Origin of the sequence: Pseudomonas sp. NPDC077408 (assembly GCF_050269105.1) — a bacterium.
Lineage (GTDB): Bacteria > Pseudomonadota > Gammaproteobacteria > Pseudomonadales > Pseudomonadaceae > Stutzerimonas.
This window is the reverse complement of sequence record NZ_JBNNHS010000002.1, coordinates 225,526-283,196: the sequence shown is the minus strand read 5'-3', so window position 1 is coordinate 283,196 and position 57,671 is coordinate 225,526. Positions and strand designations below refer to the sequence as shown.

General features: G+C 60.3%; 46 protein-coding genes and 5 tRNA genes (1 of these 51 running past the window's edge). 36 read left to right on the top strand and 15 right to left on the bottom strand.

All coding sequences use genetic code 11. The features are described from left to right. From ACQKEK_RS06365 to ACQKEK_RS06355, 3 genes are all read left to right on the top strand, one after another. A protein-coding gene (locus ACQKEK_RS06365) for a hypothetical protein (RefSeq protein WP_128121910.1) crosses the window boundary here: on the top strand, nucleotides 1-165 show its end. It extends 603 nt beyond the left edge of the window; the window shows 165 of its 768 coding nt (coding positions 604-768); its start codon lies off the left edge, out of view; it ends in the stop codon at nucleotides 163-165. A 56-nt stretch (nucleotides 166-221) separates the two neighbouring features. Then, nucleotides 222-605 carry a glycine-rich domain-containing protein gene (locus ACQKEK_RS06360; RefSeq protein ID WP_499141648.1) on the top strand — a complete coding sequence of 128 codons (384 nt, stop codon included), beginning with the start codon at nucleotides 222-224 and terminating at the stop codon, nucleotides 603-605. Nucleotides 606-706: 101 nt separating this feature from the next. Then, complete coding sequence (locus ACQKEK_RS06355; RefSeq protein WP_499141647.1) at nucleotides 707-2,377, top strand: MBL fold metallo-hydrolase; 1,671 nt, start codon at nucleotides 707-709, stop codon at nucleotides 2,375-2,377. 191 nt (nucleotides 2,378-2,568) lie between these two features. Here ACQKEK_RS06355 and ppa read toward each other — a convergent pair whose 3' ends face one another. After that, nucleotides 2,569-3,096 carry an inorganic diphosphatase gene (ppa, locus tag ACQKEK_RS06350; protein WP_045163730.1) on the bottom strand — a complete coding sequence of 176 codons (528 nt, stop codon included), beginning with the start codon at nucleotides 3,094-3,096 and terminating at the stop codon, nucleotides 2,569-2,571. Nucleotides 3,097-3,268: 172 nt separating this feature from the next. Then, on the bottom strand, nucleotides 3,269-4,048 hold the full coding sequence (locus tag ACQKEK_RS06345) for a M90 family metallopeptidase (RefSeq protein ID WP_499141646.1): 780 nt from the start codon (nucleotides 4,046-4,048) through the stop codon (nucleotides 3,269-3,271). Between the two features lie 171 nt (nucleotides 4,049-4,219). On the opposite strand from ACQKEK_RS06345, the gene ACQKEK_RS06340 reads away from it, so the two are divergent. Beyond that, a complete protein-coding gene (locus ACQKEK_RS06340) occupies nucleotides 4,220-4,648 on the top strand; it encodes a RidA family protein (protein WP_499141645.1) in 429 nt (142 codons plus the stop codon). Nucleotides 4,649-4,729: 81 nt separating this feature from the next. On the opposite strand, the gene eutC is transcribed toward ACQKEK_RS06340, so the two are convergent. From eutC to exaC, 4 genes are all read right to left on the bottom strand, one after another. Further along, nucleotides 4,730-5,536: an ethanolamine ammonia-lyase subunit EutC gene (gene eutC / locus ACQKEK_RS06335; RefSeq protein ID WP_499141644.1), complete on the bottom strand. Its 807-nt coding sequence runs from the start codon at nucleotides 5,534-5,536 to the stop codon at nucleotides 4,730-4,732. A gap of 219 nt (nucleotides 5,537-5,755) precedes the next feature. Then, entirely contained in the window at nucleotides 5,756-7,150 is a 1,395-nt protein-coding gene (locus tag ACQKEK_RS06330) for an ethanolamine ammonia-lyase subunit EutB (RefSeq protein WP_499141642.1), read from the bottom strand. Nucleotides 7,151-7,393: 243 nt separating this feature from the next. Continuing rightward, nucleotides 7,394-8,842: an ethanolamine permease gene (eat, locus tag ACQKEK_RS06325; RefSeq protein ID WP_499141641.1), complete on the bottom strand. Its 1,449-nt coding sequence runs from the start codon at nucleotides 8,840-8,842 to the stop codon at nucleotides 7,394-7,396. Nucleotides 8,843-8,999: 157 nt separating this feature from the next. Beyond that, entirely contained in the window at nucleotides 9,000-10,520 is a 1,521-nt protein-coding gene (gene exaC / locus ACQKEK_RS06320; RefSeq protein WP_499141639.1) for an acetaldehyde dehydrogenase ExaC, read from the bottom strand. Nucleotides 10,521-10,736: 216 nt separating this feature from the next. On the opposite strand from exaC, the gene mpl reads away from it, so the two are divergent. From mpl to ftsH, 4 genes are all read left to right on the top strand, one after another. After that, a complete protein-coding gene (gene mpl, locus ACQKEK_RS06315; protein ID WP_499141638.1) occupies nucleotides 10,737-12,086 on the top strand; it encodes a UDP-N-acetylmuramate:L-alanyl-gamma-D-glutamyl-meso-diaminopimelate ligase in 1,350 nt (449 codons plus the stop codon). A gap of 145 nt (nucleotides 12,087-12,231) precedes the next feature. Then, the gene (gene ubiX, locus ACQKEK_RS06310) at nucleotides 12,232-12,861 is read left to right on the top strand and encodes a flavin prenyltransferase UbiX (protein WP_499141636.1); all 630 of its coding nucleotides are present in this window, start codon (nucleotides 12,232-12,234) and stop codon (nucleotides 12,859-12,861) included. Between the two features lie 43 nt (nucleotides 12,862-12,904). Further along, entirely contained in the window at nucleotides 12,905-13,204 is a 300-nt protein-coding gene (locus tag ACQKEK_RS06305; RefSeq protein ID WP_216707177.1) for a YceK/YidQ family lipoprotein, read from the top strand. Nucleotides 13,205-13,327: 123 nt separating this feature from the next. Then, nucleotides 13,328-15,157: an ATP-dependent zinc metalloprotease FtsH gene (gene ftsH / locus ACQKEK_RS06300; protein ID WP_499141634.1), complete on the top strand. Its 1,830-nt coding sequence runs from the start codon at nucleotides 13,328-13,330 to the stop codon at nucleotides 15,155-15,157. A 12-nt stretch (nucleotides 15,158-15,169) separates the two neighbouring features. Here ftsH and queG read toward each other — a convergent pair whose 3' ends face one another. Further along, a complete protein-coding gene (gene queG, locus ACQKEK_RS06295; protein WP_499141632.1) occupies nucleotides 15,170-16,261 on the bottom strand; it encodes a tRNA epoxyqueuosine(34) reductase QueG in 1,092 nt (363 codons plus the stop codon). A 196-nt stretch (nucleotides 16,262-16,457) separates the two neighbouring features. Between queG and ACQKEK_RS06290 the strand changes: the two genes are divergently transcribed. The 11 genes from ACQKEK_RS06290 (at nucleotide 16,458) to ACQKEK_RS06240 (ending at nucleotide 29,423) form a co-directional block, all read left to right on the top strand. Next, nucleotides 16,458-17,957 (top strand): NAD(P)H-hydrate dehydratase, encoded by a 1,500-nt coding sequence (locus ACQKEK_RS06290; RefSeq protein WP_499141630.1) that lies wholly within the window; start codon nucleotides 16,458-16,460, stop codon nucleotides 17,955-17,957. Continuing rightward, the gene (tsaE, locus tag ACQKEK_RS06285) at nucleotides 17,945-18,415 is read left to right on the top strand and encodes a tRNA (adenosine(37)-N6)-threonylcarbamoyltransferase complex ATPase subunit type 1 TsaE (protein ID WP_045424402.1); all 471 of its coding nucleotides are present in this window, start codon (nucleotides 17,945-17,947) and stop codon (nucleotides 18,413-18,415) included. The genes ACQKEK_RS06290 and tsaE overlap by 13 nt, the downstream gene beginning before the upstream one ends. Nucleotides 18,416-18,432: 17 nt before the next feature. Beyond that, complete coding sequence (locus ACQKEK_RS06280; protein ID WP_046163224.1) at nucleotides 18,433-19,854, top strand: N-acetylmuramoyl-L-alanine amidase; 1,422 nt, start codon at nucleotides 18,433-18,435, stop codon at nucleotides 19,852-19,854. Beyond that, complete coding sequence (gene mutL / locus ACQKEK_RS06275; RefSeq protein WP_499141628.1) at nucleotides 19,851-21,728, top strand: DNA mismatch repair endonuclease MutL; 1,878 nt, start codon at nucleotides 19,851-19,853, stop codon at nucleotides 21,726-21,728. The genes ACQKEK_RS06280 and mutL overlap by 4 nt, the downstream gene beginning before the upstream one ends. A gap of 60 nt (nucleotides 21,729-21,788) precedes the next feature. Continuing rightward, a complete protein-coding gene (miaA, locus tag ACQKEK_RS06270; RefSeq protein WP_499141626.1) occupies nucleotides 21,789-22,760 on the top strand; it encodes a tRNA (adenosine(37)-N6)-dimethylallyltransferase MiaA in 972 nt (323 codons plus the stop codon). Between the two features lie 90 nt (nucleotides 22,761-22,850). Next, on the top strand, nucleotides 22,851-23,105 hold the full coding sequence (gene hfq, locus ACQKEK_RS06265) for an RNA chaperone Hfq (protein ID WP_128120154.1): 255 nt from the start codon (nucleotides 22,851-22,853) through the stop codon (nucleotides 23,103-23,105). Nucleotides 23,106-23,117: 12 nt separating this feature from the next. Next, nucleotides 23,118-24,419, top strand: a complete 1,302-nt coding sequence (hflX, locus tag ACQKEK_RS06260) for a ribosome rescue GTPase HflX (RefSeq protein ID WP_499141624.1) — start codon at nucleotides 23,118-23,120, stop codon at nucleotides 24,417-24,419. Nucleotides 24,420-24,516: 97 nt separating this feature from the next. Beyond that, the gene (gene hflK, locus ACQKEK_RS06255) at nucleotides 24,517-25,707 is read left to right on the top strand and encodes an FtsH protease activity modulator HflK (RefSeq protein WP_128120152.1); all 1,191 of its coding nucleotides are present in this window, start codon (nucleotides 24,517-24,519) and stop codon (nucleotides 25,705-25,707) included. Next, nucleotides 25,707-26,579 carry a protease modulator HflC gene (hflC, locus tag ACQKEK_RS06250; protein ID WP_046163172.1) on the top strand — a complete coding sequence of 291 codons (873 nt, stop codon included), beginning with the start codon at nucleotides 25,707-25,709 and terminating at the stop codon, nucleotides 26,577-26,579. Before hflK ends, hflC begins: the two co-directional genes overlap by 1 nt. Before the next feature lie 283 nt (nucleotides 26,580-26,862). After that, entirely contained in the window at nucleotides 26,863-28,050 is a 1,188-nt protein-coding gene (locus tag ACQKEK_RS06245) for an ATP phosphoribosyltransferase regulatory subunit (protein WP_499141623.1), read from the top strand. Nucleotides 28,051-28,127: 77 nt separating this feature from the next. Further along, nucleotides 28,128-29,423 carry an adenylosuccinate synthase gene (locus ACQKEK_RS06240; protein ID WP_128120150.1) on the top strand — a complete coding sequence of 432 codons (1,296 nt, stop codon included), beginning with the start codon at nucleotides 28,128-28,130 and terminating at the stop codon, nucleotides 29,421-29,423. 159 nt (nucleotides 29,424-29,582) lie between these two features. On the opposite strand, the gene ACQKEK_RS06235 is transcribed toward ACQKEK_RS06240, so the two are convergent. Next, nucleotides 29,583-29,669: transfer RNA gene (locus ACQKEK_RS06235), tRNA-Leu, on the bottom strand. Nucleotides 29,670-29,771: 102 nt separating this feature from the next. Further along, nucleotides 29,772-29,858, bottom strand: a tRNA-Leu gene (locus tag ACQKEK_RS06230). A 204-nt stretch (nucleotides 29,859-30,062) separates the two neighbouring features. Here ACQKEK_RS06230 and rnr point away from each other — a divergent pair. The 10 genes from rnr to ACQKEK_RS06180 all read left to right on the top strand — a co-directional run bounded on the left by rnr (nucleotide 30,063) and on the right by ACQKEK_RS06180 (nucleotide 43,029). Beyond that, nucleotides 30,063-32,600, top strand: coding sequence for a ribonuclease R (gene rnr / locus ACQKEK_RS06225; protein ID WP_499141621.1), 2,538 nt, complete (start codon nucleotides 30,063-30,065; stop codon nucleotides 32,598-32,600). Next, nucleotides 32,597-33,352 carry a 23S rRNA (guanosine(2251)-2'-O)-methyltransferase RlmB gene (gene rlmB / locus ACQKEK_RS06220; protein WP_499141619.1) on the top strand — a complete coding sequence of 252 codons (756 nt, stop codon included), beginning with the start codon at nucleotides 32,597-32,599 and terminating at the stop codon, nucleotides 33,350-33,352. The genes rnr and rlmB overlap by 4 nt, the downstream gene beginning before the upstream one ends. Nucleotides 33,353-33,545: 193 nt before the next feature. Next, nucleotides 33,546-35,711, top strand: a complete 2,166-nt coding sequence (locus tag ACQKEK_RS06215) for a PAS domain-containing protein (RefSeq protein WP_499141617.1) — start codon at nucleotides 33,546-33,548, stop codon at nucleotides 35,709-35,711. A gap of 181 nt (nucleotides 35,712-35,892) precedes the next feature. Then, complete coding sequence (gene rpsF / locus ACQKEK_RS06210; RefSeq protein WP_045424432.1) at nucleotides 35,893-36,315, top strand: 30S ribosomal protein S6; 423 nt, start codon at nucleotides 35,893-35,895, stop codon at nucleotides 36,313-36,315. Nucleotides 36,316-36,343: 28 nt separating this feature from the next. Then, nucleotides 36,344-36,574 carry a 30S ribosomal protein S18 gene (gene rpsR / locus ACQKEK_RS06205; RefSeq protein WP_019340128.1) on the top strand — a complete coding sequence of 77 codons (231 nt, stop codon included), beginning with the start codon at nucleotides 36,344-36,346 and terminating at the stop codon, nucleotides 36,572-36,574. 34 nt (nucleotides 36,575-36,608) lie between these two features. After that, on the top strand, nucleotides 36,609-37,502 hold the full coding sequence (locus tag ACQKEK_RS06200; protein ID WP_499141615.1) for a hypothetical protein: 894 nt from the start codon (nucleotides 36,609-36,611) through the stop codon (nucleotides 37,500-37,502). A gap of 20 nt (nucleotides 37,503-37,522) precedes the next feature. Beyond that, on the top strand, nucleotides 37,523-37,969 hold the full coding sequence (gene rplI, locus ACQKEK_RS06195; protein WP_128120144.1) for a 50S ribosomal protein L9: 447 nt from the start codon (nucleotides 37,523-37,525) through the stop codon (nucleotides 37,967-37,969). A 108-nt stretch (nucleotides 37,970-38,077) separates the two neighbouring features. Next, nucleotides 38,078-39,472 carry a replicative DNA helicase gene (gene dnaB / locus ACQKEK_RS06190; RefSeq protein WP_102836991.1) on the top strand — a complete coding sequence of 465 codons (1,395 nt, stop codon included), beginning with the start codon at nucleotides 38,078-38,080 and terminating at the stop codon, nucleotides 39,470-39,472. 81 nt (nucleotides 39,473-39,553) lie between these two features. After that, a complete protein-coding gene (gene alr, locus ACQKEK_RS06185) occupies nucleotides 39,554-40,633 on the top strand; it encodes an alanine racemase (protein ID WP_499141613.1) in 1,080 nt (359 codons plus the stop codon). A gap of 110 nt (nucleotides 40,634-40,743) precedes the next feature. Beyond that, nucleotides 40,744-43,029 (top strand): YgiQ family radical SAM protein, encoded by a 2,286-nt coding sequence (locus ACQKEK_RS06180; RefSeq protein ID WP_499141611.1) that lies wholly within the window; start codon nucleotides 40,744-40,746, stop codon nucleotides 43,027-43,029. A 49-nt stretch (nucleotides 43,030-43,078) separates the two neighbouring features. On the opposite strand, the gene ACQKEK_RS06175 is transcribed toward ACQKEK_RS06180, so the two are convergent. After that, nucleotides 43,079-43,858, bottom strand: a complete 780-nt coding sequence (locus ACQKEK_RS06175) for a methyl-accepting chemotaxis protein (protein WP_234463435.1) — start codon at nucleotides 43,856-43,858, stop codon at nucleotides 43,079-43,081. Between the two features lie 1,232 nt (nucleotides 43,859-45,090). Continuing rightward, nucleotides 45,091-46,704 (bottom strand): response regulator, encoded by a 1,614-nt coding sequence (locus tag ACQKEK_RS06170; RefSeq protein ID WP_216707182.1) that lies wholly within the window; start codon nucleotides 46,702-46,704, stop codon nucleotides 45,091-45,093. 217 nt (nucleotides 46,705-46,921) lie between these two features. Here ACQKEK_RS06170 and ACQKEK_RS06165 point away from each other — a divergent pair, with 217 nt between their 5' ends. Then, nucleotides 46,922-47,977, top strand: a complete 1,056-nt coding sequence (locus tag ACQKEK_RS06165; protein WP_499141609.1) for a DUF2333 family protein — start codon at nucleotides 46,922-46,924, stop codon at nucleotides 47,975-47,977. Between the two features lie 39 nt (nucleotides 47,978-48,016). On the opposite strand, the gene ACQKEK_RS06160 is transcribed toward ACQKEK_RS06165, so the two are convergent. The 4 genes from ACQKEK_RS06160 to ACQKEK_RS06145 form a co-directional block, all read right to left on the bottom strand. Further along, nucleotides 48,017-49,357 carry a sigma-54-dependent transcriptional regulator gene (locus ACQKEK_RS06160; RefSeq protein WP_499142215.1) on the bottom strand — a complete coding sequence of 447 codons (1,341 nt, stop codon included), beginning with the start codon at nucleotides 49,355-49,357 and terminating at the stop codon, nucleotides 48,017-48,019. A 107-nt stretch (nucleotides 49,358-49,464) separates the two neighbouring features. Then, nucleotides 49,465-51,057 carry a sensor histidine kinase gene (locus ACQKEK_RS06155; RefSeq protein ID WP_499141607.1) on the bottom strand — a complete coding sequence of 531 codons (1,593 nt, stop codon included), beginning with the start codon at nucleotides 51,055-51,057 and terminating at the stop codon, nucleotides 49,465-49,467. Next, nucleotides 51,047-51,283, bottom strand: a complete 237-nt coding sequence (locus tag ACQKEK_RS06150) for a PP0621 family protein (protein ID WP_128120140.1) — start codon at nucleotides 51,281-51,283, stop codon at nucleotides 51,047-51,049. The genes ACQKEK_RS06155 and ACQKEK_RS06150 overlap by 11 nt, the downstream gene beginning before the upstream one ends. A 60-nt stretch (nucleotides 51,284-51,343) precedes the next feature. Beyond that, nucleotides 51,344-52,351 (bottom strand): outer membrane protein assembly factor BamD, encoded by a 1,008-nt coding sequence (locus ACQKEK_RS06145; RefSeq protein ID WP_128120139.1) that lies wholly within the window; start codon nucleotides 52,349-52,351, stop codon nucleotides 51,344-51,346. Nucleotides 52,352-52,640: 289 nt separating this feature from the next. On the opposite strand from ACQKEK_RS06145, the gene rluD reads away from it, so the two are divergent. From rluD to ACQKEK_RS06115, 6 genes are all read left to right on the top strand, one after another. Beyond that, nucleotides 52,641-53,615, top strand: coding sequence for a 23S rRNA pseudouridine(1911/1915/1917) synthase RluD (gene rluD, locus ACQKEK_RS06140; protein ID WP_128120138.1), 975 nt, complete (start codon nucleotides 52,641-52,643; stop codon nucleotides 53,613-53,615). After that, nucleotides 53,612-54,346, top strand: a complete 735-nt coding sequence (pgeF, locus tag ACQKEK_RS06135) for a peptidoglycan editing factor PgeF (protein ID WP_499141604.1) — start codon at nucleotides 53,612-53,614, stop codon at nucleotides 54,344-54,346. The genes rluD and pgeF overlap by 4 nt, the downstream gene beginning before the upstream one ends. A 180-nt stretch (nucleotides 54,347-54,526) precedes the next feature. Next, nucleotides 54,527-57,091, top strand: coding sequence for an ATP-dependent chaperone ClpB (gene clpB, locus ACQKEK_RS06130; protein ID WP_499141602.1), 2,565 nt, complete (start codon nucleotides 54,527-54,529; stop codon nucleotides 57,089-57,091). Between the two features lie 209 nt (nucleotides 57,092-57,300). After that, a tRNA-Asn gene (locus ACQKEK_RS06125) sits at nucleotides 57,301-57,376 on the top strand. A gap of 10 nt (nucleotides 57,377-57,386) precedes the next feature. Next, a tRNA-Pro gene (locus ACQKEK_RS06120) sits at nucleotides 57,387-57,463 on the top strand. A gap of 5 nt (nucleotides 57,464-57,468) precedes the next feature. Then, a tRNA-Lys gene (locus tag ACQKEK_RS06115) sits at nucleotides 57,469-57,544 on the top strand. The last annotated feature ends 127 nt before the right edge of the window (nucleotides 57,545-57,671 follow it).

The window sequence follows — 57,671 nt, the reverse complement described above, 5'->3', positions numbered from 1 at the left end:
ATGATGGCGCATTACCTCAGCGGGGATCTGCGGCAGGCCTACCTGCTCGCCTGCGAGGTGCAAACACAGAGTGAGCTGCTACTGCAATATCGCGGCCTGATCATCCATGAATACGAAGAGGCCAAGGACTTCGACGACTTGCTCGATTCGCTACGAAAAAACTAGGCGGCTTGTGGAATCCACGAATCAACACTGGCTTCGTCATCACAGAGGAGCCAGTCATGACAAACCATCAACCACTCCCCACTGATCCTGCTATCGAGCAATTGGATCTGTTTCCCTTGCGCCTCGTACCCCAGTTGCAATGCCTGGACTGGGCCATGGCCGAGCTGGAGTACCGGCGTTTTCTCAGCCTGAAGAAGTGCTATCCCAATCAACTGCTGATGCCGTCTGGTGCTGCCTGGCAGTTGTGGCAGGCGCACGTTCTGGATACCCGCCGCTATCGCAGCGACTGCGAACGCCTGTTTAGCCGTTTTATCGACCACTTCCCCTACCTTGGCTGTGGCAGCCCGGCTGACCGGCGCGAAAGGCATTTCGCTGAACAGCTGTACCAAGGGCTCTATGCCCGGCACTTCTCGATTCCATCTGGTGCATTGAACAACTGACGTTCAACGCGCTTTCGCTACAACCGCAAATCTAAATTCAGACAGCTCGGCTCAGTTGCCTCTGAGCATCGCCCGCTGTCGCCCGAGAAAAGGAAATGATCATGCTGAAGATGAAATTCGTCGGTGCAATCGAAGGTGTCAGCGGCTCGTGCACCTGGCTGCATCACACCGACTCCGATACCCAATTTCTGGTGGACTGTGGCATGCACCAAGGCAACGAACGGGAGGAATGGGCTAATAGTCAGGCATTCCCTTTCCATGCAGCGCGCCTCAAGTATGTGCTGCTGACTCATGCCCATATCGATCACTGTGGCCTGTTGCCCCGACTGGTACGTGAGGGTTTCACCGGTTTGGTTTACGCCACCCGTGCAACCCGCGAGCTCACCGAACTGATGCTGCTGGACGCTGCGCGGGTAAGCGGCATGTTTACTGAGCAAGAAGTAAAGCAGATTCGCTGGAGCGTTCTGGATGATGACCCAGGTTTCAAGTGGGGTCGCAGCATTCGCTTGGCCGAAGGTATCTGGATGGCCTACCTGCGCAGCAGCCATATCTTGGGTGCCTGCTTGATCAGTATTGGCTGGAAGGTGAAGGAAAATAATCGCTCCATTTGTTTCAGCGGAGACGTTGGTTGCCAGACGGATGAAAACGCCTATCTGCCGTTGATGAAGAGCGGCCAACATCCGTTTGCCGACACGGACTACATCGTTGTTGAGTCCACCTATGGCGGGCGGGTGCGAGAGCAGGCGTATCAAAACTCCCAACTGCGTCTGGCACGCCTGGCAGAAGTCATCGCCCATACCCTGTTCGTTAAGGGCGGCAAGGTCTTGATGCCGGCCTTCTCGCTGCACCGTGCTCAGGAATTACTGATGGACGTTCTGCACTGGATGAAAGTTAACCTGCCCGCGAGCAGGCAGGCACCTGGGCATAACGGTAACGATCGGCCAATCACAGCCAATATCCATGCACCACTGGGCCATGCGGTGACTCAGGTGTATGCGAAACACCTCTGCAGCAAGTCGCCTAACGGCAAGTTCAAATACCTGAATGCTGAGCTGTGTGATTCGCTGGCGATGCATGCCGATGAGATTCAAGCCATGTTGCAGCGCCTGGTAGAGCATGGCCGCTTCAAGGCAGGCGATGAGTGCTACCTGAACATGACAAAACCCAGACAGCCCTCCAATTTTGACGCCGATATCGTGATCGCCAGCGCCGGCATGTGTGACAACGGCCCGGTGGTCGGTTATCTGGAGCGCTGGGGTAGTGATCCACGTAACACCGTGATCCTTACGGGCTATCAGTCCGGAGGCTCCAAGGGAGCGGAGTTGATGCAACGTGCGAGCCTGTCCAGTCTGCCTTTGGACAGCTTGGCCTCTGGCCAGGCGGAAGTGTTCGATATGTCGCCGTACTACTCGGCTCATGCTGATCAACAGATGCTACTGGACTTCCTTTTTCGTACTGATGGCTATGGCTCTGGAAAACCAGCGACTGTCTTTCTCAACCATGGCAATCCTGCAAGCAAATACGCCCTGCGTGAGGCTGTACGGCAGCGTGCTGATTCGGCAACGTCGCAGGACCGCAAGATTATGGATGTCCGAATTGCTGACGCGCGCTGGTTTGACCTGGATACCGGTGAACCCATCGAGGGGAGTAGCGGGCAAGCTGAATTGTTGAGGGAGGTGGAGGCCTTGCGTTCGCAGCTCAGGCAGTTAACCGTGGAGAAAGTGAACAAGGATTCATTCACAGCACCGGGAACGTCGGCTCTTCATCCGTGACAAGGGAACCTGATTAATGTTTAGCCACAAAGTCCAGCCGCTTCCCGAAGGCAGTACGTTGGGTTGCACTGGTTATTCCAACGTCTGCTAGACGGGTCATAGCCTGCAAATGTCATTGCGTTTGGGAGGGGCAGAGAGCTCACCAATAAAAAAGCCGGCCTTGTGGGCCGGCTTCCGTTAGCGGTATTGGCTTATTTTTGGTAAGCCGCCACAGCCTTGGTGATGGCGGCGCGGGCGGCGTCGGCGCCTTCCCAGCCTTCGACCTTGACCCACTTGCCCTTCTCGAGATCCTTGTAGTTCTCGAAGAAGTGCTTGATCTGCTCGATCAGCAGCGGCGGCAGGTCGGTGTATTCCTTCACATCCACGTACAGCTGGCTCAGCTTGTCGTGCGGGACGGCGATCAGCTTGGCGTCGCCGCCGGCTTCGTCGGTCATGTTCAGCACGCCCACTGGACGGCAGCGGATGACGGAGCCTGGGGCAACCGGGTAGGGCGTCACGACCAGTACGTCTAGCGGATCGCCGTCATCGGCCAGGGTGTGCGGGATGAAGCCGTAGTTGGCCGGGTAGAACATCGGCGTGGCCATGAAGCGGTCGACGAACAGGCAGTCGGTGTCGTGATCGATTTCGTATTTGATCGGCGCGTGGTTGGCCGGGATTTCGATGGCGACGTAGATGTCGTTTGGCAGGTCTTTGCCGGCCGGGACTTTGCTGTAGCTCATGAACATTGCTCCGTGGTCGGCCGAGGCGGCCTGGGGCGAAAAAAGTGGGCGCGATTATAGGCGCAGTGTCGGGCGTTTTGCCATGCCGGCGGTGGCGAAGCTCCCTGGTCCGGCAATGCGCGTATTCGACGGTCACAAATCAGTGAGGTTCCGCGTATTGCGGATGGTTGCCTTACCGCTGCTGCAGGCGTGTTAGCGGGTCCTGTCGATAGAAGGCCGCCAGCTGTCGGTAGACATCAGGATAGGCCTCATGCAGCACGTCCGGCGCGCTGAAAAAATACTCGCTGGTGACGGCGAAGAACTCGGCTGGGTTTTCCGCGGCGTACGGATCGATTGCCGTGTGGGCGTGAGGATCGGCATCCAGCTTGGTGTTGAGCGAGTCGTAGGCGTTTTGCATTGCGTGGGCCCAATCCTCGATACGCATGTTGCGGTGCAGCGGGGGCAGGCCGTTGGCGTCGCCATTGAGCATGTCGAGTTTGTGCGCAAGCTCGTGGATCACCAGGTTGTAGCCTTCCCAGGTGCCGCTCTGCTGGACCCCCGGCATGGCCAGAATCACCGGCCCCTGCAACCAGGCTTCGCCGCTGTGTTCGCCATCCCACTCGTGCATCACGCCAGCGGAATCGCGGTGCTTCTGCGGACTATGGAAATCATCGGGGTAGATGACGATTTCATGGAAGCCCTGATACCAGTCCAGATCAGCCAAGTGCAGCAAAGGCAGCTCTGCCTGTGCGGCCAGACGCAGGCGACTGGTAAGGTCTAGCTCGACTCCGGGCAGCGCGGTCAGGCGCTTGGCGTGCAGAAACAGCAGGCTGCGCTCGCGCAAGCGCTCGGTCTCCTCGACGGTTAAACCTTCGAGAATCGGCAGGCTGTCGAGCACGCTTTGCCAGAGCGCCGGTTCGATGGCGAGACGGGCGAGGATGCGCTTGCGGCGCCAGTCGCGGAGTGACCACATGAAGGAGTTTCCTACCGGGAGGACGTCAACCTTAAGCGGGGCGCACGGCGTCAGCAAGCCGCGTAGATGCTCCGCCCATCAGCCGCGAACCACGGGGCGTCATGCTGAACGTACTACCCTCCAGATCGGGGCCTATCGGCACTCGATTTAACTAGATGAACGGGAGCACCCATGAGCGAATCGGACGTTTCACCCAAACCGGCGTTGATCAATCCGCCCGGACTCTACGATCCCGCCCCCAACGGTTATTCCCACGTAGCGCTGGTGCCAGGAGGTGCGCGGCTTGCGTTTATCGCAGGACAGGGAGGTGAAACGGAAGACGGTCGGCTATCCGAAGATTTCCGCGAGCAGGTCCGTCAGGCGATGGCGAACCTCTTGATTGCCATCGAGGCGGCAGGCGGGCTGCCCTCGCAGGTAGCCAAGCTGACGGTGCTCATCGTCGATCACTGCGAGCAACGCTTAGGCATTCTCGGCGATGAACTGGAGCGAGCATTCGGAGCGCAGATGAAGCCGGCCTGCACGCTGATACCAGTGCCTCGCTTGGCGTTGGATGGCATGTTGTTCGAGGTGGATGCCGTGGTGGTATTGCCGGAGGCGTGACGATTCTTGGGCGGGAAGCGCTCTGCCGGAGAGCGCTGGCAGCGCTGGCGCGAGCCGTGTGGCCATCCTTCGGAAAGGCACTCAGTCCAACAGGAAATTGCTGGCTTTTGGCGAGTCGTCCTCGAGGCTGAGCACTTCCGCTTCGTCCTTCAGCGTCACCCCTGAGAGTTGGCGGCGGCAGGCCTCGCGCATCAGGTGGATCAGGCGGTGCGCGGCGAGGTTGTAGCTCAGGCCCTCCAGGCGGATGTTGGAGATGCAGTTGCGATCGGCATCGGTACGGTCGACCTTCGGGGCGTAGGTGAAGTACAAGCCGAGGCTGTCCGGCGAGCTCAAGCCTGGGCGTTCGCCCACGAGCATCACCACCATCTTCGCCTTGAGCCGCTCGCCCACTTCATCGCCAAGCGCGACGCGGCATTGTTGCACCAGGCTGATGGGGGCGAGGCTCCAGGCATCCTTTTCTATCTGTTCTTCGATGCGCTGAAGCAAGGGCAGGGCGTGCCGTTGCACCGCCAGCGCCGAAAGGCCATCGGCGATGACGATTGCCAGGTCGTAGCCTTCGGCATGCTCGGTGGCGTGATCGGTCAGCTGATCGACAGAGGGCCCGTCCAGCCGTCGTCCCAGGTCGGGGCGTTGGAGGTAAATGTAGCGGTCGGCGGCTGCGGAGCGCAGTTGCAGGGTTCTGAACCCTTTGTCCTGAAGCTGATGGGCCAGTTCTTCGGTGTCGAGGGATAGATGCACGGCGTCGCGTGCCTGCGCATGAGCGAACTGGAAATCCAGCTGGGCATCGGTGGGCAGGCTGGTGCCCGCACGACCCAAAGCGATGCGTGCCGGCGTTAGCTGGCGCAGATGGCTCCAGGGGTTGCTGATGGCGGTGGGCTTATCAGGCATGACGGCCTCCGAAGGGTGGGGTAGCTCGATTCGCGAGCAAGGCTGGGCGTACCCGCTCTTGCAGATATCAGTGTGGTGTTGATCGCCAGCAAGCTGGCTCCTACGAAGCGCAGGCCGTGCGGTATCTGTAGGAGCAAGGGGGACGCCCAGTCCTTGCTGGCGATCCGAGGCATGCACGGACATGGCCAGACTTCAGCGGGCTGCCTGGGCTCGACTGCGTCATGCCATCCGCTCCAGCGCCTGGCGGAAAGCCGGAGGTAGCTCGCTGCCCATCTGCAGCCGTCCGCCGTCCTGGCGCAGGATGTCCATCTTCGCCAGCCACTCCTCGAACTCTGGCGCGGGCCTGAGCCCCAGGCTCTGGCGCAGATAGAGCGCATCGTGGAACGAAGTGGTCTGGTAGTTGAGCATCACGTCGTCCGAGCCTGGAATACCCATGATGAAGTTGATACCGGCGGTGCCAAGCAGGGTCAGCAGCACATCCATATCGTCCTGATCGGCTTCGGCATGGTTGGTGTAGCAGATGTCGCAGCCCATGGGCACGCCGAGCAGCTTGGCGCAGAAATGATCCTCCAGCCCGGCGCGGATGATCTGCTTGCCGTTGTAGAGGTATTCCGGGCCGATAAAGCCGACCACGGTATTCACCAGCAGCGGTTTGAACTTGCGTGCGACGGCGTAGGCGCGCGCCTCGCAGGTCTGCTGGTCGACGCCATGGTGCGCGTTGGCCGACAAGGCGCTGCCCTGGCCGGTTTCGAAGTACATGAGGTTGTCGCCCAGCGTGCCGCGCTTCTGCGACAGGCCCGCCTCGTAGCCTTCCTGCAGCACGGCGAGATTGATGCCGAAACTGCTGTTGGCCGCCTCGGTCCCGGCGATTGACTGAAACACCAGATCCAGCGGCGCGCCACGGTTGATCGCCTCGATGGAGGTGGTGACATGGGTGAGGATGCAGCCCTGGGTGGGGATGTCGTAACGCTGGATGATGGCATCGAGCATCTTCAGCAGTTCGCAGATGCCGCTGGTGCTGTCGGTGGCCGGGTTGATGCCGATCACCGCATCGCCGTTGCCGTAGAGCAGGCCGTCGACAATGCTTGCGGCAATGCCGGCGGCCTCGTCCGTGGGGTGGTTGGGTTGCAGGCGGGTGGACATGCGCCCGCGCAGGCCGATGGTGTTGCGAAAGCGCGTCACGATGCGCACTTTCTGCGCCACCAGAATCAGGTCCTGCACGCGCATGATCTTTGACACTGCGGCGACCATCTCGGGTGTCAGGCCAGGAGCCAGCGCCTTGAGCGCAGTCTCGTCGGCGTCATCGCCCAGCAGCCAGTTGCGGAAGTCGCCGACGGTCAGGTGGCTGACCGGGGCGAAGGCTTCGGCGTCGTGGCTATCGATGATCAGCCGGGTGACTTCGTCGGTCTCGTACGGGATCAACGCCTCTTCGAGAAAGCGTTTGAGCGGGATCTGCGCCAGGCACATCTGTGCGGCGACGCGCTCGGCGTCGCTGCCCGCGGCGACTTCCGCGAGGAAATCACCGGAGCGCGCCGGGCTGGCCTTGGCCATCACCTCGCGCAGGCTGTCGAAGCGCCAGTTGGTGCCGCCTACGCTGTGCGCATATCCCGCCATGCTCGTCCCCCCATAGCAAACTGTGAAAACTACCTGCGTTGGCATTCCTGCGTTAAAAGCGGCCTCGGTTGCGAGCCCAGTCAACATGCTCATTTACAACACTTAAACTCGTACGCTAGCCCGGTCCGCTGTTCCGGCCGCTTTGACTCGCGACGCTCGCCATTCGGGCCGGCCGTTTGGCTGTTACTCCCTTCGGTCGTTGCGCCTTGTACTGCCTGCCTCGCTCACGTTCTCAGCAGCCTGCTAGTTAAGTGATGCCTCGGCGTTCTCGATCGCCGCGAATTCCTCCTCAGGCGTGCCGGCCACCAGATGGTGCCGGCTGTAGAACGCGAAGTAGGCAATGAAGACGCCGTAGATCACCGCTGCGGCGATTACCACGCGCGGGTCTACCAGGAAGCCCGCGACCACTGCGATGCACGCCAGAACCAGCGCAATACCGGAAGTCAGCACGCCGCCGGGCGTCTTGTATGGGCGATGCATGTCCGGCCGGTGCACGCGCAAGACGATGTGCGAGGCCATCATCAGCACGTAGGAGATGGTCGCGCCAAACACCGCCACCAGGATCAGCAGGTCGCCTTGACCGGTGAGCGACAGCAGAAAACCGATGACACCAGGGATGATCAGCGCCAGCACCGGCGCCTTGTTCTTGTTGGTCAGCGAGAGCTTGCGCGGCAGGTAGCCAGCCCGCGACAGCGCGAAGATTTGCCGTGAGTAGGCATAAATGATCGAGAAGAAGCTGGCGATCAAACCGGCCAGACCAATGAGGTTGACGAAGCCGCTCATCCAGGTTGACGACCCGTAGGCGGTGGTTAGCGCTTCGACCAGAGGGTTGCCAGACGCAACCAGGGTGCTCGAGCCGGCGCCGCCCGGGCCGACCAGTAGGATCAGACCCGCAAATGCGGTCAGGATCAGAATGGCGCCAATCAGCCCTCGCGGCATGTCGCGCTGTGGATTCTTGGTTTCCTCGGCGGCCAGCGGCACGCCTTCAACGGCGAGGAAGAACCAGATCGCGTAGGGGATCGCCGCCCAGATGCCGACGTAACCATAGGGGAGGAAATTGCTGGCGCCAGCTGCAGTGGTCGGCGCGATGTCCAGCAGATTATCCACCGAGAAGTGCGGCACCATCGCGACGATAAACACGCCCAGCGCCAGCGCAGCGATCGCCGTGATGACGAACATCAGCTTCAACGCCTCGCCGACACCGAAGATATGGATACCGATAAAGATGATGTAGAAGGCCAGGTAGATGACCCAGCCGCCGATGCCAAACAGCGATTCGCAGTAAGCGCCGATGAACACGGCGATGGCTGCTGGCGCAATGGCGTACTCGATGAGGATCGCCGTGCCGGTGAGAAAGCCCCCAAGCGGGCCGAAAGCGCTTCGGGCAAAGCCGTAACCGCCGCCCGCTGTAGGAATCATGGATGAAAGCTCAGCGAGCGAAAAACACATACACAGATACATGGTCGCCATCAGCAGCGTGGCGATGAACAGGCCGCCCCAGCCGCCCTGTGCGAGGCCGAAGTTCCAGCCGGCGTAATCGCCGGAAATCACGTAAGCAACGCCCAGGCCCACCAGCAGGACCCAGCCGGCGGCGCCTTTCTTCAGTTCGCGTTCCTTGAAATAGGTGCTGCCAACTGCTTCGAAATCGGTGGCGTGGGGCGGGGGTGTCGCACTGCTGTGTTCGAGAGCCATGGGAATCATCCTTTGATGGGTTCGGGTACGGCAGGATCGTTAAAGCAAGCGCTGTGCCTTTGCGGTTTCTACGGCGTTTTGGGACCTCTGGAGTGAAAAGGCAGCCACACGTGCACCAGCCCGACGCCTTGCGGCGTGGGCGGGCACTGTTTATGGGCTAGAAGAACCCGAGAGGGTTGATGTCGTAGCTGATCAGCAGGTTCTTGGTCTGCTGGTAGCTGTCGAGGATCATCTTGTGGGTTTCACGACCGACACCGGACTTCTTGTAACCGCCGAACGCCGCATGCGCCGGATAGAGGTGATAGCAGTTGGTCCACACACGCCCGGCCTTGATCGCCCGGCCCATGCGATAGGCGCGGTTGATGTCACGGGTCCAGACGCCAGCACCCAGGCCGTACTCGGTGTCATTGGCGATGGCCAGGGCTTCGGCTTCGTCCTTGAAGGTCGTGACGCCGATCACTGGGCCGAAAATCTCCTCCTGGAATACGCGCATCTTGTTAGTGCCCTTGAGCAGCGTCGGCTGGATGTAATAGCCGGTCGCGAGTGAACCTTCCAGCTTCTCCGCCGCGCCGCCGGTGAGCACCTCGGCGCCTTCCTGCTTGGCGATTTCCAGGTAGGACATGATCTTGTCGAACTGCTGCTGGCTAGCCTGAGCGCCAACCATGGTTTCGGTGTCCAGCGGATCGCCGCGCTTGATCTGCGCGACCTTCTTCATCACCGCTTCCATGAAGGGAGCGTAGATCGATTCCTGCACGAGCGCCCGTGACGGGCAGGTGCAGACTTCGCCCTGGTTGAAGAAGCCCAGCACCAAGCCCTCCGCGGCTTTCTCGATGAAGGTCGGCTCGGCCTGCATGATGTCTTCGAAGTAGATGTTGGGGCTCTTGCCGCCCAGCTCCACGGTGCTCGGGATGATGCTCTCGGCGGCGCGCTTCATGATGTGCGAGCCCACCGGCGTGGAGCCGGTAAAGGCGATCTTGGCGATGCGTTTGCTGCTTGCCAGGGCTTCGCCGGCTTCGCGCCCGTAGCCCTGCACCACGTTGAGCACACCCGGTGGCAGCAGGTCGCCGATGACTTCCATCAGCACGGCGATGCCCAGCGGTGTCTGCTCGGCGGGCTTGAGCACTACGCAGTTGCCCGCCGCCAGTGCCGGCGCGAGCTTCCATGCGGCCATCAGGATGGGGAAGTTCCAGGGAATGATCTGCCCGACCACGCCCAGCGGTTCGTGGAAGTGATAGGCCGCAGTGTGTTCGTCGATCTCGGCGCTGGTGCCTTCCTGGGCGCGGATGCAGCCGGCGAAGTAGCGAAAGTGATCGGCGGCCAGCGGGATGTCCGCATTCAGCGTTTCACGCACGGCCTTGCCGTTGTCCCAGGTTTCGGTGATGGCGAGCATCTCGAGGTTCTGCTCGATGCGATCTGCAATCTTCAGCAGGACCAACGAGCGCGCCTGCACGCTGGTCTTACCCCAGGCGTCGGCTGCGGCGTGGGCGGCGTCCAAAGCCTTTTCGATATCGGCGGCGTCGGAGCGCGGAAACTCGGCAATCGGCTGGCCGTTAACCGGCGACAGGTTGGTGAAGTATTGCCCGTTGGCCGGCTCGACGAACTCGCCGTTGATGAAGTTGCCGTAACGGGACTTGAAGGAAACGACAGCGCCTTCGCTGCCGGGATGGGCGTAACGCATGGTGAGTCTCCGGGGCTTGTAATTGTGTTGGGACTGCTGTCATCCAGCGTAGAACAAAGTCCGTTCGTCGGCTGGCGAGGCGACGTGCGGTGTACCGCTGGTCGGGCATTGGCAGCGCCGGCGCTGTGCTAATCTGCGCCGCAGTTTTCGGCGCCGACAGGCGCGGCTGTGCCGCCTGATCCGATTGCCCGGCGCGGCGTTTTTCAGAGGTCATTCATGCATATCCATATTCTCGGCATTTGCGGCACCTTCATGGGATCGCTGGCAGTGCTGGCCAAGGAGCTGGGCCACCGCGTCACCGGCTCGGACGCCAACGTCTACCCGCCCATGAGCACGCAACTTGAAGCCCAGGGCATCGAACTGACGCAGGGCTACGAGCCCAGTCAGCTCGAACCGGCGCCGGATCTGGTGGTGATCGGCAATGCGCTGTCGCGCGGCAACCCGGCGGTGGAATACGTACTCAACAAGGGTTTGCCCTATGTGTCCGGCCCGCAATGGTTGGCCGATCACGTGCTGCAGGGCCGCTGGGTGCTGGCTGCTGCAGGCACGCACGGCAAGACCACCACGAGCAGCATGCTGGCCTGGGTGCTGGAACACGCCGGCATGAGCCCGGGCTTTCTCATCGGCGGGGTGCCGCAGAACTTCGGCATCTCGGCGCGCCTGGGCGGTACGCCATTCTTCGTGGTTGAGGCCGACGAATACGACAGCGCCTTTTTCGACAAGCGCAGCAAGTTCGTCCATTACCGCCCGCGCACGGCGATCCTCAACAACCTGGAATTCGACCATGCGGACATCTTCCCGGACCTCGCGGCCATCGAACGGCAGTTCCACCATCTGGTGCGCACCGTCCCCAGTGAAGGCCTGGTCATCCATCCCGAGTTTGAAACAGCGCTCAAGCGCGTGATCGGCATGGGCTGCTGGACGCCAGTGCAGACCACCGGTGACGGCGGGCAATGGCAGGCGAACCTGCTGAGCGCTGACGGTTCACGCTTCGAGGTGATCTTCGAGGGTTCCGTGCAGGGCGTGGTTGACTGGGCGCTGACCGGCCTGCACAACGTCAACAATGCACTGGCGACGCTTGCCGCGGCGCGGCATGTCGGCGTGCTACCGAAGCAGGGCGCCGAGGCGTTGAGCGATTTCCTGAGCGTCAAGCGACGCATGGAAAAGGTCGCTGAAATCAACGGTGTGACCATCTACGACGACTTCGCTCATCACCCGACCGCCATCGCCACCACCCTCGACGGGCTGCGCAAGCAGGTGGGCGATACGCCGATCATTGCTGTGGTCGAGCCGCGTTCCAACTCCATGAAACTCGGCGCGCACCGCGAAGGCCTGGCTGAATCCGTGGCACTGGCGGATCAGGCGATCTGGTACGCACCGGCCAATCTCGGCTGGGATCTGGCCGCGACGGTCGCCAGCTCGCCCGTGCCGACCACGGTGTGCGACTCGCTTGAGGCGATCATTGCCAAGGTCAAGGCCGACGCTGTGCCGGGCACCCAGGTGGTGGTCATGAGCAACGGTGGTTTTGGTGGATTGCACGGCAAGTTGGCTGAAGCGCTGGCGTAAAGCTGTTTGGTGGGCTGAAGCCCACCCTACGGTGCTGATGCGATAGGTTCGATTGAAGTTGCGGCTCCATGCGGGCGGCGATTTTGTAGGGTGGGCTTCAGCCCACAAAAGGAAGAACGACGCAATTGCGCGGAGAGAACTACGAATGAGCGGCCCCGAACGCATCACTTTGGCCATGACCGGCGCCTCCGGCGCGCAATACGGCCTGCGCCTGCTGGACTGCCTGATCCAGGAAGACCGCGAGGTCCATTTCCTGATTTCCAAGGCGGCGCAATTGGTGATGGCAACCGAGACCGATGTCGTGCTGCCGGCCAAACCACAGGCCATGCAGGCGTTTCTCTCTGAATACACGGGCGCCGCGGCCGGGCAAATCCGTGTGTTCGCCAAGGAAGACTGGATGGCGCCTCCCGCGTCCGGCTCCGGTGCACCAACGGCGATGGTGGTGGTGCCCTGTTCGACCGGCACCCTGTCGGCTATTGCCGCTGGCGCCTGCAACAATCTGATCGAGCGCGCTGCGGACGTGGCGCTCAAGGAGCGTCGCCAGCTGATTCTGGTGCCGCGCGAGGCGCCGTATTCGAGTATTCATCTCGAGAACATGCTCAAGCTGTCCAACCTTGGTGTAACCATCCTGCCAGCGTCGCCGGGCTTCTATCATCAGCCGCAAACCATCGACGATCTGGTCGATTTCGTGGTCGCGCGCGTCCTCAACCTGCTCAACATTCCGCAGGACATGCTTCCGCGCTGGGGCGAGCACCATATCGTCAGCGACGATTAAGCACGGCCGCACCTGCTTTCACCCAACCCATTAGGAGGCGCCAATGAAACGATCGACTCTCCGGCTCGGCTCGACACTGGCGCTCGTCCTACTGCTCTCCGGTTGCGCCACGGTGCGCACCCTCAATGCTGCCAAACCCGGCGCGCCTGTCGTCTACTCCGGCACTCGTCTGGACTGGTACAGCCTCAACGGCGGTTGCTGTCCGCTGGACCGTTTCGGTGCCGAGCCGCCCAGGCATGCAGCCATCGACCTGCCGGCCAGCGCGTTGCTCGACACTCTGCTGTTGCCCTTCGCTCTGGCTGCGGTGCTCGGCATCGGGCTTGGTGTCAGCGGCGGCCTCTGAAGTGCCAGAGGTGGCAGTTAGGTTGGCTATTACTGATCTGAGTCCAGCGCGGCTGTTCTGAAGGAGGCATAGTCACCGGTAGCCAAAACGTGTGCGCTTGGTTGGCGATACAAGGAGAGCAGGGTGAAAGAGAAAGCCGGATTTCATGTCAGCTATTGGATGTTCGCCGTCCTGGCGTTTCTCGGCATCCAGTACCTGCTGACGGCACAGCAGGAAGTGGCGACGATCCCTTACAGCGAGTTCGAACAGCACCTCAAAGACGGACGCATCGATGAGCTGGCGATCACCGAGCGGCGTATCGAAGGGTCGTTCAAGGAACCCTTGCCCAGCGGCCAGCGACGCTTCGTCAGCAATCGCGTCGAACCGCAGCTGGCCGAACACCTGCAGCAATATCCGGTGCGCTACACCGGCAAGGTGGAAAGCACGCTGGTGCGGGACCTGCTGTCGTGGATCGTCCCGGCCGTGTTGTTCTTCGGCATCTGGCTGTTCCTCATGCGTCGCCTCGGCAGCGGGCTGGGTGGCGGCGGCATGATGCAGATCGGCAAGAGCAAGGCGCGGGTTTACGTCGAGACCGACATGAAAGTGAGCTTCGCCGACGTGGCCGGCGTCGACGAGGCCAAGGACGAGCTCAAGGAAATCATCGAATTCCTGCGTGATCCGAAAACCTACGGCCGCCTCGGCGGACGCATGCCCAAGGGCGTGCTGCTGGTCGGCCCGCCCGGCACCGGCAAGACGCTGCTGGCGCGAGCCGTCGCCGGTGAGGCAAGGGTGCCGTTCTACTCCATTTCTGGCTCAGAGTTCGTCGAGATGTTCGTCGGGGTCGGTGCCGCGCGAGTACGTGACCTGTTTGAACAGGCGAGGGCCCAGGCGCCGGCAATCATCTTCATCGATGAGCTGGACGCCCTTGGCCGCGCTCGTGGCGCCGGACCCATGTCCGGCGGGCACGACGAGAAGGAGCAGACGCTCAACCAGTTGCTGGTGGAGATGGACGGTTTCGATACGTCCAGTGGGTTGGTTTTGCTGGCCGCCACCAACCGGCCGGAAATCCTCGACCCGGCATTGCTACGTGCCGGCCGGTTCGACCGTCAGGTGCTGGTGGATCGGCCGGACAAGGTCGGGCGGGTGCAAATTCTCGAGGTGCACTTGAAAAAAGCGCGGCTGGACACCGATGTCGATCCCCAGGCCATCGCCGCGCTGACGCCAGGATTCACCGGCGCCGACCTGGCCAATCTGGTCAACGAGGCGACGCTGCTGGCGACTCGGCGCAATGCCGAGGCGGTGGCCATGACAGATTTCACCGCCGCCATTGAGCGCATCGTCGCCGGTCTGGAGAAGCGCAACCGTTTGCTGAACCCGCGCGAGCGCGAAATTGTCGCGTATCACGAGATGGGCCACGCACTGGTCGCCATGGCGCTGCCGGGTGTCGATCCGGTGCACAAGGTCTCGATCATCCCGCGCGGCATGGGCGCGCTGGGCTATACCATCCAGCGGCCCATCGAGGACCGCTTCCTGATGACCCGCGAGGAGCTCGAAAACAAGATGGCCGTGCTGCTCGGCGGGCGCGCAGCGGAGTGGCTAGTGTTCGCCCACCTGTCCACCGGTGCGGCGGACGACCTGGCCAAGGTCACCGATATTGCCCGGGCCATGGTCACCCGCTATGGCATGTCCCGGCGGCTCGGGCACATGGTGTTGGAGCGCGAGCCCAATTCTTTCCTGGGCAACGAAGCGATGCTCGGCCTCAAGCCGCAGCACGATTACGCGGAAAGTACTGCCACGGCGATCGACGAGGAAGTACAGGAACTGGTGCAGGCATCCTTCCAACGCAGCCTGACGCTGCTCGAAGCGCGCCGGGAGCTGCTGGAGCGCAGTGCACAGCGACTGCTGCAACAGGAGACCCTGGACGGGGAGGCGTTGCTTGAATTGAGTGCTGCCACAGTGGTTGCTCCGGCGTAACCTGTGTGCCGGCTAATCCCCGGTATGCGGGTGAGCCGGAGGCCGTTGCTCATGCTGCGCCAGCGCCCATTGGACATGCTCACGCACCAGCTCAGAGGGGTCGTCGCGGCGCGCCTGCAGTGCTTCGAGTACCGGAATGCTCGACGGCGCGTTACCCAGCCCCACGGCGAGATTGCGCAGCCAGCTCTGATAGCCGGTGCGGCGCAGGGGCGAACCCTCGGTGCGGCTGAGAAACTCTTCTTCGGTCCAGCGGAACAGCGTTGCCAGCTCGGCGTTGTCCAGGCTATGACGTGGCTGGAAGTCGGTCTGCTGGGTTGGCTTGGCGAAGCGATTCCAGGGGCAGACGATCTGGCAGTCATCGCAGCCGAACACGCGGTTACCGATCTTCGACCGTAGCTCGACGGGGATCGGACCTTTCAGCTCGATGGTCAGGTAGGAAATGCATTTGCGCGCATCCAACACCCGTTCGCCGACGAACGCATCCGTTGGGCAAACGTCCAGACAGGCATGGCAACTGCCGCAGTGGTCGCGATCGGTTGGCTCGTCGACGGGGAGGGCGATGTCGACAAACAACTCGCCGAGAAAGAACCAACTGCCCGCCTTGCGGTTGAGAACCAGGGTGTTCTTGCCGATCCAGCCGAGGCCGGCCTGCTGCGCCACCGCCTTTTCCAACACCGGCGCGCTGTCGACAAAGGCGCGAAAGCCGAAGGGGCCGATCACGTGCTGGATGCGCTCGGCCAGCTGTTGCAGGCGTTTGCGGATCAGTTTGTGATAGTCCCGGCCTAGCGCGTAGCGTGACACATAGGCTTTTTCGGGCTGCGCCAGTTGCTCGGCCATGCGGGTTTCGCCGGGCAGGTAGTCCATGCGCAACGAGATCACCCTTAACGTGCCTGGCACCAGTTGCTCCGGGTGGGAACGTTTGCTGCCATGGGCAGCCATATAGTCCATCTCGCCTTGATAGCCGGCCGCTAGCCAGCGCTCGAGGTGCGCTTCATGCTCGCCCAGATCAACGCCAGTAATGCCGACCTGCTGAAAGCCAAGCTCGCGGCCCCACTCCTTGATGGAGTCGGCAAGAGCGGCTGGGTCGAGGGTGGTACTGGACATGGCGTAGAGTCGTCGGCGTTGCGGCAATGTAATGGCGGGCTGCTGCGGTTTTGGCCTGGCGAACCGGCAGCTGTTGAACCCACCGCGCGGCTCGCTCTCGGGCGGCAATCTTTTCTATCAATCCGCCGCCGACTCGCCACGGGCGGCCGGGCAGGCGCATGCGTATAATTCTGCCAGATATTCGCACGGGTGATTCATGTCCCAGACCACCGATACACTTCCCAGTCGTCTCTACTCTGCCGCTCAGGTACGTGAGCTCGACGCCCGGCTGATCGCGGCGGGGACGCCTGGTTTCGACCTTATGCAGCGTGCTGCCCATGCCGCCTGGCGCGCACTGCGCCGACGTTGGCCGGACGTTGAGGAAATCACCGTGTTGGCCGGGCGCGGTAACAACGCCGGCGATGGGTATCTGATCGCAGCGTTGGCGCAGCGTGCCGGTCGTCAGGTTCGGGTCATTGCGGTCGGCGATCCTCTGCAATTGCAGGGCGATGCCGCACAGGCCTTTGCTGAAGCTCGGGCAGCCGGCGTCAGCGTGATGCCTTGGACGTCCGGTGCCGATCTTCGCGGTGTGCTGGTTGATGCGCTGCTAGGCACTGGGATCACCGGAGAGGTTCGCGAACCCTACGCGAGCGTCATTCGCGCAATGAACGAAAGCGCGCTGCCAATCCTTGCGGTCGACCTACCGTCGGGGCTGTGTGCTGACACGGGGCATCTGCTCGGGGAGGTTGTGCGGGCCGAGCTGACTGTGACCTTCATTGGTCTCAAACTCGGTCTGTTTACCGGTCAGGGTCCGGATCGAATCGGAACGCTGATATTCGATGACCTGCAGGCCGATGCGCAGGTCATCGCCCAGATCGAGCCGTCCGCCCTGCGCTTGTGCGAGGCGAACTTGCCGACCCTCGCACCCCGCTCGCCAACTGTTCATAAAGGAAGCTTTGGTCAGGTGCTGGTCATCGGCGGCGATCTCGGCACTGGCGGCGCCGCGTTGCTCAGTGCTGAAGCTGCACTGCGCTGTGGTGCCGGCATGTTGACCCTGGCGACACGCCCGGAACATGTCACTGCCTCGCTGGTGCGGCGCCCGGAAATCATGTGCAGCGGCGTCGAGTCGACTTATGCATTGACGGCGCTGGTCCAACGGGCCGATGTACTCGTGATCGGACCAGGTCTGGGGCAGGCCCCCTGGGGGCGCAGCTTGCTGTCGCTGGCACCGCAATTTCACGTGCCACAGGTGTGGGACGCTGATGCGTTGAATCTGCTAGCGGCCGGCGCGGTAGAGCTTCCTAGCGATTGCTTACTCACACCGCATCCCGGTGAGGCCGCACGATTGTTGGAGATCTCCGTGGCCGAGGTGCAGGCCGATCGACCAGCCGTCGCGCGCGCTCTTGCTGCACGCTTCGGCTGTGCCGTACTGCTCAAGGGCGCTGGAACCCTGATCGCCGACCGCGACGGCCGGCTTGCACTGTGTGATCGCGGGCATCCGGCTATGGCCAGCGCGGGGCTCGGCGATGTGTTGGCGGGTGTGGCTGGTGCATTGCTGGCGCAGGGGCTGGCGCCTTTCGAGGCGGCCTGTCTTGCTGTCTGGCTGCATGCGGTGGCGGGTGAGCGTCTTGGTGCCGCAGGCCGAGGGCTGGTTGCCGCCGATCTGATTCCGATGGTCCGCCAGATACTCGAGGAGCATTCGCCATGTCTGACGTAACGCTGTTTGCTGCCGACGAAGACGCCATGCTGTTGCTGGGCGCGCGCATCGCTCAGGCAACCGGCGGTCGGGGCGTGATTTATCTGCACGGCGACCTCGGCGCCGGCAAGACCACACTGTCGCGCGGGTTGATTCGTGGGCTTGGGCATGAGGGCAAGGTCAAGAGCCCGACCTTTACCCTGGTCGAGCCCTATGAAACCCCGGCTGCACGAGTGTTCCATTTCGACCTTTACCGTCTTGTCGATCCGGAGGAACTGGAATTTCTCGGCATTCGCGACTATTTCGAAGGAGACGCTCTGTGCCTGGTAGAGTGGCCGGAACGTGGCGCCGGCATTTTGCCAAAGGCTGACCTGGACATTACCATTACGCCGCACGGGGCCGGTCGTATGCTGCGCCTGACGCCACGAGGCGAGCGCGGTGAAGGCTGGTGTTCCATCCTGACCGTTGGCAATCAATGAACATCATGGGGTTGGGTATGCGCATGCGCGCGCTGGTTAGTGGTTTGGCATTGATGCTCGCGGCCATGCAGGTCCTGGCGGCTTCCGACGTCCAGAGCGTGCGTCTGTGGCGAGCGCCTGACAACACGCGGTTGGTCTTTGACCTGTCCGGTCCGGTCCAGCACAAGGTGTTCACTCTGACGGCTCCGGATCGCATCGTCATCGATGTCGACGGCGCCAATCTGGCCAAGCCATTCGATCAACTGCCGCTGCAGAACACGCCCATTTCTGGATTGCGCGCAGCGAAATACGACGCCGACACCTTGCGGGTGGTCATCGACTTGAGCGCCGAGGTTTCGCCAAAGAGCTTTACGCTCACGCCGAACCAGCAATACGGCCATCGGTTGGTTGTCGACCTGTTCGACAATGCCGCCGATGCGGCAGCGGCATCCACTGCCAACGTTCCGGCGACCGCCACGCCGAGTACCCCGACTGCACCCGTATCGCCGACCCTGTCGGCGATCAAGTTGCCTCCACTGCCAAGCAGCAAGCGCGATATCGTCGTGGCGATCGACGCGGGGCACGGCGGAGAAGATCCGGGCGCCATCGGTCCGGGCAAGATATACGAAAAAACCGTCGTGCTGGCTCTTGCCAAAGAGCTGCAGCGCCAGATCAACGCCGACAAGGGCTTTCGCGCGGAGTTGGTGCGCACCGGTGATTACTTTATTCCCTTGCGTAAACGCACCGAGATTGCCCGCAAGAAGGGCGCAGACCTGTTCGTCTCCATTCATGCCGATGCGGCGCCGCGGTCGTCAGCCTATGGTGCTTCGGTGTTTGCATTGTCGGATCGCGGCGCGACGTCGGAGACTGCGCGGTGGCTGGCCGACAGCGAAAACCGGTCTGACCTGATTGGCGGCGCCGGCAATGTAAGCCTCGGCGACAAGGACCAGATGCTAGCCGGTGTGTTGCTGGACCTGTCGATGACTGCCTCGTTGTCTTCCAGTCTCAACGTCGGACAAAAGGTGCTGAGCAACATGGGCCGAATCACGCCGCTGCACAAACGCCGCGTTGAGCAGGCCGGGTTCATGGTGCTGAAATCACCCGACATCCCTTCGATCCTGGTGGAGACCGGATTCATTTCCAATCCATCCGAGGCGCGCAAACTACAGACTGCGGCCCATCAGCAGGCGCTCGCGCGTTCCATCCATAGTGGGGTGCGACAGTTCTTCCATGAAAATCCCCCGCCCGGCACCTACGTTGCCTGGATGCGCGACTCCGGCAAGATTGCCAGCGTGGCTCGCGAGCATGTCGTCCGTTCTGGCGAAAGCCTGGCGCTGCTTGCCGAGCGCTATCAGATCAGTCTGCCTGCGTTGCGCAGCGCCAATAGCTTGAAAAGCGACGTGATCAAAGTTGGCCAAACGCTGAACATTCCCGCTACCACGCTGGCCTCGCAGCCATGATCGAGGCGGCGCGTATCCAGCTGCTGAGTCCGCGGCTGGCGAACCAGATTGCTGCGGGTGAAGTGGTCGAGCGGCCAGCTTCGGTGATCAAAGAGCTGCTGGAAAACAGCCTCGACTCCGGTGCCACCCGTATTGAAGTGGACGTTGAACAAGGCGGGATAAAGCTGCTGCGGGTGCGCGACGATGGTTGTGGTATTCCAGCCGATGACTTGCCGCTGGCCCTGGCTCGGCATGCGACCAGCAAGATCCGTGACCTGGAAGACCTTGAGCGTGTCATGAGCCTGGGTTTTCGAGGCGAGGCGCTGGCGTCGATCAGTTCGGTCTCCCGATTAACGCTGACGTCGCGTACGGCTGATGCTGCCGAGGCCTGGCAGGTCGAGACCGAAGGTCGGGACATGGAGGCGCGCGTTCAGCCGGCTGCCCATCCGGTCGGAACCTCGGTCGAGGTGCGCGACCTGTTCTTCAACACGCCTGCACGTCGTAAGTTCTTGCGCACTGAAAAGACTGAGTTCGACCACTTGCAGGAAGTGATCAAGCGGCTGGCACTGGCGCGGTTCGATGTCGCCTTCCATCTTCGCCACAACGGGAAGGTGGTGCTTGCGCTGCATCCGGCCAGTGATCCTGCCTCTCGGGGGCGCCGCGTCGCGTCGGTGTGCGGCCCCGCCTTTCTGGAGCAGGCGTTGCCGGTCGAGATTGAGCGCGCCGGTCTGCATCTTTGGGGATGGGTCGGCCTGCCGACTTTTTCCCGCAGCCAAGCGGATCTGCAGTATTTCTATGTGAATGGACGCATGGTTCGCGACAAGCTGGTGGCCCATGCAGTGCGGCAGGCTTACCGCGACGTGTTGTTCAATGGTCGGCACCCGACCTTCGTGTTGTTCCTCGATGTGGACCCAGCAGTGGTGGACGTCAATGTCCACCCGACCAAGCATGAGGTTCGCTTTCGCGACAATCGCATGGTGCATGATTTCCTCTACGGCACCTTGCACCGGGCGCTCGGTGATGTCCGTCCCGAGGATCAGCTGGCCGCGCCAGCCAGCGTGGCGCCGGTAACCACGGTCTCTGGTCGTGATGCCGGAGAATTCGCCGGACAGAACGAAATGAGCCTCGCTGCCAGCGCGCTGAATCAGCCAGCGGCAGCACAGCCTGCCTGGCGCGGTGCCGGAGCTGGCTATCAGGCGCCTCGGTCGATGCCGACTGGCAGCGTTTCAGAAGCGCAGGGTGCCTACCGTGAGTTTTTCTCGCCATTGGCAGAAACGACTGCTGCGGCCCTGCCGGAAAGTCAGGATGACGTGCCGCCGCTTGGCTACGCACTGGCTCAGCTCAAGGGTATCTACATTCTCGCCGAAAATGCTCAAGGTCTGGTCTTGGTGGACATGCACGCCGCCCACGAGCGGATCATGTACGAGCGACTGAAAACCGCAATGGCCAGCGAAGGTCTGCGTGGTCAACCGTTACTGGTACCGGAATCGATCGCCGTCAGTCAGCGCGAAGCAGATTGTGCCGAAGAGCATGCGCAGTGGTTCCAGAGGCTTGGTTTTGAGCTGCAGCGGCTGGGGCCCGAGAGTCTGGCGATCCGCCAGATCCCCTCCCTGCTCAAGCAGGCCGAAGCGACCCGGTTGGTGCAGGACGTGCTGGCCGACCTGCTTGAGTACGGCACTAGCGACCGTATTCAGGCGCATCTCAACGAGCTGCTTGGAACCATGGCATGCCACGGCGCGGTGCGTGCAAACCGACGCCTTACCGTGCCGGAGATGAACGGCCTATTGCGCGACATGGAGCAGACCGAGCGCAGTGGCCAGTGCAATCACGGTCGTCCGACCTGGACCCAGCTGGGCATGGCCGACCTGGATAAGCTCTTCCTCCGAGGGCGATAGCTGGTCTGCTCGGTTCGCCGGGTTCAGTCATTGTCCGCGATACATTTCTTCGAGCATCCGATGCCCCGATTACCTCCCGCCATCTTTCTTATGGGTCCGACCGCCGCAGGCAAGACTGACCTCGCTATCGAGCTGGCTCGGGCCTTGCCGTGTGACCTGATCAGTGTTGATTCCGCCTTGGTTTACCGTGACATGGACATCGGCACTGCCAAGCCTTCCCCTGAGCTGTTGGATGCCTTCCCGCATCGTTTAATCGATATCAGAGACCCTGTGCAGAGTTACTCGGCTGCTGAGTTTGTGGCTGACGCCCTGGCGGCGATGGCGCAGAGCACCGAAGCAGGACGCGTTCCGCTGCTCGTAGGCGGCACCATGTTGTATTTCAAGGCGTTGCTCGAAGGGTTGGCGGATATGCCGGCCGCTGATGCTGAGGTGCGTGCGGCGCTCGAAGCACAAGTGCAGGCGGAAGGCGCGGCGGCGCTGCATCGCCAGCTCAGCGAGGTCGATCCTGTATCAGCCGCTCGGATCCACCCTAACGATCCGCAGCGTCTCATCAGGGCGCTTGAAGTCTATCGGGTCAGTGGCATCAGCATGACCGAGCACCGCTCCCGGCAAACCGCTCAAAAAGCCGGAGCCGGCACGCCAGACAGCCGCGTCTTGCCTTATACTGTTGCGCAGTTGTCCATAGCGCCTGCGCAACGGCAGGTGCTGCACCAACGTATCGAGCGGCGTTTCGTTCAGATGGTTGAACAGGGCTTTGTCGCAGAGGTCGAATCTCTTCGCAGGCGCCAAGATCTGCATGCGGAGCTGCCGTCCATGCGAGCGGTTGGCTATCGTCAGGTCTGGCGTTATTTGGACGGTGAGTACTCTGCGCAGGAAATGGTTGAGCGCGGTGTGATCGCTACACGGCAACTGGCCAAGCGTCAGCTCACTTGGTTGAGGGGATGGGAGGGGGTTCACTGGCTGGAAAGTTCGGCCTGTGACAATCTGCCGCGAGCATTGAAATACTTGGATAGGCTCGCCATATTGAGCTGACACTGCTATTTGACCGGCTATTCTCAATCATTGATCGGCCGTGTTTGATTTCGAATAATTAATGAAAAGATCCTTTAAGGAGTGCGGCACATGTCAAAAGGGCATTCGCTACAAGACCCTTACCTGAACACCCTGCGTAAGGAGCGCGTTCCGGTTTCGATCTACTTGGTCAACGGTATCAAGCTTCAGGGCCAGATCGAGTCATTCGATCAATTCGTCATTCTGTTGAAGAACACGGTTAGTCAGATGGTTTACAAGCATGCCATCTCGACTGTCGTTCCTGGCCGTCCGGTGCGCCTGCCTGTTGCTGGCGACGCTGAACAGTCTGAGTCGGGTAACGAATAAAGGGAGCTTTCATTGTTCTTCGAACGTCCCGGTGGTGGTGAGCGGGCTATCCTGGTTCATCTGGATGCTCAGGATCCAGCGGCGCGTGAAGACCCCCAAGAGTTTCGTGAGCTGGCGCGGTCAGCTGGCGCCGAAACAGTTGGTTTCGTCAATGTTGCCAGGCACCAACCTTCCGCCAAGTTTCTGATCGGCAGCGGCAAAGTTGAAGAGCTGCATGACCTTGTCAAGGACGGCGAGGTCGAGTTGGTCATTTTCAATCACACCCTGACGCCCAGCCAAGAGCGCAACCTCGAGCGAGCGCTCGAATGTCGTGTGCTTGATCGGACCGGCCTGATTCTGGATATCTTTGCTCAGCGCGCGCGTACGCATGAAGGCAAGTTGCAGGTTGAGCTAGCTCAGCTGGATCACATGAGCACTCGGCTGGTGCGGGGCTGGACTCACCTTGAGCGGCAAAAGGGCGGTATAGGCTTGCGCGGCCCGGGCGAGACACAGCTTGAAACTGACAGGCGCTTGCTGCGTGTGCGTATTCGCCAGATCAAGCAGCGGCTGGAAAAGGTTCGTAGTCAGCGTGAGCAGGCTCGCCGGGGCCGCCGACGTGCTGATATTCCGCTTATATCCCTGGTGGGCTATACCAACGCTGGTAAGTCGACCCTTTTCAATGCTTTGACCGAATCCGAGGTTTACGCCGCTAACCAGCTTTTCGCTACGCTGGATCCAACCCTGCGTCGTCTGGATCTGGATGACCTTGGACCTGTGGTGATTGCCGATACGGTGGGCTTCATCCGTCATTTGCCGCACAAGTTGGTCGAATCGTTCCGGGCCACACTGGAAGAGTCGAGCAATGCTGATCTGCTGCTGCATGTCATCGATGCTCACGAGCCTGAGCGCGATCAGCAGATAGAGCAGGTACTGGCGGTGCTGACCGAAATCGGCGCGCATGAGCTGCCGATATTGGAGGTCTACAACAAGGTGGATCTGCTCGAAGGCATCGAGCCCCAGATCCAGCGCAATGCTGATGGCGTACCGCAGCGGGTCTGGGTCTCGGCACAGCAAGGGTTGGGCTTGGATCTGTTGAAGCAGGCCATTGCCGAACTGCTCGGTAACGATCTCTTCGTCGGGACGCTTCGGTTGCCGCAGCAGCTTGGGCGCATGCGTGCGCAGTTGTTCGATCTAGGGGCGGTGCAGTCCGAGGTCCATGACGACGACGGTGTCAGTCTGCTTGATGTGCGTTTGCAGCGTGTCGAACTGCATCGTCTTATCAGTCGCGCGGGCCTTGAGACGGAGCAGTTTTTCGAGCAACACACTTTGCAATAAAGCTCGGGGGGCTTTTAAGCCGTTCGTTCCGGGCTTTCGGTAGCATTGGTGGACGCGCCGCTGGCGCGTCTTTAGCTTTATTTGAATGGAGAGCGCTATGGCTTGGAATGAGCCGGGTGGCAACTCGAACAACCAGGATCCCTGGGGTAGCGGTGGCGGCGGTGGTCGTCGCGGCGGTGGCGGTGGCGATCAGAAAGGTCCGCCGGACCTGGATGAGGCTTTCCGTAAATTGCAGGACAGCCTCAATGGCATGTTCGGCGGCAAGAAGCGCAGTGGCGGGTCCTCGGGTGGCGGTGCTGGTCGCCGTGGTGGGTTTGCGCTGGTCTGGATTGGTCTGGTGGTGTTGCTGGCCGTCTGGCTGTTCAATGCTATCTATATCGTGGACGAGCAAGAGCAGGCCGTGGTTTTGCGCTTCGGCAAGTATCACGAGACCGTGGGTCCGGGTCTGAATATCTATTTCCCGCCGTTTGATAAGAAGTTCCAGGCAAACGTCACACGGGAACGCTCTTACAGCAAGCAAGGGCAGATGCTTACCGAGGATGAGAACATCATTGAAGTGCCTCTGACCGTGCAATACAAAGTCAGTGATCTTCAAGCTTTTGTCCTGAATGTCGAAGATCCGGAAGCGTCCTTGCAGCATGCGACTGACAGTGCTGTACGTCACGTAGTCGGCTCGACGGCGATGGACCAGGTCCTGACCGAGGGGCGTGAGGCGATGGCGGCTGAGGTCAAGGAGCGCCTGCAGCGGTTTCTTGACAACTACGGTACGGGCATCATCGTGACTCAGGTGAACCTGCAAAGCGCAGCTGCGCCGCGCGAGGTGCAGGAAGCCTTTGATGACGTTATCCGTGCCCGAGAGGATGAGCAGCGCGAGAAGAATCAGGCCGAGTCTTACGCCAACGGAGTGATCCCTGAGGCGCGCGGTCAGGCTCAGCGCATGCTGGAGGAAGCCAGTGGTTACCGTGACGCGGTGATTTCACGCGCCCAGGGTGAGGCGGATCGCTTCTCCAAACTGGTGGCTGAGTATCGGAAGGCGCCAGACGTGACGCGTGAGCGCCTGTATCTGGAAACCATGCAAGAGCTTATGAGCAATACCAGCAAGGTGCTCGTTACCGGCGATCAGGGTCAAAACAACCTGCTCTATCTGCCGCTCGATAAGATGATCAATGGTCGCGGTGCTGCTTCTGGACAGTCCCCTGCGACGTCTGCGTCAGGCGCTTCGACGCAGACTACGAGGCTGCCTCCGGAGCTGGATCCGCGTGAAGTGCGTACAAGGGAGGTCCGCTAATGAGCAATAAATCCCTGACCGCACTCATTGTGGGTGTGGTGCTGGCGATCGTGGCGTGGAACAGCTTCTACATCGTGTCCCAGACAGAGCGAGCGGTATTACTGCGATTCGGTCGTATCGTTGAGCCCGACGTAAAGCCGGGCATGCACCTAAAAATCCCTTACGTAAACAGCGTGCGCAAGTTCGATGCGCGTCTGATGACGCTGGATACTACGACGTCGCGCTTCCTGACGCTGGAGAAGAAAGCGTTGATGGTTGACTCCTACGCCAAATGGCGTGTTGACGATGCCGAGCGTTTTTATACCGCGACTTCAGGCATGAAGCAGATTGCAGATGAGCGCCTCGCGCGTCGTCTCGAAGCTGCACTGCGAGACCAGTTCGGTAAGCGGACCTTGCACGAGTCGGTGTCTGGCCAGCGCGACGAGCTGATGAGTCTGGTGACCAATAGCCTGAATCGTGCTGCGCAGCAGGAGCTCGGGATTGAGGTGGTGGATGTCCGAGTCAAGGGCATTGACCTCCCGCGCGAAGTGAACCGTAGCGTGTTCGAGCGGATGAGCTCTGAGCGTGAACGTGAAGCACGGGAGCATCGCGCTAAAGGTAAGGAGCTGGCTGAAGGTATTCGTGCCGATGCTGATCGGCAGCGGCGAGTGCTATTGGCTGAGGCGTTCCGTGAGGCCGAAGAGTTGCGCGGTGACGGCGATGCGCAGGCGGCAGCCATCTATGCTGCGGCGTACGGGCAGGATCGGGAATTCTATTCCTTCCATCGCAGCCTCCAAGCCTACCGAGAGAGCTTCGCCAACAAGGAAGATGTTCTGGTGCTAGATCCCAATAGCGATTTCTTCCGTTATCTGGAGTCCGCAACAGCGCAGTGACTGCTGAAGGGTTGTCCGGCGGGCTGAGTGCAGTCCGCCGGGTGACCCGTTGGCGAAACGTTGTTATGATCCGTGAGCCGGGAAAAGCCCGGCTTTTTTGCGTCTGCGCCCCGGCGGTAGCAGGCTGATCCGGGCATGGCCAGCCATGCTGATCCCCTTGGTGGGGCGTGGCGCTGTCGCCATGGTTCGAACACAATCGCACGCGACCGATGGGCGGCTCAGGCTGTTGCCCCGGCGTTCGTCTGCTTGACTAGGCTTGCCGTATCGAGAGGTGATTGGCGAAATGGCAACGATAGACCGCTGGCTTCTGCCAGATGGCATTGAAGAGGTGCTGCCGCCCGAAGCGGCGCGTATCGAAACTGCACGGCGTCGTGTGCTGGATCTTTTCCAGTGCTGGGGCTATGAGTTGGTTATTACCCCTCATGTGGAGTTTCTCGAGTCGCTCCTGATTGGCGCCGGGCAGGACCTTGATCTTAAGACCTTTAAGGTCATCGATCCGTTGTCAGGGCGGCAGATGGGCTTGCGAGCGGACATCACGCCGCAAGTGGCGCGGGTGGATGCCCATACGTTGCGTCGCGAAGGGCCTAGCCGCCTGTGCTATGCCGGCAGCGTCCTGCATGCCAAGCCGCAGGCTCTCACCACGTCGCGGAGCCCGATTCAGCTGGGCGCCGAACTCTATGGGGACAGCAGCACGTCCAGCGACCTTGAAGTGATCAGCTTGATGCTGGAAACCCTTCTACTCGCCGATGTGCCGGACCTACACATGGATCTCGGTCATGTGGGTATTTATCGTGGGTTGGCGCGCGCCGCCAGTCTCTCTGGGGACGCAGAGCAGCGCCTCTTCGATGCCTTGCAGCGTAAGGCGATGGACGAGATCGCAGCGCTGACCGCTAATGTCGAGCCCGCCTTGGCGAGCATGTTGCGCGCATTAGCACGGCTCTGTGGTGGTCGCGAGACGCTTGACGCTGCGCGCGAGGTGCTTGCCGGTGCGCCTGCTCCGGTTCTTCAATCGCTTGAAGGCTTGGCGCATATCGCCGAACAGTTGGCGATGCGGTATCCCGAGTTGCCGTTGTATTTCGATCTTGGCGAGCTGCGCGGCTATCACTACCACACTGGTGTCGTCTTCGCGGTATTCGTCCCGGGCGTAGGCCAGTCGATCGCTCAGGGTGGGCGTTATGATGACATTGGTGCTGATTTTGGCCGGGCGCGTCCGGCGACCGGCTTTTCGACGGACCTAAAGACGCTGGTCAGGCTGGGCAATGCCGAGCTCGTCGGCCCGTTGGCCGGTATCTGGGCGCCTTACAGCGCCGATCCGACTTTGTGGCAGACAATCCGTCGGCTGCGTGAGCAGGGTGAGCGGGTGGTGCAGGCCTTGAACGGGCAGCAGAGCGATGTCGCGCCAGGTGTTGGCTGTGACCGGCAGCTACTGTTGCAAGAGGGTTCCTGGGTTGTAACACCACTGGTCCGCTGATGCGGCTGCGCCAGGCAGGGTTTTCAGTTTTTTTCGCCGGTCATAACCGGTAATGCTTCGCCAAGAGGACAAGGTTTATGGGTAAGAATGTCGTGGTCCTGGGCACCCAATGGGGTGATGAGGGCAAGGGCAAGATCGTCGATCTGCTGACCGACCAGGCTGCGGCCGTGGTGCGTTTCCAGGGCGGTCACAATGCTGGTCACACGCTGGTCATCGACGGCGAAAAAACTGTGCTGCATCTGATTCCGTCCGGAATTCTGCGCGAGAACGTACAGTGCCTCATCGGTAATGGCGTGGTCGTGGCGCCGGATGCCCTGATGCGTGAAATCACCAAGCTCGAAGAAAAGGGTGTGCCTGTTCGTGAGCGCCTGCGCATCAGTCCAGCCTGTACTCTCATTCTGCCGTATCACGTCGCTCTGGATCAGGCGCGCGAAGCTTCGCGTTCCGAAGGCAAGATTGGTACTACGGGTCGTGGCATTGGGCCAGCCTACGAAGACAAGGTTGCCCGTCGTGGTTTGCGCATCGGCGACTTGTTCAACCCTGAGCGCTTCACGGTCAAGTTGCGTGAATTGCTCGAGTATCACAACTTCATCCTGCAGAATTTCTACAAGGTCGAGCCTGTCGATTTCCAGAAGACGCTCGATGAGGCGCTGGGCTACGCTGAAATCCTCCGGCCGATGATGACGGACGTCTCGGCGCGACTGCATGAGTTGCGCAAGCAGGGTGCGCGCATCATGTTCGAGGGCGCGCAGGGTTCGCTGCTCGACATCGATCATGGCACCTACCCCTATGTCACCAGTTCAAGCACCACGGCGGGGGGCACTGCTACTGGTTCCGGATTTGGTCCGCTATATCTGGACTACATCCTCGGTATTACAAAGGCTTACACCACGCGCGTCGGGTCCGGTCCTTTCCCCACCGAGTTGTTCGATGAGGTGGGTGCTCGTCTGGCCGAGCGTGGCCATGAGTTCGGCTCGACCACTGGTCGCGCCCGTCGCTGCGGTTGGTTCGATGCGGTCATCCTGCGCCGCGCAATCGAGATCAACAGTGTCTCAGGTATCTGTCTGACCAAGCTGGATGTACTGGACGGCCTGGATACCATACGCATCTGCGTTGCTTACAAGGACCGTGATGGCGAAGTACTGGTTGATGCGCCGACCGACGCGGACAGTTATCAGGGCTTGCAGCCAGTATACGAGGAGCTGCCTGGCTGGAATGAATCCACCGTCGGGGTCAAGTCGCTCGAGGCTCTGCCCGCTAACGCGCGTGCTTACATCAAGCGTATCGAGGAGCTTGTCGAGGCGCCGGTCGATATCATTTCCACCGGGCCGGACCGCAACGAGACCATCGTGCTGCGTCATCCCTACGCCTGATCACTGGTGTGAAATACAAAGACCGCCCTCGGGCGGTCTTTCTTTTGGTGCGTGCGGTCTAAATGTTGGCCATGTAACTATGTTAGCGGGGCTGTTGCGTGTGTTGAGCCTAAGCAGAAACGAAAAAACCGAGCCAGTGGCTCGGTTTTTTCTGAATAGTGGTGCCCAGGAGAAGACTCGAACTTCCACGATGTTGCCATCGCTAGGACCTGAACCTAGTGCGTCTACCAATTCCGCCACCTGGGCACGTTGCGATGATTGCTCACCGACTTATGTCTATTGTTGGTCAAGGTCGACAAACCTTGTGTCTATGAAACGCTCGCTGTCGCAAGTGTCTCATCAGATAAATGGTGCCCAGGAGAAGACTCGAACTTCCACGGTGTTGCCACCGCTAGGACCTGAACCTAGTGCGTCTACCAATTCCGCCACCTGGGCACTGCAAACGATGATACTTCGTCGTTTCCGTGTTACAACGTCTACCAGACATTGTGGGCGCGAACTATACGGGCGGGGTTATGCCTTGTAAAGCCCCGTCCAGGAAAAATAATTCGCGTGAAAGCTGCCGTCGGACGGCGTTTCGCGCTTCAATAGATATAGGGCGTTCTGCCTCTATAAATGAATGAAAGGTGACATCTCTTAATGGCCGATTGGCAATCCCTCGATCCCGAGGCCGCACGTGAAGCGGAAAAGTACGAAAACCCCATCCCCAGCCGCGAATTGATACTCAAGCATCTGAGCGAGCGCGGCTCGCCAGCGGCCCGTGAGCAGCTGGTAGAGGAGTTCGGATTATCCTCCGAAGATGACATTGAGGCTCTGCGCCGCCGTTTGCGCGCGATGGAGCGTGACGGTCAGGTGATCTATACCCGGCGTGGCACCTATGCCCCGGTAGACAAGCTGGACCTGGTTTGCGGTCGCGTCAGTGGCCATCGCGACGGTTTCGGTTTCCTCATCCCTGATGACCGCAGCGACGATCTGTTCTTGAGTCCAGCACAGATGCGTCTGGTGTTTGACGGCGACCGTTGCCTGGCTCGCGTGGCCGGGCTTGATCGCCGCGGGCGACGCGAAGGTGCGATTGTTGAGATCATCGGTCGTGCCCACGAAACCATCGTAGGTCGCTACCAGGAAGAAAGTGGAATCGGCTTTGTGATGGCTGATAACCCCAAGATCCAGCAGGAAGTGCTGGTCACGCCGGGTCGTTCCATGGATGCCAAGCCGGGTCAGTTCGTCGAGATCAAGATTACCCACTGGCCGACTCAGCGGTTTCAGCCACAGGGCGACGTGGTCGAGGTCATCGGCAACTACATGGCTCCCGGTATGGAGATCGATGTCGCGCTTCGCAGCTTCGACATTCCGCATGTCTGGCCAGATGCGGTAAAACGCGAAGCCGCCAAGCTCAAGCCGGAAGTCGAGGAGAAGGACAAGCAGAAACGCGTCGACCTTCGCCACCTGCCGTTCGTCACCATCGACGGCGAGGATGCGCGAGACTTCGATGATGCCGTTTACTGCGAGAAGCTCAGTGGCTGGAAGCTGTTTTCCGGTGGTTTCCGGCTGTACGTGGCGATCGCCGATGTCTCGCACTATGTCAAGGTCGGCTCGGCGCTGGATCAGGAAGCTGAAGTACGTGGCACCTCGGTGTATTTCCCCGAGCGGGTTGTGCCAATGCTGCCCGAAGAGTTGTCGAATGGGCTCTGCTCGCTAAATCCGCATGTCGACCGTCTGGCGATGGTCTGCGAAATCACCCTTAGCAAGTCGGGGAAGATGACGGATTACCAGTTCTATGAAGCGGTGATCCATTCCCACGCACGACTGACCTATAACAAGGTCAGCGGCATGCTTGAGCAGCCATCTTCGGCTGAAGGCAAACGCCTTATCGGCGAGTACGGTGAAGTGCTGCCCGACCTTAAGCAGCTCTATGCGCTCTATAAGATATTGCTCAAGGCGCGGCATGCCCGTGGGGCGATCGACTTCGAGACGCAGGAAACCCGCATCGTTTTCGGTGCTGGTCGCAAGATCTCGGAAATCAAGCCGACCGAGCGCAACGACGCGCACAAGCTGATCGAAGAGTGCATGCTATGCGCCAACGTGGCCACTGCACGCTTCCTTCAGGATCACGACATTCCGGGCTTGTATCGTGTGCATGATGGTCCCCCCCTGGAGCGTCAGGAGAAACTCCGAGCGTTTCTCGGCGAGCTGGGCCTGACCTTGCACAAGGGCAAAGAGGGGCCAACGCCTAAGGATTACCAGGCGCTGCTGGAGCATATCCAGGGGCGTCCCGACTTCCATGTGATTCAGACGGTAATGCTGCGCTCCCTCAGTCAGGCGGTTTACAGTCCTGACAACAATGGCCATTTCGGCCTGAACTACGAGGCATACGCACATTTCACATCGCCGATTCGCCGCTACCCCGATCTGCTGATCCATCGAGCGATCCGCAGCGTGATCCGCTCCAAGCGCGACACGTCGCACGTTCGCCGTGCGGGCGCTACCAGCATGCCCAAGGCGCGCATCTATCCGTATGACGAGGCCGCATTGGAGCAGTTGGGCGAGCAGTGCTCAATGACCGAGCGCCGCGCCGATGAAGCGACCCGTGATGTCGTGAACTGGCTGAAATGCGAGTTTATGAAAGACCGGGTCGGTGAGAATTTCCCCGGCGTTATCACGGCCGTGACCGGCTTCGGCCTGTTCGTCGAGCTGACCGATATCTACGTCGAAGGGTTGGTGCACGTGACGGCGATGCCGGGCGACTACTACCACTTCGATCCGTTGCATCATCGCCTGTCCGGTGAGCGCAGCGGTCGCAGCTTCCGTCTTGGCGACAGCGTCGAGGTGCGGGTCATGCGTGTCGATCTCGATGAGCGCAAGATCGACTTCGAGCTGATTGGCGGTGGCAGCAAGACCGGAGCCGGCGAGCGCGGAGCCTCGGACGGCCGCGGCGGACGTAAAGATGGTCGCGGCAAGAAAGGCGCTGATGCGTCTTTGTCGAAGGGCAATGAGTCGGTCAGCGATGACGTTCGCAAGAGCCGTGAGATCAAGAAGGCACTGTTAGGCGACGCCAAGGCAGGCAAAACCTCGAAGAGCAAGCCAAAGCGCAGCGGCTCGAAACCGAAGGCGGCCGCCGGCAAGGCCACGCCGAAGCCCGAGGGCGCCGCGCCCCGTAAGCGTAAGGCCAAACCATGAGCGATCTAGAAAAGGTTTATGGTCTTCATGCCGTCGAGGCGTTGCTTCGCCATCATCCGAAGCGAGTCAAGCAGATTTGGCTGGCGGAGGGGCGTGATGATCCGCGCGTGCAGAATTTGCTCCAGCTGGCTGCCGAGTCGAAGGTTCGAGTCGGCCAGTGCGAGCGCCGCGAAATGGACGCCTGGGTCGAGGGCGTGCATCAGGGCGTGATTGCTGACGTCAGTCCCAGCCAGGTTTGGGGCGATGCCATGCTTGAGGAGCTGCTTGATCGCGCCGAAGGCGCGCCCCTGTTGCTCGTGCTCGACGGCGTCACAGACCCGCATAATCTAGGGGCCTGTCTGCGAACTGCCGATGCGGCCGGCGCACTGGCCGTGATCATACCCAAGGATAAATCCGCGACGCTGAACGCTACGGTGCGCAAGGTGGCCTGCGGTGCTGCCGAAGTCATTCCGCTGGTAGCCGTCACCAATCTCGCCCGGACGCTGGAAAAACTGCAGCAGCGCGGTTTGTGGGTCGTCGGTACGGCTGGTGAGGCCGAGCAGGAGATCTACGATCAGGATCTCAGCGGGCCGATCGTTATGGTGATGGGGGCCGAGGGAAAGGGGATGCGGCGCCTGACCCGTGAGCACTGCGATTTCCTGGTGCGCTTGCCCATGGGCGGCAGCGTCAGCAGCCTCAACGTCTCCGTCGCTACCGGAGTTTGCCTGTTCGAGGCCCTGCGCCAACGGCGCTCGGCCCGCTCCGCGAGCTAGCATCTACTTCGCTTGGCCTCTACTGTTAAGACCTTTGCTCTTCAGCGGAAACGGATCGTTTTCGCTGCGGTCAACTGTCCGTTCTGATTCTGACGCTCGAGCCGTCACTTTATTGGTTTGACTGGGCGTCCGGCGTAGACCTGGCGCCAGCTTTTGATCGCGACCAGCGCCAGGCTCGCATCATGGAGGTGGTATGCCGCAACGCCCGTCTTTCGAGGCTCTGTTCAGGGTTTCGCCAAATGCCTACCTGCTGCTGGATCCCGATCTGGTAATTCTGGATGCGAACGCGGCTTACCTGGAACTCACCGCACGCAGCATCGAGGAAATCGCTGGGCGGCGAATTCAGGACGCGTTTGCCGCCGACCCGCAATTTCCCGAGTCGACTCATGTCGACGAACTCCTCGACTCCTTTGCTAGGGTCCTGCGTACGAAGGCTTTGGATACCTTGCCCGTTATCCGATATTCCATCGCGGTCAGCTCCGGCAACGGTGCGGCATATGAGGACCGCTACTGGAGCGCGACGCACACACCGTTGCTGGACGATAACGGCGAAGTTATCGCCATCCTTCAGCACACCGTGGATATCACTGAACTGCAGCAGCTGAAGGACTCCTTGCGCTCGGAAGAGCCTGCTGGTCAGCCGGCTCAACAGATCGAGGCGGCGATCATATCCCGAGCGCGGTTCATACAGGATGAAGGCAATCAACTGCGCCGGTTGTTTGCCCAGGCACCTGGTTTCGTCTGCTTTCTGCGTGGTCCCGAGCATGTGTTCGAGCTGGTCAACGAGGCGTATCAGCAGCTTACCGGCCACCGCCAGCTGCTCGGCAAGCCTGTGCGTGACGGGCTGCCCGAGCTGGAGGGCCAGGGTTTCATCGCGCTGCTCGATGAGGTGTACCGCACCGGCGAACCCTACACCGACAAAGGCATGCGGGCACTGCTAAACCGCCGTCCAGGTGCCGAACCGGAGGAGCTGTACGTCGATCTGGTGTTTCAGCCAATCATCGAGCGCGACGGCCGAACGTCCGGTATTTTCGTGCTCGGCAGCGACGTTACCGAGCAGCATCGCAGCCAGCAGGAGTTGCGTGAGTATCGCGAACATCTCGAAGAACTGGTGCGTGAGCGCAGCCGCGAATTGCTTGACAGCGAGTCCGCACGTCGCACCGCCCAGGCAGCCCTGATGCAAGCGCAAAAGCTTGAGGCTGTCGGCAAACTCACCGGGGGCATCGCGCATGATTTCAACAACATGTTGCAGATCATCGGCGGCAATCTGCAGTTGTTGCGTCGCAACCTGAGCGGTGACGAAACGGCCCAGCGGCGGCTGGAGTCGGCTGTGGGCGGTGTAGAAAAGGGCGCTCGTCTGGCGTCGCAACTCTTGGCCTTCGCAAGCCGTCAGCCGTTGCAGCCACAATCTGTGGATGTCGGTGAATTGCTCGGTCAGATGAGCGAGTTGCTCAACGGTGCCCTGGGGCGCGCTGTCCAGGTTGATGTCGATGTCGCATCGGACCTGTGGCCAGTACTGGCCGATGTCGGCAATCTGCAGGCGGCGATACTCAACCTGGCTGTCAACGCGCGCGATGCGATGGGCGATGGCGGGACCCTTTGCCTGCGCTTGCGCAACTGTAGCCTGGACGCAGCTCAGCTCGCGGGACAGCCCGGCGCCGATCCCGGTCCGTACGTTGAACTTGCGGTCATCGATCAAGGAGAGGGCATGCGCCCGGAAATCCTCGAACGCGCGTTCGAGCCATTCTTCACCACGCGCAAAGATAAAAATGCGTCTGGCCTTGGTTTGAGCATGGTCTATGGCTTCGTCAAGCAGAGCGGTGGATTCGTTGTGCTGGAAAGCGATGAAGGCGAGGGAACGACGGTCCGGGTCTACTTGCCGAGCCGCGTTGCGCTGGGTGAGCAGGGGGGGCGTGTAGCAGCGATTTCCGAGCAGTGCGACTCGGCATCAGCTTCATCCGAGCAGATCGAGCCTGCATACGCGTCAGGCCTTAGGATTCTGTTCGTCGAGGATGACCCGACGCTGCGCATGCTCACCGGAGAAGTCATGGACGAGCTGGGGCACCAGGTCAGCCTCTGCGAGTCGGCCGAGGCTGCGCTGAAGCAGCTCGAGCAGCATCCATTCGACGTGCTGCTTACCGATGTCGGTCTGGCTGGCATGAGCGGTATCGAGCTGGTTCGTGAGGCCAGGTCGCGCGATGCCAGCCTGAGTGTCGTCATTGCTTCGGGCTATGCCGTCGATGCGCGGGACGTGGGGCTGGACGACCTGCGCACCATGCTCAAGCCCTACGATATCCACCAAGTCAGATCGTTGCTCGAAAGCATTCAGGCCGAACGGACCATCGCAGGGCGTAGCTAGTCGTTGGTTGGTTAAATATTCACCAAATCGCCTTGCGTGGTCGTCCGGGCTTCTCTAGAATTGCGCCCCTTGCCCGGATGGCAGGCGTTTGCGCGCCTCTCTGGCTGGCAAGTCAACATAACTGATTCACTCCTTGCCTGATCCGCGTTGTGCGGCAGGCTGCAACCCGTAAGGAGCAACAATGCGTCATTACGAAATCATCTTTCTGGTCCACCCCGACCAGAGCGAGCAGGTTGGCGGCATGGTGGAGCGTTACACCAAGCTGATCGAAGAGGACGGTGGCAAGATCCATCGTCTGGAAGACTGGGGTCGTCGTCAGCTGGCTTACGCCATCAACAACGTCCACAAGGCTCACTACGTGATGCTGAACGTCGAGTGCAGTGGTAAGGCACTGGCTGAGCTGGAAGACAACTTCCGCTACAACGACGCCGTCATCCGTAATCTGGTCATCCGTCGCGACGAAGCCGTGACTGAACAGTCCGAGATGCTGAAGGCTGAGGAAAACCGTAGCGAGCGCCGTGAGCGTCGTGATCGCCCTGAATCTGACTCTGCCAATGAAAATGACAGTGACAGCGACAGCCGCGACAACAACGCTGACGAGTAATCCACGGACCTATTGAGGAGCCTATTTCATGGCACGTTTTTTCCGTCGTCGTAAGTTCTGCCGTTTCACTGCAGAAAACGTGAAAGAGATCGACTACAAGGATCTCAACACGCTGAAGGCCTACATTTCCGAAACCGGCAAGATCGTTCCTAGCCGTATTACCGGAACCAAAGCACGCTATCAGCGCCAGCTGGCTACCGCTATCAAGCGCGCCCGCTTCCTGGCCCTGCTGCCCTACACCGACAGCCACGGCCGTTAATCGAACTGTTAGACAGACGTAAAGGATAGATCGCATGCGCGCCCTGGCTGAGTTCATCATGCGCGGCCGTATGCAGGCAATCGTTGTTGTGGCTGGCTGTGCAGCGCTGCCGATGTTGTTCTGGTTGTCTGCTGCAGCGGGAAGCCTGGTGTTGCTGCGTCGCGGGTTGAATGATGCACTGGGCGTATTGGTATGGGCTGTATTGCCCGCGCTGGTCTGGTGGTATTTCGGTGATCCGCGGACATTGCTGGTGCTGCTGGGGTCGTTCGGGTTAGCGCTGTTGTTGCGCAACCAGAGCTCCTGGTCCCGGGTGATGCTGTGTAGCGTAGGGCTCGGGTTGTTGTATGCCTGGGCGCTGGGAATGGTTTTTGGCGAGCCAATTGCGGCACTCGCCACCGAGTTGCAAAAAGTGCTACCCGACATGTTGTCGGATGCCTATCAGCAACTTTCGGTGGATGAGCAGGCCCGGTTGGGAGCATTGCTGGCACCGGTTCTGACCGGTTTGTTGGCAGGGCTACTGCAGATCACCACGCTGCTCAGTCTGATGCTTGGTCGGTACTGGCAGGCATTGTTGTACAACCCCGGTGGCTTTGGTCTCGAGTTCCGGTCGCTGCGTTTCTCAGCGTTGCCTGCGATGGTGTTGCTGATGGGCATGCTGCTGGGACCAGGTCTCGGTGTGCAGGTGGCGATGCTGGCGCCGTTGTGCAGTGTTCCGCTGGTGTTTGCCGGCATTGCGCTGGTGCACGGGCTGGTCGCAAAGAACCGGATGTCTCGGTTCTGGCTGGTGGGGCTCTACGTCACGCTGGTGCTGTTCATGCAGTTGATTTATCCGTTACTGGCCGTTGTGGCCATTGTCGACAGTTTGTTTGATTTTCGCGGTCGGGCATCTCGTGATGACGATGCGGGACCTGCGAACGGTGAAGGTTAAGTTAAAGAGGTAAGACTCAAATGGAAGTCATCCTGCTGGAAAAAGTCGCAAACCTGGGCAACCTGGGCGACAAGGTAAACGTCAAGTCTGGTTACGGCCGCAACTTTCTGCTGCCGCAGCGTAAGGCTACTGCTGCAACTCCGGCCAACATTGCCGAGTTTGAAGCTCGCCGTGCTGATCTGGAAAAAGCTGCTGCTGATCGCAAGGTTTCTGCCGAAACTCGCGCTGCTCAGCTGGCTGAACTGGAAGTCACCATCACCGCTACTGCGGGCGATGAAGGCAAGCTGTTCGGTTCCATCGGTACTCACGACATCGCTGACGCGCTGACCGCCTCTGGCGTGGAAGTGGCGAAGAGCGAAATCCGTCTGCCTAACGGCACCATCCGTCAGGTTGGTGAGTACGACGTTGCTGTGCACCTGCACACCGACGTTGAAGCGACCGTAAAGCTGATCGTGATCGCTGGCTGATACGGCTATCGTCTGGCACCTCTGGTGCCTGACGGTTACCATCGGGCACGTTTCCACGCGAGTGGAACGTGCCCTTTGTTTTTCTGAATGCCAAGAATTTCGAGTGCCATGAACGACATCAGTGTGCCCCAGCAGTACGATCTGGAAACCGCAGCGCTCAAGGTGCCGCCACATTCCATCGAGGCCGAACAGGCCGTGCTGGGCGGCCTGATGCTGGACAACAACGCGTGGGAGCGCGTGCTGGATCAGGTCTCAGATGGCGATTTTTACCGCCATGATCACCGGCTTATCTTCCGGGCGATCTTTACTCTCGCCGAGCGCAACTCCCCATTCGATGTAGTGACGCTCTCCGAGCAGCTGGATAAAGAAGGTCATCTGCCGCAGGTCGGCGGGCTGGCCTATCTGGGTGAGCTCGCAAAAAACACCCCATCGGTTGCGAATATCAAGGCATACGCGCAGATCATTCGTGAGCGCGCTACGTTGCGTCAGTTGATCGGCATCAGTAACGACATTGCCGACAGCGCTTATGCGCCGCAGGGGCGCACGGGAGATGAAATCCTCGACGAAGCCGAGCGGATGATTTTCCAGATCGCCGAAGCGCGCCCCAATACAGGTGGGCCGATAGGGATCAACGATATTCTGGTCAAGGCCATCGACCGGATTGACTCGCTGTTCAACGCGGGCGAGGACATTACCGGCCTGTCAACCGGCTTTGCCGATCTGGACGAGGCGACTAGCGGCCTGCAGCCGGCTGACCTGATCATCGTGGCCGGTCGTCCTTCCATGGGCAAGACCACATTCGCGATGAACTTGGTGGAGAACGCAGCCTTGCGCTCCGACAAGGCGATCCTGGTCTTCTCGCTGGAAATGCCTGCCGACTCCATTGTGATTCGTATGCTGGCCTCCCTTGGCCGGATCGATCAGACCAAGGTGCGGACCGGTAAGCTCAGCGACGACGATTGGCCGCGCCTGACCTCGGCGGTCAATCTGCTCAACGACCGTAAATTGTTCATCGACGATACTGCCGGTATCTCGCCTTCGGAAATGCGCGCGCGTACGCGACGTCTAGCTCGAGAGCATGGCGAAATCGGCATGATCATGGTCGACTACCTGCAGTTGATGCAGATTCCTGGCTCCAGTGGCGACAACCGAACCAATGAGATTTCCGAGATCTCCCGGTCGCTGAAAGGCCTAGCCAAGGAATTCAATTGCCCGGTTATCGCACTCTCCCAGCTCAACCGCTCGCTTGAGCAGCGCCCCAACAAGCGCCCGATCAATTCGGACCTTCGTGAATCTGGTGCTATCGAGCAGGACGCCGACATCATCATGTTCGTCTACCGGGACGAGGTGTATCACCCCGAAACGGAATACAAGGGCGTCGCCGAGATCATCATCGGCAAGCAGCGTAACGGTCCGATTGGGACCACGCGTCTGGCGTTCCTTGGTAAATACTCTCGCTTCGAAAACCTGGCGCCGGGCAGTTACCAGTTCGACGATGAATAACCGGTAGATGCCGCACCCGCTTGCGGGCCTGACAGAAACCGCCGGACAATAACGGCTCACTTCTGTCCTGAAGGGCTTTCCATGCGTCCCCTGGTTGCAACGGTCGATCTTGCCGCGCTTCGTCACAACTATCAGCTAGCCAAACAGTGCGCTCCAGGGCGTAAGGCTTTCGCTGTGGTCAAGGCTAATGCTTACGGGCATGGTTCGCCCGCGGCAGTTGAGTGCCTACGCGATTTGGCGGACGGGTTCGCCGTGGCGTCGCTGGAAGAGGCGGAGCAGGTTCGATCGGTCGATTCGAACGCGAGGCTGTTGTTACTCGAAGGCTGCTTCGAGCCGAACGAATATGTCGCAGCGGCCGAGCTTGGGTTGGACGTCGCCGTTCAAGGAGAAGCTCAGCTGGACGCGCTGCTGGCTGCACCTATCGAGCGGCCGTTGAGTCTGTGGCTGAAGCTTGACTCCGGTATGCACCGCTTAGGTTTCAGCGCCGATGCGTTGCGCCGCGCCCATGCTCGCCTGCAAGGTGCGACGCAGGTTGCAGAACTCAACTTGATGAGCCATTTCGCCTGCGCCGATGAGCGGGGCAATTCACTCAACGAGGCGCAACTGGAGCAATTCACTGGTCTGCTGGATCTCGAATTCGACAACCGCTCATTCGCCAACTCCGCCGCAGTTCTGACCATGTCTGCTGCACACATGGATTGGCTGCGCCCCGGGATCATGCTGTACGGTGCTTCGCCATTCGCCGAGTTGAGCGCTAAGACCCTGGGGCTGAAGCCGGTAATGACGCTGACGGCTTCGATCATCGCGATCCGCGAGGTTCCCTCGGGCGAAAGTGTCGGCTACGGTGCCAGTTGGGTTGCCCAGCGTCCTTCGCGTATCGCCACGGTTAGTTGTGGTTATGCTGATGGGTATCCGCGTACGGCGCCGCCCGGGACGTGCGTGGCGATCCGTGGCCAGCGTGCTCCGCTGGCTGGTCGGGTCTCGATGGACATGCTTGCGGTCGACATTACCGATCTGCCGCCGGCGGGCCTTGGCGACGCAGTGGAGTTATGGGGCAACGAGATCCCTATCGACGAGCTGGCGCAGGCCTGCGGCACCATCGGCTACGAGCTGCTGACCAAGGTTACCCAGCGCGTGCCGCGGCGTTATATCAACGGCTAGGCGCCGTTTCGCTTGCGCAGCATCAGCAAAAGCCGACTAATCTGGTCGGCCTTCCTGATCATTTTTTGTGCTATATTCCGCGCCCGTTTTCGTTGCCCCGGTTTCTAGCCATGCACGCAGCCAAGCCCCTTTTTGACTATCCCAAGTACTGGGCCGAGTGTTTCGGCCCGGCGCCGTTCCTGCCGATGAGCAGGGAGGAGATGGATCAGCTCGGCTGGGACTCATGCGATGTCATCATCGTGACCGGGGACGCTTACGTCGACCACCCGTCGTTTGGCATGGCCATCATCGGGCGCCTGCTGGAAGCCCAGGGATTTCGCGTTGGCATCATTAGCCAGCCAAACTGGCAGAGCAAAGACGACTTCATGAAGCTCGGTCAGCCGAATCTGTTTTTTGGCATCGCTGCCGGCAACATGGATTCGATGATCAACCGCTACACGGCTGATCGCAAGGTGCGCTCGGACGACGCCTACACCCCGGGCGGCCAGGCCGGAAAGCGCCCTGATCGGGCAAGCCTGGTCTACAGCCAGCGCTGCAAGGAAGCCTACACTGACACTCCAGTCGTGCTCGGCGGTATCGAAGCATCGTTGCGCCGCATCGCCCACTATGACTACTGGCAGGACAAGGTGCGCCGCTCGATCCTGATGGACGCCACGGCTGACATCCTGCTGTATGGCAACGCCGAGCGGGCTATCGTCGAAGTGGCGCAACGCCTTGCGCGTGGTGAGACAGTTGAGCAAATCACCGATGTTCGCGGTACTGCATTCGTTCGGCGTGACGCGCCTGAGGGCTGGTTCGAGATCGACTCCACCCGTATCGATCGTCCGGGCAAGGTCGACAAGATCATCAACCCCTATGTGAATACGCAAGATTTGCAGGCCTGCGCCATCGAGCAGGAGAAGGGGCCAGTTGAGGATCCGAACGAGGCGAAGGTCGTCCAGCTTCTGCCCAGTCCAAAGATCGAACGTGACCGAACCGTGATCCGCCTGCCGTCGTTCGAGAAGGTTCGTAACGACCCTGCGCTATATGCCCACGCCAATCGGGTGCTGCATTTGGAAACCAATCCAGGCAACGCTCGCGCTCTGGTGCAGCGTCACGGCGATCATGACATCTGGCTGAACCCGCCGCCGATCCCCTTGACCACCGATGAGATGGACTACGTATTCGCATCGCCGTATGCGCGCGTGCCGCATCCCGCCTATGGCGGCGAGAAGATCCCTGCTTACGACATGATTCGCTTCTCGGTGAACATCATGCGTGGTTGCTTCGGTGGCTGTACCTTCTGTTCCATTACTGAGCACGAAGGCCGGATCATCCAAAACCGCTCGCACGAGTCGATCCTGCACGAGATCGAAGAGATGAAGAAGCTGCCGGGCTTCACCGGCGTGGTATCGGACCTTGGTGGGCCGACCGCCAATATGTACCGCATCGCCTGCAAGAGCCCTGAAATCGAGCAGCATTGCCGCAAGCCATCCTGCGTCTATCCGGGCATCTGCGAGAACCTCAACACCGACCACAGCTCCTTGATCGAGTTGTACCGCAAAGCGCGTGCGTTGCCTGGTGTGAAGAAAATCCTGATCGCATCCGGGCTGCGTTACGACCTGGCTGTCGAGTCGCCGGAATATGTGAAAGAGCTGGTCACCCACCACGTCGGCGGCTATCTGAAAATCGCGCCTGAGCATACCGAGCGCGGTCCGCTGGACAAGATGATGAAGCCGGGGATCGGCAGCTATGACAAGTTCAAGCGGATGTTCGACAAATATTCGAAGGAGGCGGGCAAGGAGCAGTACCTGATTCCGTACTTCATCGCTGCGCACCCTGGCACCACTGACGAGGACATGATGAACCTCGCGCTGTGGCTGAAAGCCAATGGTTTCCGCGCCGATCAGGTTCAGGCTTTCTATCCGTCACCCATGGCGAGCGCCACGGCGATGTACCACAGCGGCAAGAACCCGCTGCGCAAGGTCACCTACAAGAGCGAAGGCGTGCCCATCGTCAAAAGTGAGGAACAGCGTCGTCTTCACAAGGCTTTTCTGCGCTATCACGACCCGAAGGGCTGGCCGATGCTGCGCGAAGCCTTGCAGCGGATGGGGCGCGGCGATCTGATCGGTAGCGGTAAGAATCAGCTTATCCCGGCACACCAACCTGCGACCGAAGGCTATCAGAGCGCTCGTCGCAAGAATTCGACCCCGGTGGGCAGCAAGAAGGCCGGGCAGGGCGGCAAGATTCTCACTCAGCACAACGGTTTGCCTCCGCGCAGCCACGATGGCAATGCATGGGACAAGCGTGAAGAGGCCAAGGCGGCAGCCGAAGCGCGGCGCAAGGCTGCGGCCGGTGGCGGTAAGCCTAGCGGAAAGGGACGTAAGCCTTCCCAGCGTCCGGCCGCCCCTCGTTGAGCCATGACTGGCGCCCATCTGTGGCGCCAGAGTTTCTATACGACTGCGTTCAGCCTTTGAACGCCAGTGTCGCCTGGTTCAGCTCGCTGGCCAGGTGCAGCATCTGTTCACTCTGCTCACGGCCACGGCTGATATGCGTCAGGTTGCTATCGCCGAGCTGATGAATACGTTCGCTGTGGCCACGGATTTCGCTGACCGCTTCGCTCTGCTGGGCGGTGGCTAGCGCGATCTGTGCGGCCATCTGCTCAATGGAGCCGATGGTGACCACAATCTGATTCAGCGCCGAATCCGCCGTCTCGGCCAGCTGGGCCGTCTCTTCCGCATGATTGACCTGGATGCGCATGGCTTGGACCGATTGATGTGCAGCGGTCTGCAAGCTCCCGATCAATAGCTGGATTTCCTCAGTGGCACCACTGGTGCGTTGCGCCAGGGTACGTACCTCGTCAGCTACGACGGCAAAGCCACGCCCCTGTTCGCCAGCTCTTGCCGCCTCGATCGCTGCATTCAGAGCAAGCAGGTTGGTCTGCTCTGCGATCGAGCGAATGACGGTCAGTACCTTGCCAATCGTTCCGGTTTCGTCAGCCAGGCGTTCGATGGCCAAGGCGTTGCTTTGCACTTCGCTAACCAGACCGTGCAGTCCGGTCAGGCTTCTGCCGATGACCTGCTGTCCCTGGGTTACGGCGTGGCCCGCAGCGCGGCCGGCCTCGGCCGTCTGATCTGCGCTGGTAGCGACATCCTGGATGGTGGCTTCCAGTTCGCCCAGCGCGTCCCGGATCTGCGCGGTGTCGCTGCTCTGGCGGCTGGCGCCTTGGTGCAGATCATTGCTCATTTCCGCGAGGCTCCGACTATTGCCGGTCACCTCTTGTGCATGTTGGCGCAGCGTGCCGACAAGCGTGAGCAGGTAGCTGCGTAGCTGGTTGAGCGACGTGCCGATTTCGACCAGCTCAGGTGTTTTGGAGCGAATATCGATAGGTTTTTCGAAATCGCCGCCGGCCCAGGCGGAGAGCGCCGGGGCCAGTTGCCCAAGCGAGCGTGTGAGTTGGCGCTGCAAACGATCAATGGCAAGTGCCACCAATAGAATCAACGCGATGATGGTGCCCTGAATCAGCCGTACTTCTGCTTGGATACGGCCATGTTCTGCGCGGATCTCTGGCTCCAGGTCGTCGAGTGCCATTTGTAGGGATGCGACTTTCTGCTCTGTGCTGTCCATCAGTTTCAGGCGTTGCTCGATCAGTCCGCGTGTGCGTTGCAGTTCTCCCGGATATCGTTTCAGGAGGCTGGAGAGGTCGCGCTTGAAGGCGATGCCTTGGTCTTCAGCTGTCTGCGCTGGGGCTTGCTCGTCGAGGTCCAAGAGCGCAGCGAAAGTGCTTGCGCCGGATTTTTGCTCACTCGCAACGCCGAGCAGCGGTAGGGCTTGCAGCGTTTGCGCTTCCTTCGTTATTGCGTGCAGCGCTTGCTCTACCTCGGCCGCCAACTCGTCGTTGCCGCTGGCCGTCAGCTTGACTCTCGCGTGGCTGAGGCGAAGCAGTTGTCGACTTGCTTCGAACAATGGCTGTTGATAAAGACTGACGGCTTCATGCCGACCTTGCGCGGCATAGCGATGCAGCTGCTCCAGTACGCCTGCTATCTCACGCTCGGCCTGGAGTAGCAGACCTTGAGGATCTCCTGCCAGCTTGCCTGCGGCGAGCAGCTCAGTAGCAGCGAACTGGTGGAGCTGTTCCAGGCTCGGCTGTAGACGATTGGCGAACGGGCCGGGCAGGGCGCTCACATCTGCTGCAAGCCCCTCTAGCTCAGTCAGGGCGGCCTTGTGTCGTAGGGCGTCGCCACTGCTTAGGTAGTCCTGGATATTGTCGGCGACCTGATGCTGAAAACGCTGGGAAAGGCTCAGGTACTGACCCATCAGCTGGTACGGACGCTCCAGCGCACGCTCCGACCACCAAAGCGTTGCGCCGAGGGCAAAGCAAATGGCGACGAGCAGCAAGGTATTCAGGGTGGTAAGGGACTTCAGGCGCATCCTGGCCTCCGGGGATTCTGGAGGCTAGAAGATATGGCTGTTTGATGTCAGTTCTGTGACGGCCGGAACTTGTCCACTCGGTTTCGTCCAGCATGTTTAGCGTTGTATAGCGCTTCGTCTGCCTGCTGAGTCAGGGATTTGATGTCCGCGCTTGGGGTGAGCTCGGCAATGCCGCAGCTAAAGGTGCAGGCCAGATCGACTGGCTGCGCCGGGTAGCGGATTTCGGAGAAGCGTTCGCGTATTTCGTCCAGCACCTTCGCGGCGTTCTGCACCGTGGTGTCGGGCATGACCACCGCAAACTCTTCACCACCATAGCGGCCGATGTGGTCGGTCTTGCGCAGGCGTTGCTTGAGAAACAGGGCGAGGCTCTTGATTACCCGGTCTCCCATTGGATGGCCATAGGTGTCGTTGACCTTCTTGAAATGATCGATATCGATCATCGCGAAGCACAACGGTTGCCCGTCGCGGCGGGCACGTGAGCTGGCATCTTCGAGCAGTTGAAGGCTGTGCGTATGGTTGTAAAGGCCGGTCAGGCTGTCTCGGACAATCCTGGCTTTCAAGCTGCGGGCCCTCTCAGCGCGGGTGCGAACCGTGGCAATAAGGTGGCTGGGTTTGATTGGTTTGGTCAGGAAATCATCGCCGCCTTCGTTCATGGCGTCGAGCTGCTTGTCGAGGTCGTCTTCGGCCGAGAGATAAATGATGGGTACGCTGACGTAGCGCTCATGCTGCCGGATCACCTTGGCCAGTTCAGTACCCATGCACTCGGGCATGTACATGTCGAGGATGATCAGATCCGGCTGGAATTCGGCGAGGTAAGTGATCGCCTGAATCGGCTCATTGAGCGTCTGCGTGATGATCCCCGCGTTGTTCAATACCCTTTCGGTGTGTGTCGCCTGGGCTCGCGAGTCGTCGATGATCAGGACGCGGAAGGGCTCGTAATGCGCGGTGCGGGTGAAGATTTCGATTTTTTCCAGAAGGCACGACGCATCGATGGTGCCTGTGAAGAACTCCAGCCCTCCGGCGCGCACGGCCGCCAGTCGCATCGGTGTATCGGTTTCCTGATGGCTGAAAAAAATCAGCGGCAGCTTTTCTTCCAGACCTTGCTGAATTCGCTCGGCAAGGCGCAGGCCTTCACCGGGCCCATTGAAATCGACGTCCATGACGATCGCGGCCGGGTGCCGCTCATGCATCGCTGCGCGGAATTCGCCGTCACTGGCGAAGGCCTGCGCATTCATGCTGAAGAATTCCAGCTGGCGAACCACATGTTGGGCGCGTTGGTGGTCTTCCAGTGCGATGTAGACGGGTTTGCTCAACGGCGGTACGTAGGCAGATTGCCCGCGCGGATCACCATGGCGAAGGCCCGTGCGTGCAAGACGGTAGACCAGCTGGCTGAGAGTGGCGATGGTGTCGCTAGACAGTCGTCCGCGATTGTCGCTGATATCGCCCAGGCAATCTTCGATGCCAAGCGCGAGAAGTCGATGTTCAGTTTGCTCGAAGCGCTCGGCGAATTTTCGCAAACGCTGGTTGGCATCCGCCAGCGCAGACCGGCAAGTGTCATTCCATTCGCTGCGTTGCAGTTGCTGCCAGACTTCGAGAACCTCACGAGCCTGGTGGATGACCCGTTGTGCGAAGTGCTGTTTGAGTTCTTCCTGGTCCGACATGTCCGGTTCCCTGGCCCGCTGCGGCAGTGCTCTCTGAGGCCACTGTAGTGGCTCAATGCTACCACCTATCTGCCCTTTGAGAGCGTGCCGGATAGCCGGTCTGGTTCTCATTATGAGGCTTGCTGTCGACCGGCTGCGTTATAGTGGTTCACATGCCGCACGCTCTGCGTGACCGGCGATCGAATCTTTGAATTTATGACGAGAAGGACAGACGCCCATGTTGGATTGGAAGAATCGCTTCGGCCGCCTCGGCTTATCGGGAAATTCAGCCAGAGCGGACGGGACGACTCGCAATCCGCTACTGCTGGGGATCGTCCTGTTGATCGGCCTCTATTTACTGATAGCCCTCTTGGTCGGGTGGTACTGGAGCTCCGAACCTGACCGGTTCCCGGTACAGCAGCACGTCCGGCAAGCCGCTGATGCTTCGCAGCAGCAGATTGTTAATGGCTACACAACGGTCGAAACCCTTAAACAGGTCGCGGGCACCTTGCTCGACAAGCCAGGCGGCTATCTGAGCAACGACATCGCGCCCCCCGGCATTTGGCTGGACAATATGCCAAGCTGGGAATACGGCGTGCTGGTTCAGGTCCGCGACCTCAGTCGCGCGCTGCGCAAGGATTTCGCGCGTTCCCAATCCCAGTCGACTGAAGACCCGGATCTGTCCAAAGCCGAACCGCTGTTCAACTTTGACAATCGCAGCTGGGCTCTGCCCGCCAGCGAATCGGAATACCGCAACGGTATTCGTTACCTCAACCGTTACCTGGCGCGTTTGAGCGACCCGGCCGCCAACGCGCAGTTCTACTCGCGTGCTGACAACCTGAATAACTGGCTTGGTGATGTGGGGACCCGGTTGGGGTCGCTGTCTCAGCGTTTGTCGGCCAGCGTTGGTCGTGTTCGTTTGGACGGGCAGCTGGCGCCGGAGCTTGGGGGCGAAGGCGTCAGGCAAGTGGTTGAGGAAGAGCGTGTCGAGACGTCCTGGATGCAGATCGATAACGTGTTCTACGAGGCGCGAGGACAAGCGTGGGCGTTGTCGCATCTATTGCGCGCCATTGAAGTGGACTTTGCCGACGTGTTGGCGAAAAAGAATGCGGCGATCAGCGTCAGGCAGATCATCCGCGAGCTGGAGGCCGCGCAGGAACCGTTGTGGAGCCCAATGGTGCTAAACGGCAGCGGTTATGGGGTGCTCGCGAACCATTCGTTGGTAATGGCGAATTACATTTCACGAGCCAACGCGGCGATTATCGACCTGCGTAACCTGCTGTCGCAGGGGTGACGGGCGCTCCGCGACCTTTCGGGGTCGCGGTTTGTATGCTCAGTCCAGCCCCAGCTTTTTCAGTCGATACCGCATGGAGCGGAACGACAGCCCCAGCCGTTGGGCGGCGGCGGTGCGATTCCAACGGGTTTCCTCTAGCGCCTGCATGATCAGTTTGCGCTCGACCTCTTCGAGGTGGTCTTCAAGATTGTCGATCTGTGCCAGGCTTGCTTCGCCATTCTCCGGCATGCCTGGTGCATCGGAAAGCCGCAGGTCGCTGGGTTTGATTTCTTCGCCTTCACAGAGTGTGTAGGCACGCTCAAGCATATTCTCCAGCTCGCGCACGTTGCCGGGAAAGCGATAACTCTGCAGTTTTGCCAGCGCATCGGGTTGCAGCCGGGCAGGCGTGTCGCCGCATTCCTGGGCGAGGCGGCGAAGCATCACCTCGGCCAGCAGGGCAATATCCTCGCGGCGCTCGCGCAGGGGCGGCACACGTAATTCGATGACGTTCAGCCGATAGTAAAGGTCCTGCCGAAAGCGTCCCGCGGCGACTTCGCTTGCCAAGTCCTTGTGGGTGGCGCAAAGAATCCGCACATCGACCACGACTTCCTTGGCGCCGCCAACGGAGCGCACGGCTTTCTCCTGGATCGCCCGCAGCAGTTTCACTTGCATCGGCAGCGGCAGATCTGCGACTTCGTCGAGAAACAAGGTGCCGCCATTGGCCGCCTGGAACAGCCCGGGCTTGTCTTCTATCGCCCCGGTAAAGCTGCCCTTCTTATGCCCGAAGAATTCGCTTTCCATCAGCTCCGACGGAATCGCCCCGCAGTTGACCGGAACGAATGGCCGTTCGTGACGAGGGCCTTGCTCATGGATCAATCGCGCGACCAACTCCTTGCCGCTGCCGGATTCGCCACTGATGTATACCGGTGCCTGGCTGCGCGCCAGTTTCCCTATCTGTTTGCGCAGCACATTCATCGGCGGCGAGGCGCCGAGTAAGCGGCTGTCGACTGACAGCTCGTTGGGGTTCGGCGTGCGCAGCCGCAGCGCGGTATTGACCAGTTCGCGCAGCCGACCGAGATCCACCGGTTTGGTTAGAAAGTCGAAGGCCCCGGCCTTGAGCGCCCCGATGGCGGTATCGAGACTCCCATAGGCGGTGATCATCGCCACCGGCAGTTGCGGGTACTGCTGCTGAATGAACTGCACCAGCTCCAAACCGCATCCGTCAGGCAGCCGCATATCGGTCAAGCACAGATCGTAGTGCTCGCGTGCCAGGCACTCCTTGGCTTCCTTGAGGTTGCGGGCGCTGCGGGTGTCCAGCTTCATGCGTCCGAGGGTGATCTCCAGGAGCTCACGGATATCGGGTTCGTCATCGATGATCAGTGCTTTCTGGCGAACGGTCATGGTCTCGGTCTTCGACATGGTAGTGCGGGTCCGCAATGTTAACGCTACATGACCTAGGTTGTACCGCGGCCGTGGCCGATGTGTGACCCGTTGCCTTCTCGGCGGGCTCAGCTCAGCTTGCGCGGATGCGCAAAGATGATACGAAAGCAGCTGCCTCCCTCGTCTCGTTCACGGTAATCCAGCCGCGCTTGATTGCTTTCACAGAGCTCGCGAGAGATATAAAGCCCCAGCCCCGTGCCCTTGTTCTCGGTAGTGAAGAACGGCTCGAAGATATTCTGGACCTGCTCGGCCGGCACGCCTGCACCATCGTCGAGTACCTCCAGTACGGGGAGGTCGCTCGTCTCGTCTCGGAAGAGTTTCAGCCATACCTGTGCTTGGTCATGTTTCTGGCCACTATAGCGCAGGCCGTTCTGCACCAGATTGGTTAGCACTTGAATCAGTTGATTCGGGTCCATACGGGTCTGCAGTGAGCTGCCCAGCGTCTCCACATGGACATTGTGCTGAGGCGGTAGCGTCTGGCGAAATTCGCTGGCGAATCGATGCACCCAATACTTGAGGTCCAGCAATTGAGGCTCGGCCTGGCGTCGGCGCGACAGCTGCAGCACGTTCTCGATGACCAGGTTCATGCGCCGCGAGTGATCTTGGATGATCTGTGTCAGTCGTAAATCCGCAGCGTCCAGCACCTCTGACTCCTGCAGCAATTGCGCGGCGTGGCTGATAGCGCCGAGCGGGTTGCGGATTTCGTGGGCGATACTGGCGGTCAGTCGGCCAAGCGACGCGAGTTTTAACTGCTGGGCCTTCTGTGCGATCTGCGAGATGTCTTCCAAAAACACCAGCGTGTCCTGTTTGACGCCATGCTGAAGCGTAGCGAAGCTTGGCTGCAGCGTAGCGCCGTCAGGCGTGGCTTTGAAGTTGCGCGGCCGCAGGGTCGGATTGTCACGCCAGCGTTGCAGGCCCTTGATGATTTCCGGGCAGCGCGGCGCTAGTCGTTCGCCAGTCAGTGACTGTTGGCCGAGCAGCTCGAGAGCGCCCTGATTGGCAAGCAGCACACGTTCCTGAGGATCGAGGACAAGGATTCCGGTGCGCATGCGCTGCAGAATCTGGGCGTTCAAGGCTTCGAGGTTTGCGACCTCTTCGGCGCGCTGGCGGGCAAGGGTTTCGCTGACTTGTAGCCGCCTGGTAAGGCCCTGCACCAATAGTGCGGCGGCGAAGCACAGTGTGCCAAGTGCGGCAGCCTGGACGTACTGACTGCTTGCCGCGCTGTCGCTTAGGCTGAGGTAGAACGTCAGATAGATAAGGCCGGTTGCGGCGACTGCGGCGATGAAAAAGCCGACGCGGCCGTGCAGCAGGATGTTCGCGATGGCGACCGCTACGATCAGCAGGTTACCGATGCCACTTGGCGTACCGCCCGCGAAGTAGAACAGTGCGGCCAGCAGGGTGACGTCCAGTAATGCGAGCACCAGTACCGGCAGTTCTCGCTTGGGGTTCTGCAGCAAGACGGCTGCGAAGATGTTGAGAATCAGGTAGAGCCAGGCGCCGTAGTAGAACGCCTTGGGATTGGTCATGCGCATCAAATCGTTGTGCAGGTCGCTGCTAATGAGCAGAACCAACACCAAGCCGATTACGACGCGATAGAGATGATAGAGCCGAAGGATTCGTCGGCCCTTGTAACCGAAAAACGTCAGGCGTTCAGTTCCCACCCGACTTGTTGTCCTGTTCCAGATGCGCCTGGCTGCAATACCACCGATCATGGCTCTGCAGTGCCCGCTCACGTGGCAGATGCACGCCGCATTGAACACAGCGAACTGTCATGACCGTGGTCTGTTGCGGTTTGCCTGAGGCGGCAGGCTTGCTGGTCAGGCGACGCCAGAGCCAGAACGCCGCTGCAATCAGGATGATCCAGAACAACAGTCGAAACAGGCCCATATATCTACTTCCTGGCTAAGCCGTGCGGGCCTGCCGTTCTGGCAGGCTGCGGTTGGGTACTCAGTCGAACAGGCCGAAGGTCAGATAGCTCCACCAGGAGCGGTCTTCGCTTTGCTCTTCCTTTGCAGCTTCGGTTTCCGCTTCTCTCAATACTGGGCGCAGTTCGTCCGGGAGATCCTGGGCAGCATTCTCATACTGACGCACCACGTCGCGGTTAGATTGCGAGCGGTCCGGGGCTTTATTCTCGGTATCGATCAGGCCGAGTGTGGCGCGGGACAGCCAGCTGCGGTTGTCGGCCTCTTCCTGGCGAGGCACGAACTCACCCTCTTCCAGGCTGGGGTGTTGCGGGTAGTTGAGCTTGAGCGTTTCCAGGCTGGTGCTGGCGAGCTCCTCGAGGCCAAGGCGCTGATAGGCTTCGGTCATGACGGCCAGGCCATCGCCGACTGCGGGCGTGCCTTGGAAGTTTTCCACTACATAGCGCCCGCGATTGGCAGCGGCCACGTAGGCCTGGCGGCGCAGGTAATAGTCAGCGACATGGATCTCGTTCGCCGCCAACAAGTTACGCAGATAGACCATCCGTGCCTTGGCATCTGGGGAGTAGCGGCTGTTCGGGAAGCGAGTGGTCAGCTGAGCGAACTCGTTGAAGGAATCGCGTGCAGCGCCGGGGTCTCGCTTGGTCATGTCCAGCGGCAGAAAGCGCGCCAGCAGACCGCGATCCTGGTCGAAGGAGGCCAGGCCCTTCAGGTAGTAGGCGTAGTCGACACTTGGGTGCTGCGGATGCAGGCGGATAAAGCGTTCAGCCGATGAGCGAGCGGCTTCCGGCTCGGTGTTGCGGTAATAGGCATAGATCAACTCGAGCTGTGCCTGTTCGGCGAAGCGGCCGAAGGGGTAGCGGGACTCGAGAGCCTTCAGCTTGTTGATCGCACTGGTAAAGCTTTTGTTGTCCAGGTCGGCCTGTGCCTGCCGGTACAGTTCCGCTTCGCCGAGGTTTTCACTGATGGTTTCGTTGGACGAACAGGCAGCGGTAAGGGCGAAAATGGCGATCAGCAGCAGGTGTTTCACTTGCATGGCGGCTTGCGTCCCTGTGACGGCTGGCTGTCTTGCGCTGAGCCGTCCTGTTATGATGGGCGCCCCGGCTGACCGGGACAAAGACGCCGTATTTAAACACAAGCGTGCTGCTGAAACCAAAGGCTGCACCCGCGTCGCTGTCGAGGGGCTGCTCAGACTCAGGATCTGCCCATAGGCGTCCTGCCTGTCGATCAGAGCATCTCCCTCTTTCTCATGTAGCGGCTCATCGCCTGTCGCAATCGGTGCGAATCGCACGGTTGCTTCTCCAACTATTGAAGCGCCCTTAATTATGTCCACGATCACCACCCAGGCCATTCATCTCCGCGCCGAGGTGCCCTACGACCTCGGCGGGCAGCGCCTCGATCAAGTTGCGGCACAGCTGTTCTCCGAGCATTCCCGTTCGCGTCTCTCCGCCTGGATTAAAGAGGGTCAGCTCACCGTCGACGGCGCTGTCCTGCGTCCACGAGACACAGTGCATGCGGGTGCCGTTCTGGAGCTTTCCGCCGAGCAGCAGGCTCAGGGCGAATGGGTGGCGCAGGACATTCCGCTGGATATCGTTTTCGAAGACGAACACATTCTGGTGCTGAACAAGCCGTCCGGGTTGGTGGTGCATCCTGCTGCCGGGCACGCCGACGGCACCTTGCTCAATGCCTTGTTGCACCATGTTCCTGATCTGATCAACGTGCCGCGTGCCGGCATCGTGCATCGCCTGGACAAGGACACCACCGGCCTGATGGTGGTGGCCAAGACCTTGCAGGCGCAGACGCGTCTGGTGGAACAGCTGCAGGCACGCAGCGTCAGCCGTATCTACGAGGCTATCGTCATCGGCGTGATCATCACAGGCGGCACCATAGATGCAGCTATTGGTCGGCATGGGCAGCAGCGTCAGCGCATGGCGGTGGTCGAGGGCGGCAAGCCTGCTGTGAGTCACTATCGGGTGCTTGAACGCTTCCGGTCGCATACTCATGTTCGAGTCAAGCTTGAAACCGGGCGTACGCATCAGATCCGTGTGCATATGACGCACATCGGTTACCCGCTGGTGGGTGACCCGCTTTATAGCGGTCGTTTTCGTATCCCGCCGGCAGCGAACCCGACCATGGTGCAAACGCTGCGCGATTTTCCGCGCCAGGCATTGCATGCGCGTTTTCTGGAGCTCAACCATCCGATCAGTGGCGAGCGGTTGAAATGGGAATCGCCGTTGCCGGATGACTTTGTCTGGCTGCTGACGTTGTTGCAACAGGATCGCGAGGCGTTTAGCGGGTGACCGATTGGCCGGAGAGCTGGATCCGCCCCGACTGGCCCGCACCTCGGCGTGTGAGAGCTTGCGTCACTACGCGCAGTGGTGGCGTGAGCCAAGCGCCTTTCGATGGCTTCAACCTGGGCGATCATGTCGGCGATGTGCCCGAGCGGGTGTCTGCAAATCGACAGTGCTTGCAGCGGCTGCTCGGTTGCGAGCCTGCCTGGATGAGCCAGATTCATTCGAATTGTGTTGTTGAAGCCGATCCGCGCAGTTGCCCCACCGCCGATGCCTGCTGGACGGGTGAAGCGGGTATTGCCTGTGCGGTACTGACCGCTGACTGCTTGCCGGTATTGTTCTGCGACCTCGACGGGACCCGTGTCGCGGCTGCCCATGCAGGATGGCGTGGGCTAGCTGCCGGCATGTTGGAGGCTACCGTGGCGGCCATGGCGGTGCCTGGGCCAAAATTGATTGCGTGGCTCGGTCCTGCAATAGGCCCTGCGGTATTCGAGGTGGGCGGCGAGGTGCGTGATGCGTTCATCTCTCGCCACTCCGCTTGCTTCGAAGCCTTTACCCCCAGTCATCGCACGGGTCACTTCATGGCGGACATCTACCAGCTCGCCCGAATCCGTCTGGCTGCGTGTGGCGTTACGGCTGTCTTCGGCGGCGGTTTCTGTACCGTCAGCGATCCCCGTTTTTACTCCTATCGCCGTGCCGCCCGCACTGGGCGCTTCGCCAGCCTGATCTGGCTGGTCTGAGTCGCGCGGCTCACGGCCTTGGCGTCTCGCATCTGACCTGCGTTAAACCACCTGCATGACCTGCGTCAAGGTCGCATGGCTTGAATCTCCAACAATCAACCTCATCTAAGGTCCATCTCGCAGGCTTTCGTTCGAGTGCGTTTCAAGTGCACGGCCTGCCTTACCTAGAAAGGTGATTACATGCGTATCGATCGTTTGACCAGCAAGCTGCAGCTTGCGCTTTCCGATGCCCAATCCATTGCTGTTGGTTTCGACCATTCGTCCATCGAACCCTTGCATTTGATGCAGGCGCTGCTTGAGCAGCAGGGCGGGTCGATCAAACCGCTGCTGATGCAGGTGGGTTTCGACATCAATGGGTTGCGCCAGGCGCTGACCAAAGAGCTTGATCAGTTGCCGAAACTGCAGAATCCGACCGGCGACATGAACATGTCTCAGGATCTGGCGCGTTTGCTCAACCAGGCTGACCGCCTCGCGCAGCAGAAAGGCGACCAATACATCTCCAGTGAACTGGTGCTACTCGCTGCTTTGGATGGCAGCAGTCGTCTGGGCAAGCTGCTGCTCGACCAGGGTGTGAGCAAGAAGGCTCTGGAAAACGCCATCAGCAATCTTCGGGGTGGTGAGGCCGTCAACGACCCCAACGCCGAAGAGTCGCGGCAAGCGCTGGACAAGTACACCGTCGACATGACCAAGCGCGCCGAGGATGGCAAGCTCGATCCGGTGATTGGTCGCGATGACGAAATCCGCCGGACCATTCAGGTGCTGCAGCGGCGCACCAAGAACAACCCGGTGCTGATCGGCGAGCCAGGGGTGGGCAAGACCGCCATCGTCGAGGGGCTGGCTCAGCGCATCGTCAATGGCGAGGTGCCCGATGGCCTAAAGGACAAGCGTCTTCTCTCGCTGGACATGGGGTCACTGATCGCTGGAGCGAAGTTTCGCGGCGAGTTCGAAGAGCGCCTCAAGGCGGTACTGAACGAACTGAGCAAGCAGGAAGGCCGGGTCATCCTGTTCATCGACGAGTTGCACACCATGGTAGGCGCCGGCAAGGCTGAGGGCTCGATGGACGCGGGCAATATGCTCAAGCCGGCACTGGCTCGTGGTGAACTGCATTGCGTTGGCGCGACTACCCTTGACGAGTACCGTCAGTACATCGAGAAGGACGCCGCGTTGGAGCGTCGCTTTCAGCGTGTGCAGGTCGACGAACCGAGTGAAGAAGACACCATCGCTATTCTGCGCGGCCTGAAAGAGCGCTATGAGGTGCACCACGGTGTCTCCATCACTGATGGCGCAATCATCGCGGCGGCGAAACTATCGCACCGCTACATCACTGACCGGCAGCTGCCGGACAAGGCGATCGACCTGATCGACGAAGCGGCCAGCCGCATTCGCATGGAGATCGATTCCAAGCCGGAGGAGCTTGATCGTCTTGATCGACGTCTGATCCAGCTGAAGATCGAACGCGAAGCGCTGAAAAACGAGGATGACGAGGCCACCAAGAAGCGTCTGGCCAAGCTCGACGAGGAAATCGTCAAGCTCGAACGTGAATATGCCGACCTCGAGGAGATCTGGAAGTCGGAGAAAGCAGAAGTACAAGGCTCTGCCCAGATGCAGCAGAAGATCGAGCAAGCCAAGGCCGATCTGGAAGCTGCGCGGCGTAAGGGTGACCTGGCGCGCATGGCTGAGCTGCAGTACGGCATCATCCCTGACCTCGAGCGCAGCCTGCAGATGGTCGATCAGCACGGCAAGACCGAGAACCAACTGCTGCGTAACAAGGTGACCGATGAGGAAATCGCTGAGGTTGTCTCGAAGTGGACCGGTATCCCTGTTTCGAAAATGCTCGAAGGCGAGCGCGAAAAGTTGCTGAAGATGGAAGACCTGCTGCACCAGCGCGTGATTGGGCAGCACGAGGCAGTGGTGTCGGTGGCTAATGCGGTTCGCCGGTCGCGGGCCGGGTTGGCCGACCCGAACCGTCCCAGCGGATCCTTCCTGTTCCTCGGCCCGACCGGGGTGGGCAAGACCGAATTGTGCAAGGCTTTGGCCGAATTCCTCTTCGACACCGAAGAGGCCATGGTCCGAATCGACATGTCCGAGTTCATGGAGAAACATTCGGTTGCGCGCCTGATTGGAGCACCGCCGGGCTATGTGGGCTATGAAGAGGGCGGCTACCTGACCGAGGCCGTACGGCGCAAACCTTATTCGGTGATCCTGCTCGATGAGGTGGAGAAGGCGCATCCCGATGTGTTCAATATTTTGCTGCAGGTGCTTGAGGATGGTCGGCTGACCGACAGTCACGGGCGGACCGTGGATTTCCGCAATACCGTGATCGTCATGACGTCGAACCTGGGGTCGACCCAGATCCAGGAGCTGGTAGGCGATCCTGATGCGCAGCGTGCAGCAGTGATGGATGCAGTGAGCCAGCACTTCCGGCCGGAGTTCATTAACCGCATCGACGAAGTGGTGGTCTTTGATCCGCTGGCCCGCGATCAGATTGCCGGAATCGCTCGCATCCAGCTGAGTCGACTGCGCCAGCGACTGGCTGAGCGTGAGTTGAGTCTGGAGCTAAGTGACGAAGCGATGGATAAACTGGTTGCGATTGGCTACGACCCGGTCTATGGCGCTCGGCCTCTGAAGCGGGCGATTCAGCGTTGGATCGAGAATCCGCTGGCACAGAAGATATTGTCCGGCGCATTCGAGCCAGGCACGAGTGTATCGGGCACCGTACAGGGAGATGAGATCGTCTTCGCCTGATGCGCTGGTGATGCAGGCACCCTTCTATCGAGCGGTGCCTGCGGCCTCATTTTAAAGCGGAACGGGGTCGCATCACCTAGTCGTGCAAATCATTGTAGTAAATCGTATTTTTTCTGTTGACAGCCGCGCCGATAACCGTAAAATGGCGCGCCTCTGAGGGGGGAATGCAAAGCGGTAACGCAGGCCATCCGAGGAGCTGGAAGTGAAGTTCCGCGATAGCTCAGTCGGTAGAGCAAATGACTGTTAATCATTGGGTCCCAGGTTCGAGTCCTGGTCGCGGAGCCAAATTCCATATCGGGGTATAGCGCAGTCCGGTAGCGCGCCTGCTTTGGGAGCAGGATGTCGGGAGTTCGAATCCCCCTACCCCGACCATTTTTGGGTCGTTAGCTCAGTTGGTAGAGCAGTTGGCTTTTAACCAATTGGTCGTAGGTTCGAATCCCACACGACCCACCAAATCGTCTCGTTAAGGGGCGTGAGAGACCGGGAGATCTGAAAGGATCTCCCGGTTTTTTTTGGCCCGAATTTTTCCAAGTCTGTTTTTTGGGTTCTGGCTTTGACTGGAGCGCGATCCGTACAGCCA

Coding starts and splice junctions, on each gene's coding strand:
- ACQKEK_RS06360 (WP_499141648.1), top strand. CDS start 222: ATGACAAACCATCAACCACTCCCCACTGATCCTGCTATCGAGCAATTG.
- ACQKEK_RS06355 (WP_499141647.1), top strand. CDS start 707: ATGCTGAAGATGAAATTCGTCGGTGCAATCGAAGGTGTCAGCGGCTCG.
- ppa (WP_045163730.1), bottom strand. CDS start 3,096: ATGAGCTACAGCAAAGTCCCGGCCGGCAAAGACCTGCCAAACGACATC.
- ACQKEK_RS06345 (WP_499141646.1), bottom strand. CDS start 4,048: ATGTGGTCACTCCGCGACTGGCGCCGCAAGCGCATCCTCGCCCGTCTC.
- ACQKEK_RS06340 (WP_499141645.1), top strand. CDS start 4,220: ATGAGCGAATCGGACGTTTCACCCAAACCGGCGTTGATCAATCCGCCC.
- eutC (WP_499141644.1), bottom strand. CDS start 5,536: ATGCCTGATAAGCCCACCGCCATCAGCAACCCCTGGAGCCATCTGCGC.
- ACQKEK_RS06330 (WP_499141642.1), bottom strand. CDS start 7,150: ATGGCGGGATATGCGCACAGCGTAGGCGGCACCAACTGGCGCTTCGAC.
- eat (WP_499141641.1), bottom strand. CDS start 8,842: ATGGCTCTCGAACACAGCAGTGCGACACCCCCGCCCCACGCCACCGAT.
- exaC (WP_499141639.1), bottom strand. CDS start 10,520: ATGCGTTACGCCCATCCCGGCAGCGAAGGCGCTGTCGTTTCCTTCAAG.
- mpl (WP_499141638.1), top strand. CDS start 10,737: ATGCATATCCATATTCTCGGCATTTGCGGCACCTTCATGGGATCGCTG.
- ubiX (WP_499141636.1), top strand. CDS start 12,232: ATGAGCGGCCCCGAACGCATCACTTTGGCCATGACCGGCGCCTCCGGC.
- ACQKEK_RS06305 (WP_216707177.1), top strand. CDS start 12,905: ATGAAACGATCGACTCTCCGGCTCGGCTCGACACTGGCGCTCGTCCTA.
- queG (WP_499141632.1), bottom strand. CDS start 16,261: ATGTCCAGTACCACCCTCGACCCAGCCGCTCTTGCCGACTCCATCAAG.
- ACQKEK_RS06290 (WP_499141630.1), top strand. CDS start 16,458: ATGTCCCAGACCACCGATACACTTCCCAGTCGTCTCTACTCTGCCGCT.
- tsaE (WP_045424402.1), top strand. CDS start 17,945: ATGTCTGACGTAACGCTGTTTGCTGCCGACGAAGACGCCATGCTGTTG.
- ACQKEK_RS06280 (WP_046163224.1), top strand. CDS start 18,433: ATGCGCATGCGCGCGCTGGTTAGTGGTTTGGCATTGATGCTCGCGGCC.
- mutL (WP_499141628.1), top strand. CDS start 19,851: ATGATCGAGGCGGCGCGTATCCAGCTGCTGAGTCCGCGGCTGGCGAAC.
- miaA (WP_499141626.1), top strand. CDS start 21,789: ATGCCCCGATTACCTCCCGCCATCTTTCTTATGGGTCCGACCGCCGCA.
- hfq (WP_128120154.1), top strand. CDS start 22,851: ATGTCAAAAGGGCATTCGCTACAAGACCCTTACCTGAACACCCTGCGT.
- hflK (WP_128120152.1), top strand. CDS start 24,517: ATGGCTTGGAATGAGCCGGGTGGCAACTCGAACAACCAGGATCCCTGG.
- hflC (WP_046163172.1), top strand. CDS start 25,707: ATGAGCAATAAATCCCTGACCGCACTCATTGTGGGTGTGGTGCTGGCG.
- ACQKEK_RS06245 (WP_499141623.1), top strand. CDS start 26,863: ATGGCAACGATAGACCGCTGGCTTCTGCCAGATGGCATTGAAGAGGTG.
- ACQKEK_RS06240 (WP_128120150.1), top strand. CDS start 28,128: ATGGGTAAGAATGTCGTGGTCCTGGGCACCCAATGGGGTGATGAGGGC.
- rnr (WP_499141621.1), top strand. CDS start 30,063: ATGGCCGATTGGCAATCCCTCGATCCCGAGGCCGCACGTGAAGCGGAA.
- rlmB (WP_499141619.1), top strand. CDS start 32,597: ATGAGCGATCTAGAAAAGGTTTATGGTCTTCATGCCGTCGAGGCGTTG.
- ACQKEK_RS06215 (WP_499141617.1), top strand. CDS start 33,546: ATGCCGCAACGCCCGTCTTTCGAGGCTCTGTTCAGGGTTTCGCCAAAT.
- rpsF (WP_045424432.1), top strand. CDS start 35,893: ATGCGTCATTACGAAATCATCTTTCTGGTCCACCCCGACCAGAGCGAG.
- rpsR (WP_019340128.1), top strand. CDS start 36,344: ATGGCACGTTTTTTCCGTCGTCGTAAGTTCTGCCGTTTCACTGCAGAA.
- ACQKEK_RS06200 (WP_499141615.1), top strand. CDS start 36,609: ATGCGCGCCCTGGCTGAGTTCATCATGCGCGGCCGTATGCAGGCAATC.
- rplI (WP_128120144.1), top strand. CDS start 37,523: ATGGAAGTCATCCTGCTGGAAAAAGTCGCAAACCTGGGCAACCTGGGC.
- dnaB (WP_102836991.1), top strand. CDS start 38,078: ATGAACGACATCAGTGTGCCCCAGCAGTACGATCTGGAAACCGCAGCG.
- alr (WP_499141613.1), top strand. CDS start 39,554: ATGCGTCCCCTGGTTGCAACGGTCGATCTTGCCGCGCTTCGTCACAAC.
- ACQKEK_RS06180 (WP_499141611.1), top strand. CDS start 40,744: ATGCACGCAGCCAAGCCCCTTTTTGACTATCCCAAGTACTGGGCCGAG.
- ACQKEK_RS06175 (WP_234463435.1), bottom strand. CDS start 43,858: ATGAGCAATGATCTGCACCAAGGCGCCAGCCGCCAGAGCAGCGACACC.
- ACQKEK_RS06170 (WP_216707182.1), bottom strand. CDS start 46,704: ATGTCGGACCAGGAAGAACTCAAACAGCACTTCGCACAACGGGTCATC.
- ACQKEK_RS06165 (WP_499141609.1), top strand. CDS start 46,922: ATGTTGGATTGGAAGAATCGCTTCGGCCGCCTCGGCTTATCGGGAAAT.
- ACQKEK_RS06160 (WP_499142215.1), bottom strand. CDS start 49,357: ATGACCGTTCGCCAGAAAGCACTGATCATCGATGACGAACCCGATATC.
- ACQKEK_RS06150 (WP_128120140.1), bottom strand. CDS start 51,283: ATGGGCCTGTTTCGACTGTTGTTCTGGATCATCCTGATTGCAGCGGCG.
- ACQKEK_RS06145 (WP_128120139.1), bottom strand. CDS start 52,351: ATGCAAGTGAAACACCTGCTGCTGATCGCCATTTTCGCCCTTACCGCT.
- rluD (WP_128120138.1), top strand. CDS start 52,641: ATGTCCACGATCACCACCCAGGCCATTCATCTCCGCGCCGAGGTGCCC.
- clpB (WP_499141602.1), top strand. CDS start 54,527: ATGCGTATCGATCGTTTGACCAGCAAGCTGCAGCTTGCGCTTTCCGAT.